This window comes from Streptomyces sp. UW30, assembly GCF_008042075.1.
In the GTDB taxonomy this organism is placed as follows: domain Bacteria; phylum Actinomycetota; class Actinomycetes; order Streptomycetales; family Streptomycetaceae; genus Streptomyces.
The window spans coordinates 1-57,671 of sequence record NZ_RDBN01000027.1; the positions used below are offsets into that span (position 1 = coordinate 1).

42 protein-coding genes (1 of these 42 running past the window's edge) are annotated in these 57,671 nt (G+C 71.5%); 25 read left to right on the plus strand and 17 right to left on the minus strand.

Features of this window, described 5'->3' with window-relative positions:
* Together EAO75_RS14080 and EAO75_RS48225 are read left to right on the plus strand one after the other, a co-directional pair.
* Window positions 1-835: hypothetical protein (locus tag EAO75_RS14080; protein ID WP_261989282.1), on the plus strand; the 835-nt coding region annotated here is incomplete at its 5' end.
* A gap of 109 nt (window positions 836-944) precedes the next feature.
* Window positions 945-1,727, plus strand: coding sequence for a cellulose binding domain-containing protein (locus tag EAO75_RS48225; RefSeq protein ID WP_315987057.1), 783 nt, complete (start codon window positions 945-947; stop codon window positions 1,725-1,727).
* 28 nt (window positions 1,728-1,755) lie between these two features.
* On the opposite strand, the gene EAO75_RS14090 is transcribed toward EAO75_RS48225, so the two are convergent.
* The 5 genes from EAO75_RS14090 to EAO75_RS14110 form a co-directional block, all read right to left on the minus strand.
* Complete coding sequence (locus EAO75_RS14090) at window positions 1,756-2,130, minus strand: hypothetical protein (RefSeq protein WP_147995396.1); 375 nt, start codon at window positions 2,128-2,130, stop codon at window positions 1,756-1,758.
* 392 nt (window positions 2,131-2,522) lie between these two features.
* The gene (locus EAO75_RS14095; protein WP_187284433.1) at window positions 2,523-3,446 is read right to left on the minus strand and encodes a MurR/RpiR family transcriptional regulator; all 924 of its coding nucleotides are present in this window, start codon (window positions 3,444-3,446) and stop codon (window positions 2,523-2,525) included.
* An 80-nt stretch (window positions 3,447-3,526) separates the two neighbouring features.
* Complete coding sequence (locus tag EAO75_RS14100; RefSeq protein WP_261989294.1) at window positions 3,527-5,077, minus strand: phospholipid carrier-dependent glycosyltransferase; 1,551 nt, start codon at window positions 5,075-5,077, stop codon at window positions 3,527-3,529.
* A gap of 219 nt (window positions 5,078-5,296) precedes the next feature.
* Window positions 5,297-7,219, minus strand: coding sequence for a phosphatase PAP2 family protein (locus tag EAO75_RS14105; protein ID WP_147995398.1), 1,923 nt, complete (start codon window positions 7,217-7,219; stop codon window positions 5,297-5,299).
* Between the two features lie 179 nt (window positions 7,220-7,398).
* Window positions 7,399-8,307 (minus strand): N-acetylglucosamine kinase, encoded by a 909-nt coding sequence (locus tag EAO75_RS14110; protein WP_147995399.1) that lies wholly within the window; start codon window positions 8,305-8,307, stop codon window positions 7,399-7,401.
* A 352-nt stretch (window positions 8,308-8,659) separates the two neighbouring features.
* On the opposite strand from EAO75_RS14110, the gene EAO75_RS14115 reads away from it, so the two are divergent.
* The 5 genes from EAO75_RS14115 to EAO75_RS14135 all read left to right on the plus strand — a co-directional run bounded on the left by EAO75_RS14115 (window position 8,660) and on the right by EAO75_RS14135 (window position 15,255).
* Window positions 8,660-9,781, plus strand: a complete 1,122-nt coding sequence (locus EAO75_RS14115) for an ROK family protein (protein ID WP_147995400.1) — start codon at window positions 8,660-8,662, stop codon at window positions 9,779-9,781.
* 269 nt (window positions 9,782-10,050) lie between these two features.
* Window positions 10,051-11,382: an ABC transporter substrate-binding protein gene (locus tag EAO75_RS14120; RefSeq protein WP_147995401.1), complete on the plus strand. Its 1,332-nt coding sequence runs from the start codon at window positions 10,051-10,053 to the stop codon at window positions 11,380-11,382.
* Window positions 11,383-11,523: 141 nt separating this feature from the next.
* A complete protein-coding gene (locus EAO75_RS14125; RefSeq protein WP_147995402.1) occupies window positions 11,524-12,504 on the plus strand; it encodes a carbohydrate ABC transporter permease in 981 nt (326 codons plus the stop codon).
* 24 nt (window positions 12,505-12,528) lie between these two features.
* Window positions 12,529-13,416, plus strand: a complete 888-nt coding sequence (locus EAO75_RS14130; RefSeq protein WP_147995403.1) for a carbohydrate ABC transporter permease — start codon at window positions 12,529-12,531, stop codon at window positions 13,414-13,416.
* A gap of 6 nt (window positions 13,417-13,422) precedes the next feature.
* Window positions 13,423-15,255 carry a hypothetical protein gene (locus EAO75_RS14135; protein WP_147995404.1) on the plus strand — a complete coding sequence of 611 codons (1,833 nt, stop codon included), beginning with the start codon at window positions 13,423-13,425 and terminating at the stop codon, window positions 15,253-15,255.
* A gap of 10 nt (window positions 15,256-15,265) precedes the next feature.
* Here EAO75_RS14135 and EAO75_RS14140 read toward each other — a convergent pair whose 3' ends face one another.
* Window positions 15,266-15,946: a nucleoside/nucleotide kinase family protein gene (locus tag EAO75_RS14140; RefSeq protein WP_147995405.1), complete on the minus strand. Its 681-nt coding sequence runs from the start codon at window positions 15,944-15,946 to the stop codon at window positions 15,266-15,268.
* Between the two features lie 136 nt (window positions 15,947-16,082).
* Here EAO75_RS14140 and EAO75_RS14145 point away from each other — a divergent pair, with 136 nt between their 5' ends.
* Window positions 16,083-17,579, plus strand: coding sequence for a hypothetical protein (locus EAO75_RS14145; RefSeq protein ID WP_147995406.1), 1,497 nt, complete (start codon window positions 16,083-16,085; stop codon window positions 17,577-17,579).
* A gap of 325 nt (window positions 17,580-17,904) precedes the next feature.
* Complete coding sequence (locus EAO75_RS14150; RefSeq protein ID WP_187284434.1) at window positions 17,905-19,041, plus strand: HoxN/HupN/NixA family nickel/cobalt transporter; 1,137 nt, start codon at window positions 17,905-17,907, stop codon at window positions 19,039-19,041.
* Window positions 19,042-19,069: 28 nt separating this feature from the next.
* On the opposite strand, the gene EAO75_RS14155 is transcribed toward EAO75_RS14150, so the two are convergent.
* From EAO75_RS14155 to sthA, 3 genes are all read right to left on the minus strand, one after another.
* Complete coding sequence (locus EAO75_RS14155; protein WP_147995407.1) at window positions 19,070-20,029, minus strand: hypothetical protein; 960 nt, start codon at window positions 20,027-20,029, stop codon at window positions 19,070-19,072.
* A gap of 11 nt (window positions 20,030-20,040) precedes the next feature.
* On the minus strand, window positions 20,041-21,513 hold the full coding sequence (locus EAO75_RS14160) for an APC family permease (RefSeq protein ID WP_147995408.1): 1,473 nt from the start codon (window positions 21,511-21,513) through the stop codon (window positions 20,041-20,043).
* Window positions 21,514-21,817: 304 nt separating this feature from the next.
* Window positions 21,818-23,221: a Si-specific NAD(P)(+) transhydrogenase gene (gene sthA, locus EAO75_RS14165; protein WP_147995409.1), complete on the minus strand. Its 1,404-nt coding sequence runs from the start codon at window positions 23,219-23,221 to the stop codon at window positions 21,818-21,820.
* Window positions 23,222-23,389: 168 nt separating this feature from the next.
* On the opposite strand from sthA, the gene EAO75_RS14170 reads away from it, so the two are divergent.
* The gene (locus EAO75_RS14170; RefSeq protein ID WP_147995410.1) at window positions 23,390-24,571 is read left to right on the plus strand and encodes a sulfite oxidase; all 1,182 of its coding nucleotides are present in this window, start codon (window positions 23,390-23,392) and stop codon (window positions 24,569-24,571) included.
* Window positions 24,572-24,664: 93 nt separating this feature from the next.
* On the opposite strand, the gene EAO75_RS14175 is transcribed toward EAO75_RS14170, so the two are convergent.
* The gene (locus EAO75_RS14175) at window positions 24,665-24,871 is read right to left on the minus strand and encodes a hypothetical protein (RefSeq protein ID WP_147995523.1); all 207 of its coding nucleotides are present in this window, start codon (window positions 24,869-24,871) and stop codon (window positions 24,665-24,667) included.
* Between the two features lie 129 nt (window positions 24,872-25,000).
* The gene (locus tag EAO75_RS14180) at window positions 25,001-26,209 is read right to left on the minus strand and encodes a beta-1,3-glucanase family protein (protein ID WP_147995411.1); all 1,209 of its coding nucleotides are present in this window, start codon (window positions 26,207-26,209) and stop codon (window positions 25,001-25,003) included.
* A 489-nt stretch (window positions 26,210-26,698) separates the two neighbouring features.
* Here EAO75_RS14180 and EAO75_RS14185 point away from each other — a divergent pair, with 489 nt between their 5' ends.
* Entirely contained in the window at window positions 26,699-27,595 is an 897-nt protein-coding gene (locus tag EAO75_RS14185; RefSeq protein WP_147995412.1) for a GNAT family N-acetyltransferase, read from the plus strand.
* Between the two features lie 129 nt (window positions 27,596-27,724).
* A complete protein-coding gene (locus EAO75_RS14190; RefSeq protein ID WP_147995413.1) occupies window positions 27,725-28,051 on the plus strand; it encodes a hypothetical protein in 327 nt (108 codons plus the stop codon).
* Between the two features lie 23 nt (window positions 28,052-28,074).
* Here the strand turns inward: EAO75_RS14190 and EAO75_RS14195 are convergent, their stop codons facing one another.
* Window positions 28,075-28,980 carry an AraC family transcriptional regulator gene (locus EAO75_RS14195; protein WP_147995414.1) on the minus strand — a complete coding sequence of 302 codons (906 nt, stop codon included), beginning with the start codon at window positions 28,978-28,980 and terminating at the stop codon, window positions 28,075-28,077.
* A 146-nt stretch (window positions 28,981-29,126) separates the two neighbouring features.
* On the opposite strand from EAO75_RS14195, the gene EAO75_RS14200 reads away from it, so the two are divergent.
* A complete protein-coding gene (locus tag EAO75_RS14200; protein ID WP_147995415.1) occupies window positions 29,127-29,888 on the plus strand; it encodes an SDR family NAD(P)-dependent oxidoreductase in 762 nt (253 codons plus the stop codon).
* A 6-nt stretch (window positions 29,889-29,894) separates the two neighbouring features.
* On the opposite strand, the gene EAO75_RS14205 is transcribed toward EAO75_RS14200, so the two are convergent.
* Window positions 29,895-30,779, minus strand: a complete 885-nt coding sequence (locus EAO75_RS14205) for a Gfo/Idh/MocA family protein (protein WP_147995416.1) — start codon at window positions 30,777-30,779, stop codon at window positions 29,895-29,897.
* Between the two features lie 234 nt (window positions 30,780-31,013).
* Here EAO75_RS14205 and EAO75_RS14210 point away from each other — a divergent pair, with 234 nt between their 5' ends.
* Both EAO75_RS14210 and EAO75_RS14215 read left to right on the plus strand, forming a co-directional pair.
* On the plus strand, window positions 31,014-31,871 hold the full coding sequence (locus EAO75_RS14210; RefSeq protein ID WP_147995417.1) for an aldo/keto reductase: 858 nt from the start codon (window positions 31,014-31,016) through the stop codon (window positions 31,869-31,871).
* 94 nt (window positions 31,872-31,965) lie between these two features.
* Window positions 31,966-33,732: an ABC transporter ATP-binding protein gene (locus EAO75_RS14215; RefSeq protein ID WP_147995418.1), complete on the plus strand. Its 1,767-nt coding sequence runs from the start codon at window positions 31,966-31,968 to the stop codon at window positions 33,730-33,732.
* Window positions 33,733-33,757: 25 nt separating this feature from the next.
* On the opposite strand, the gene EAO75_RS14220 is transcribed toward EAO75_RS14215, so the two are convergent.
* Entirely contained in the window at window positions 33,758-36,220 is a 2,463-nt protein-coding gene (locus EAO75_RS14220) for a CBM35 domain-containing protein (protein ID WP_147995419.1), read from the minus strand.
* A gap of 54 nt (window positions 36,221-36,274) precedes the next feature.
* Window positions 36,275-37,312 carry a LacI family DNA-binding transcriptional regulator gene (locus EAO75_RS14225; protein ID WP_187284435.1) on the minus strand — a complete coding sequence of 346 codons (1,038 nt, stop codon included), beginning with the start codon at window positions 37,310-37,312 and terminating at the stop codon, window positions 36,275-36,277.
* A 46-nt stretch (window positions 37,313-37,358) separates the two neighbouring features.
* Here EAO75_RS14225 and EAO75_RS14230 point away from each other — a divergent pair, with 46 nt between their 5' ends.
* The 4 genes from EAO75_RS14230 (at window position 37,359) to EAO75_RS14245 (ending at window position 42,498) form a co-directional block, all read left to right on the plus strand.
* Window positions 37,359-39,470: a glycoside hydrolase family 36 protein gene (locus tag EAO75_RS14230; RefSeq protein WP_147995421.1), complete on the plus strand. Its 2,112-nt coding sequence runs from the start codon at window positions 37,359-37,361 to the stop codon at window positions 39,468-39,470.
* A 64-nt stretch (window positions 39,471-39,534) separates the two neighbouring features.
* The gene (locus EAO75_RS14235; protein ID WP_147995422.1) at window positions 39,535-40,800 is read left to right on the plus strand and encodes a glycosyltransferase family 4 protein; all 1,266 of its coding nucleotides are present in this window, start codon (window positions 39,535-39,537) and stop codon (window positions 40,798-40,800) included.
* Entirely contained in the window at window positions 40,797-41,633 is an 837-nt protein-coding gene (locus EAO75_RS14240; RefSeq protein ID WP_147995423.1) for a transferase, read from the plus strand. Before EAO75_RS14235 ends, EAO75_RS14240 begins: the two co-directional genes overlap by 4 nt.
* A 25-nt stretch (window positions 41,634-41,658) precedes the next feature.
* Window positions 41,659-42,498, plus strand: coding sequence for an SDR family oxidoreductase (locus EAO75_RS14245; protein ID WP_147995424.1), 840 nt, complete (start codon window positions 41,659-41,661; stop codon window positions 42,496-42,498).
* Window positions 42,499-42,518: 20 nt separating this feature from the next.
* Here EAO75_RS14245 and EAO75_RS14250 read toward each other — a convergent pair whose 3' ends face one another.
* Complete coding sequence (locus tag EAO75_RS14250) at window positions 42,519-43,145, minus strand: TetR/AcrR family transcriptional regulator (RefSeq protein WP_147995425.1); 627 nt, start codon at window positions 43,143-43,145, stop codon at window positions 42,519-42,521.
* 143 nt (window positions 43,146-43,288) lie between these two features.
* Window positions 43,289-43,939, minus strand: a complete 651-nt coding sequence (locus tag EAO75_RS14255; RefSeq protein ID WP_147995426.1) for a TetR/AcrR family transcriptional regulator — start codon at window positions 43,937-43,939, stop codon at window positions 43,289-43,291.
* A gap of 135 nt (window positions 43,940-44,074) precedes the next feature.
* Between EAO75_RS14255 and EAO75_RS14260 the strand changes: the two genes are divergently transcribed.
* The 6 genes from EAO75_RS14260 to EAO75_RS14285 form a co-directional block, all read left to right on the plus strand.
* Window positions 44,075-45,202, plus strand: coding sequence for a VOC family protein (locus EAO75_RS14260; RefSeq protein WP_147995427.1), 1,128 nt, complete (start codon window positions 44,075-44,077; stop codon window positions 45,200-45,202).
* Complete coding sequence (locus tag EAO75_RS14265; protein WP_147995428.1) at window positions 45,199-46,158, plus strand: fumarylacetoacetate hydrolase family protein; 960 nt, start codon at window positions 45,199-45,201, stop codon at window positions 46,156-46,158. Before EAO75_RS14260 ends, EAO75_RS14265 begins: the two co-directional genes overlap by 4 nt.
* The gene (locus EAO75_RS14270; protein ID WP_261989283.1) at window positions 46,155-48,056 is read left to right on the plus strand and encodes an acyl-CoA synthetase; all 1,902 of its coding nucleotides are present in this window, start codon (window positions 46,155-46,157) and stop codon (window positions 48,054-48,056) included. Before EAO75_RS14265 ends, EAO75_RS14270 begins: the two co-directional genes overlap by 4 nt.
* A gap of 348 nt (window positions 48,057-48,404) precedes the next feature.
* Window positions 48,405-49,730 carry an MFS transporter gene (locus tag EAO75_RS14275; protein WP_261989284.1) on the plus strand — a complete coding sequence of 442 codons (1,326 nt, stop codon included), beginning with the start codon at window positions 48,405-48,407 and terminating at the stop codon, window positions 49,728-49,730.
* A complete protein-coding gene (locus tag EAO75_RS14280; RefSeq protein ID WP_147995429.1) occupies window positions 49,730-52,972 on the plus strand; it encodes a type I polyketide synthase in 3,243 nt (1,080 codons plus the stop codon). Before EAO75_RS14275 ends, EAO75_RS14280 begins: the two co-directional genes overlap by 1 nt.
* On the plus strand, window positions 52,969-57,671 hold the 5' portion of the coding sequence (locus EAO75_RS14285) for a MupA/Atu3671 family FMN-dependent luciferase-like monooxygenase (RefSeq protein ID WP_261989285.1). Its footprint extends 2,605 nt past the window's final position; only the first 4,703 of its 7,308 coding nucleotides appear in the window; its start codon is at window positions 52,969-52,971; the stop codon falls past the right edge of the window. The genes EAO75_RS14280 and EAO75_RS14285 overlap by 4 nt, the downstream gene beginning before the upstream one ends.

Genomic DNA, 57,671 nt, shown 5'->3' on the forward strand with positions numbered 1-57,671 from the left:
CAGTAGCGGCGCCCGCCCCCGCATCCTGTACGTCACCGACCTGGCCTACCCGGCCCGCGGGCGCCGCTACTGCGACGAGGACATCTTCCTCACCTCCCGCCTGCGCGACGACTTCGACCTCGCCCTGTGCCACCCCCGGGACGCGGCCTCCCTCATGGGCGCCTTCGACGCGGTCGTCGTCCGCAACAGCGGTCCCGTCCTGACCTACCAGGACGCGTACGACGCCTTCCGCCGGCGCGCGAGCGTCGACGGGACGCGGGTCTACAACCCGCTCTCCGGCAAGGCGGACATGGCCGGCAAGCAGTACCTGCTCGACCTGACCGCCGCCGGGTACCCGGTCATCCCCACCGTCGACCGCGCCGAGGACCTGCACCGTCTGCCCGAGGCCGACCGCTATGTCGTCAAGCCCAAGCTCGGCGCCGACTCGATGGGGCTGCGGATCGTGCCGGCGCAGGAGGTGAGCGAGTCGGCCGACGGGGACGTCCTGGTCCAGCCCTGCGTCGACTTCGCCTACGAGGTCTCCTTCTACTTCGTCGACCACGACTTCCAGTACGCCCTGTACGCGCCCCACACCGACCGGCGCTGGCAGCTGGAGCCGTACGAACCCACCGACGGCGACCTGGAGTTCGCCCGGCGCTTCATCGAGTGGAACGGCCTCGGCCACGGCATCCAGCGCGTGGACGCCTGCCGCGCGCCGGGCGGGGAGCTCCTGCTGGTCGAGTTGGAGGACCTCAACCCCTACCTGTCCCTCGACGCCCTGGACGACGCACGCCGGGACGCCTTCGTCGCGGCGATGAAGACGTCCCTGCACCGCTTCCTCACCGCGCCCGCCTGACCGCGGCCACGCGCTCACCGCTGCGGGCTGAACCGGCGGGACGCCGGCCCCGTATCAATCCCCGGGGATTGGCGAAGCCCCGTGCAGACGGGGACGGAAGGAGAGCGGTGTGTCCACACGGCCCGACCCCGCGGAGCCGGACGAGAGCTCGGTCCTGGAACCGATCCGCGTCCTGCGCCCACGCCGCACCGACGCCCTCGCGGAACTGTTCCGGGAGTGGGAGGAGGACCAGGCCGGCTACGAGACCGTGGCCGTGCCCGCGGCCCTGCCCGGCGCCGAGGACGCGACACAGGAACTGCCCGCCGTCGCCGGGGACATCGGGAGCGCACGGCGCCGCGGCGCTCGCTCCCGTTCGGCCGCGTCGGGCCCCGGATTTCGCCGCACCGCCATCGCGGTCGCCGTGACGGCGGCGGCGGTCGTCGGCTTCGGCGGCGCTCTCCTGCTTCCGGCCATGCAGAGCGACACGGAGGCCCGCGAGCCGACTCCGGAAGCCACCGCGTCGGCCGAGCCGGCGCCGGGTGACCCCACCGCGTCGGGCGCACCCGGCGTCGGTGAGCCGGGTGCAACTCCCGCCTGCAAGGCGTCCTTCCGGACCGTCAGCAGCTGGCAGGGCGGCTTCCAGGGCGAGGTGACGGTGACCAACGCGCCCGCGTCCTCGGCCTCCGGCTGGACCGCGACGCTCGTACCGCCCGACGGCGCGCGCGTCACCCAGGTCTGGGACGGCACCCTCGCCACGAGCCCCGACGGCAGGACGACGGTCTCCAACGCGTCGTGGAACGGCTCCCTGGCACCCGGCGCGAGCGTCACCTTCGGGTTCCTCGCCGCGACCTCGAGCTCGGCCGGACAGCCGTCGGCGACCGTCACCTGTGCGGCGAGCGCCGGCGCCTCCTGACGCGAGGCGAGCGGGTGCGGGCGACGGATCAGCGCCCGTGGTCGACCAGCGCCTGGGACACCGCGCGCACGCTGCGGGCGATGTGCTGCAACTGCATGACCTCCGCCGCGTACAGCTTGATGGTGTGCTCGATGACCGACTCGGGCATCCCCAGCGCGGGCAGGTCGGCCCGTGCGGTCTGCAGTGCCGTGCGCGCGACGCGGATCTCGTTCTGGACCTGGATCTGCGCGTGCCGGGCGAGCAGGACGGGGTGACGGATCAGCGCCGGGTAGCTGGCGTAGCGGGCCGGGACCAGCTCGCGCAGCCACTTGGCGGCGGAGCGTTCCCAGTCGTAGGAACCGGGGTTCTTGACCTGGCACGGCCAGTCGGGGGTGATGCGCGTGGTCGTCAGTGGCATGGTCATCGCTTCCGGGTGTGCGGTGTCGTCCGGGGTATCCGACGGGTCGGCGCGGCCCCGGTCTAGGGGATGACCGGGGCCGCCGCCACGGGCGCTCGCGCAAGCGAGGCCCGACCGAACAGCCCGAGCGCCGACGCGGGTAGGAGACGGCGGCCACGGCTGTTCGCATGGGAGCCCGGAAGGCAGACGGCTGTCGCACGACGGATGGGGTGACGTGCGCATGAGCGGACCGGCTGCTTTCTGCGGGCGGATGGTGCGGTGTGCAGTATTTATATATGCCGTCTGGTTTGCAAGACGTATGAAAACATTCATGCGCGATTTGATGCGGATGGTTCCCCTGTGATCCGGTATCCACCGGAGTGGGTGGGGGTGCCCGTGCGGCGGGCGATGCGAAGGGGTCAGTCGCGCAGGAAGAACTGGTGCTGGTCGGAGATGTGCTCGTAGTCCTCGAGCCGCGCCTGCGTCCGCTCCGGGTCGGCGTCGGTCATGGCCTGCAGCAGCGCGGCGGCCATCACACCCGGCGCGGCGTAGGAGTCGAAGACCAGCCGCGATCCGGTTCCGGTGGCGAAGACGACGTCTGCCGTGTCGGCGATCGGCCCGAGTGCCAGGTCGGTGATCAGGGCGACCTTCAGCCCCGCGCTGCGCGCGACCCGCACCGCGGTGAGCGTCTCCTGCGCGTGCCGCGGCATGGAGAACGCCAGCACCCAGGTGCCGCCCGCCTCGCGCGACTGGAGCAGCGCGTCGTAGGCGACGCTTCCGCCCCGGGTCACCAGGCGGACGTCGGGGTGGATACGGCGTGCGGCGTAGGCGAAATACTCGGCGAGGGAAGCCGAGATGCGCAGGCCGAGGAGGGTCAGCGGGGTCGACTCCGACAGCTTGCGGCCGATGTCGATCACCTGGTCGGGGTCGGCGAAGTCGCGCCGCAGGTTCTCCAGGTTCTCGATCTCGGCGTCCACGGCCGACTGGAGTTCGTTGGCGCCGTTCTCCTCGGCCGCCACCGGGCCGCCGGCGAGGGCCCCCAGGGCGATCGACTGGAGCTTCTCCCGTAGCGCCGGGTAACCACTGAAGCCCACCGCGCCCGCGAACCGGGTCACGGACGGCTGGCTGACACCGACCCGCTCGGCGAGATCGGTGATCGAAAGGAACGCGGCCTCGGTGATGTGCTCGATCAGGTACTGGGCGATGCGCCGCTGGCCGGGGGAGAGCCGAGGCTGGTCGAAGAGCGCCCTGAGCTGGGAACTCGGGGACACCCCGGCCTCCGGCACCGACTTTCCAGAGGTGATGGCGGATGCCTGTGCGCGTGCCTGCTGGGGCGATGGCACCGGTGCGCCTCTTTTGTCTCCCACAGTGCCTCAACATAGCTCACACACCGTGTCGATCCGGGCTGCTCATGCGCCCGTACTCAGCGGCGATAGATCGTGATCGAATGACCGACCGTGTCGATCGGCCGACTGCTGTCGATCAGTTCGGCCAGCCGCCCGGTCGCCTTGGCCACCGACGAGTCCGACACCACCAGCAGTCCGCGCACCTCACGGGCGGGCACCTTGCGGGGATCGGCGGCGCGGATGCCGTAGTACGACGGCACCCCGCTGCCCTTGTACACCAGCCAGATCCGCTCGCCCCGGTACCGCTCCCGCAGCCGGTCGGCCAGCCGGCCGAGGTCCTGGCCCCAGTCGACGTTCGAGTCGTGCAGCCGCAGATGTGTCTTCGCCGGACCGCCGAACGCCTCGTTGGAGTACGGCAGATAGTAGGGGAACGTCCGCAGCGAGCTGACCGCGACGAACAGCACCAACGTGCCGACCGCGACCGGCATCCACCGCCGTCGCACCGCGAGCACACAACCCGCCGCCACCGCCAGGAACATCGGCACGAAGACGGCGTACCGCGTGCCGAAGTCCCGCGACCCGAGCATGGCCGCGCCGAGCAGCACGGCGCTCGGCGCCAGCAGATACGGCGCCACCGGCCGCAGCCGGCGTACGGCCACCAGGGTGACGGCGCCCGCCGCCCACAGGGCGAGCATGCCCAGCGGCGTCTTCACCAGCAGCGCGGCCGGCAGGTAGTACCAGAGCGAGCCCGTGTAGAGCCTGCCGAACAGGAAGCCCTGCCACGGGTAGTCCTCGAATTCGAACTGCACGCGCATGCCGTCCCGGAACGCCTCCGGGAACGGCAACAGGTCCACGACCAGCCCCCGCAGGCCCCGCACCGCGGGCACGGGCTGCTCCGGCGCCCAGCGCAGCCGCGGATCGACCACCAGATACGACGCCCATACGACCGCGATCGCGACCAGAGCCAGGACACCGGCGCCCACGGCAGCCCGCCCGAGCGTCCGTCGGCGGGACTGCGATGGCGTCCTCGCGCACCACACCGACAGCGCCGCGAGCGCCATCAGCACCGGGACCGCGGCGAGCATGCTCATCTTCGTCGCCAGGGCCGCCCCGAGCGCCACCCCGGCCGGCGCCACATGGAGCCGGGGCCGGCGCCGGGCCCGCCACAGCAGCCAGACCGACGTCAGCACGAACCCGGCCGCCGGCACGTCCAGCGTGGCGAGCGAGCCGTGCGTGATGAGGTCCGGGGAGAAGGCGTACAGGCCGAGCGCCGTCAAACCGCCCGCCGCACCGGCGAGTTCACGGGCGAAGGCGAACACGACCAGCCCGAACGCGAGCGTCAGGGCGATCACCGGCAGCCTGGCGAACAGCATCAGACGCCACGGGTCGTTCCCGGACTCGTACAGCAGATGCCGCCCCAGCCGGCCCTGATCGCCGGTGAAGGAGGGATCGACCCGCGGATCGGCGAGCGCCACCCCGACGCCGATGACCAGCTTGCCGAGCGGAGGATGCTCCGGGTTGTGGACCACGCGGTGCTCGTGCAGATACTCGGCCGCCGTGCCCACGTAGACGGGCTCGTCGATCGTCGGAGTCTGCCGCACGGCGGTCGTCACCATCGCGACGGCCATCTGGCCGAGCAGCAGGACCACGAGGAGCGGGACGAGCAGGCGCCTGACGGGCCGCGCGTCGCAGAGCGTGTCCGGGACGGTGGCCGGGGCCGGGGCCGGGGCCGTTTGCTCTTCGAGCGCCATCATCCGCTCCGCGGCACCGTCGACCCCGCGGTGGCGGYAGCTGATCCGGAGGCGGCCCATGGGCCTACTCTGCACCAGCTCCCGCCGGGGACGCCGTCACCGCCTCAGGAGTCGTACCGACAGACCTTCCGTCGTGTAGACGGGTACGGCTCGCAGCGTGTCCGAGTTCAGCTCCACCCGGTCGAACTGGCCGCGCAGGCGCTGCGCCTCGATGACGGCGAGCGTGGTCCCCGCGACCGGCGGGCGCTCGGCGTCCAGGCGCAGCGACAGCACACTGCCCCGGCCCAGCACGACGCGGCCGGCCACCTCCAGCGCCGGACCGTGGTTCTTGCGCAGCAGCAGCTCCAGGCGCGTGTCACCCTCCTGGACGTACGAACCGCGCACCCGCAGTACCTTGTCGCCGCGCAGCGTGCCGCCCGTCACCCGCACGTCGCCCTGCCCGAGCGCATGGGCGGACCCGGCGACCAGCACGCCGGCCTCGACGACCGTGCCGCCGTGGTACCGGTTGTGCCCCGTCAGGGTGAGCGTGCCGGTGCCGCGCTTGGTCAGACCGCCCTCGCCGCGGATGTCATTGCGCCAGCTGTCCGCTGCGCCGAACCCGCCGGCCGCCGCGTCGAGCGTGACGGTCACGTCGGAGTCGAAGGCACCGTAGCCGTCCGCCGCGGTGAACAGGTCGAGCCGTCCCCACTGCTCGAAGCCGTCCAGCAGGACGTACCCGGCCGGCAGCGCGGTCGTGCGCAGTACCTCACTGCGCTGGGCCGCGGTCAGATACGGCTGGCGCGTCTCCAGCAGGACCTCGGCGCCCTTCGGCACAGTCAGCGGCACGTCGCGGCCCTGCCGGGTCAGGACGTACGTCAGCTTGGGCCCGACCGTACGGGCGTTGGCCTCCCGGTCGGCGTACGGGTCGGTGTCGGTGCCGGCGGAGTGGGCGTAGGAGTACAGCGTGTCGGCCGTGGTGCCGGTGCGCTCCTCGAAGTACGCCAGGGCCTGGGCGCGGGCGGCCGCCTTCAGCTCGGCGTTGGCCGGGTCGGTGAGGGCGGCGGCGGCCAGGGCCGTGGCCATCACGCGGCCGCCGAGGACGTCGACCGTGGAGTGCATGCCCGCCACGATGCGGGTGTGGCTGAGCTCGAAGGCCCGGGTCACCAGCTCCTGGAAGCGCTCGGGCACGGCGTAGGCGTACGCCAGGGCGGCCAGGTGCAGGGCGTTGGTGTGCCCGCTGGGGAAGCCGCCGTCCTCGGCCGGGGTCTCGCCGCGCTGGCGCAGCAGCTGCGGGGCGACGACCACCTCGGACTCGTAGACGGGGAAGCCGAAGGCGTCCTTCTCGCCGGTGTCGACGACCTCGCTGTCCTCGTTCATCCGCCATGGCCGCGGGTACTGGAAGGCGAACTTGGCCGGGTTGCCGGAGGCGAACGGGCCGCGCACGGCGTCGACCAGCCTGGCCACCTTGCCGAGGTCCGAGTCGTAGGACCCCGCGCCGATCGCGGAACCGGCGGGGGCGTCGGCGGGCAGCGCGTCGCTGATCTTCCCGGCGGGGGTGCCGTCGGGAGCGCTGGTGATCGACGTGACCGCCTTGGCACCCGACCTGTACAGCCCGGCCAGCGGACCGAGCCCGGCGATCACCGAGTAGCTCTGGTGCTGACGGTCGATGAGGAACGATTCCTTCGCCTGGGCGTCCGTGCGGGCGGCGGTGATCCGGGCGCAGTAGCGCATGTTGGCCCGCAGCACCTCGGGCCTGAGCGGCGCGCCCGTGTTCCAGGCGTCGCCGGTCTTCCACACCTGCGCGAAGCCGCCGAGGATCCGGACCACCGCGTTGGTCTCCGGCGTCAGGTTCGCGACGACGTTGGTCTTGTAGTCGTCGACGAACGCGGCCGCCTGCACGGCGGTCCTGGCGTCCGCTGTGGGAAGCCGGCCGGCGAAGGCGGGCACGACCACCAGCGCCGCACCGCCTCCGACGGAGGTCAGGAGAAAGCGCCTTCTGTTCAGGGAAGGGGTGGCGTGGCCCCCGGAGGGTGACGGCATGAGTGCCTCTCTCGGATTCTTCGGCCGTACGGCCGGGAAGAGATCGAAACGATCGACTCGACCGGCAGGCACGCAACAGACATGCGTGCGGCCCACGAGGCGCCGGGGATCGAGTCCTACGAGCGAAGATCTACGGGCGAGTTGTGTCGGACTCGGGATGGCCCGGCGTCCGGCGGATGTCACACGAGTGAACGCGCGAGTGCCACGGCGCCCTCGACCGGCGGCACTTCCAGCGGCCGAGGCCGGGCCCCGGGCACGCTGTCGCAGAGCGCGGCGGCGAAGGACTCGTACAGCACGGGCTGGGCGAGAATCGTGCTGCCGGCGACCACCACGTCGTCCACCGGCACTCCACGCGCGGCGAGTTGCTCGACCAGCGCGGCCAGCGACCGGCCGCCCTCGTCGATCACCGCCCGCGCGAGCGGCGAACCGGCCTCGGCGGCGGCGAACACCACCGGTGCGTGCCGGCCCCAGTCTGCCGAGGGGTTGCTGGCGCTCTCCAACGCCGCGCCGAGCGCGGGCACTTCGGCGACCCCGAACGCGTCGACGAGTCCGCGCGCCAGTGCGTCGGGCTCGTCGCCGAGATCGTGCGCCGCCCATACGGCCCGTGCGGCCTCGCGGACGAGACCGGCCGAACCGCCCTCGTCGCCGAGGACCGCGCCCCAGCCGCCGACCTGGACCGGGCTGCCGTCGGCGAGACGGCCGACCGCGACGGAACCGGTGCCGGCGACCAGGCCGACGCCCTTGTCCAACCCGGCGGCGGGGACGAGCAGTTCGGCGTCGCCGACCACCGACGCGGGCGCGTCGAAGTGGAGTTGGAGCGCGGTGCGCAACTGGGCGCACTGGCGGGGCGTCTCACAGGCGTGCCCGCCCACCGCGAGGGCGGACGGACGCACCCCCCTCGGCAGGCAGTCGGCGACCAGCGAGGCCAGCCATCCTGCGGCGGCCACCGGGTCGTGCGGCCGCCAGCCGCTGCTCGTGCGGACGTGATCGGCGACAAGGACGTCCCCCGCGTGGGCGCGAAGGTGCGTCTTGGTGCCGCCCACGTCGATGCCGACCACGAGGGGGGACGAGTGGGGGGTGTCCTGCACGGATCCTCTTTCGTCGGTGCACCGAGGCTGCGACGGCGGGCGAACCGTGCGGGGAGCTTCGCGGGATGTGCCGCGATGGGCCGTTGGTCATCCGCGAGTCCGTTGTGGCTGGTCGCGCAGTTCCCCGCGCCCCTTCGGGGCGCGGCCGAACAGCGGTCGACTTCGCAGGACCCGCACCAGCGGGCGTCGGGAAGCCCCGGGACGGGCTTCGGGATGAGTGCGGCAGGCGAGCACCGCCTTAGTTCGTTAGGAAGTTAACTAACGAAGTAGGGTGAGTCAAGAGGCGCGGAATTGCCGGTGCCGATCGATCATTGCGGCGCGTAATGTCGCCGCAGCACGACCTGGGGAGACCATGGACCTGAGCGAGAGCGCGCGTGCGGTGTTCGCGGTGCTGGCCGCGGCGGGCACCGCCACCCGCCCCCAGCTGGCGGCCGGTGCCGGCCTGTCCAAGCCGACCGTCTCCACCGCCGTGGCCGAGCTGGAGGCCGCCGACCTCGCCGCCCACTCCGGCACCGCCTCGGGCGCCACCGGCCGGTCCGCCGCCGTCTACCGGCTCGGGCCCGCCTCCGGCGCCGTGCTCGCCGTCGACCTCGGTCCCGCCCAGACGCAGGTGCGCGGCTGCGCCCTGGACGGCGCCCTGCTCGCCACGGGCACCGGCACCCGCGCCGAGGCCGCCGACACCGTGCGCAAGGTGCTCGACGCGCTGCCGGTGAACGCCCCGCTGCGCGCCGTCGTCGTGGCCGTCGGTGACGTCACCACCCGGGACCGGGACGGCTCCGGGATGCGGCCCGCGACCGCCAAGGCGGGCCCGGTCTTCGACGCCATGGCCGTCGCCCTGCCGCCGGGCGTCCCCGTCCACCTGGAGAACAACGTCAACTGCGCCGCCCTCGCCGAGCTGCACGAGGGCGCGGCACGCGGCCGTCAGACCTTCGGCTATCTGCGGATCGGCGTGGGCATCGGCCTCGGCATCGTCGTCGGCGGCCAGGTGCTGCGCGGGGCGAACGGCGCGGCCGGTGAGGTGGCCCGGCTGCCGTATCCGTGGGACGAGAACCGCGAACCGCGCCACGAGGCCCTGGAGGAGCACATCGGCGTACGTTCCCTGCTGCGCCGGACGGCCGAGGTGTGGCAGGACGCCGACGGGCCGTGCCCCGACACCGCCGAGCGGCTCTTCGCCCTCGCCGGACAGGGCCATGCCGCGACCGGTGCCCTGGTCGGCCGGCACGCCGCCGACATCGGCCGGCTGGCCGCCGCGGTGGCCGCCGTGCTGGATCCCGGACTGATCGTGCTGGGCGGCGCCGTCGGCTCGAACCCGCAGCTCGTGCCGGGAGTCCGGGCCGAACTCGCCCGGCTGAGCTGGCCCACCGAGGTGGTCAGCGCCGCGCTCGCCGACAGCGGCACCGTCGTGGGAGCGGCCCGGCTGGCCGTGGCCCGTGGAATCCAAACCGTGACCGGGGCTCTCCAAGCGAAGCATTGACGGACTCCATCCGCTTCTGCCAATGTCCGGACAAGCGCTTTCTGAGCCGGCGGGACCCGGCTCGGGACGAGGTACTCCGCCGTACGACGCGTACGGCGAGCCGTGCGAGGGCGTGCTCGCACGGTCACGGCCCGGACGACGGCCGTGGACCCCCGTCCGACACGGCGGTGCGACCGGGCGAGGTCGCGGGCCGGGAAACGCCATCCACACAAGGATCCGAGTCGCCGCAGAGGCCGGGCGATCCGTCACGCACATCCAGGGAGGACCCGGTGGGTCACCAGATCTCGCGCAGAACCCTCTTCCGCACCGCGAGCGGACTGGCCGTCGCCGGCGCGCTCGGCAGCTCGCTCAGCGCCTGCGCCGGCGGCACCGGCGCCGGCAGCACCAGCAGCGACCTGACCATGACCTGGTGGGGCAGCGACGACCGGCACAACGCCTACAAGAAGTCGCTGACGTACTTCCAGGAGAAGAACCCGAAGATAAAGATCCGCGAGACCTACCAGGGCTACGACGGGTACTTCGACAAGTTCAACACCAACATCGCCGGAGGCAGCGCCCCCGACCTGCTCCAGATGGACACCGCCCTGGTCGCGCAGTACGCCCGCAAGGGCGTCCTCGCCCCGCTCGACTCCTACGTCGGCAAGTCCCTGGACCTCACCGGCTTCTCCAAGACGCTCCTCGCCGCCGGCACCGTCGACGGCAAGCTCTACGGCGTGCCGTCCGGCATCGGCGTCAACCAGCTCACCGTCAACCGCAGCGGCCTGGAGAAGCTCGGCCTGAAGCTGCCGGACCGCGAGTGGACCTGGGCCGAACTGAAGAAGATCGCCCAGGACGTCTACAAGAAGAGCGGCGGCAAGACCTACGGCGTCGACGACGGCGGCGGCTCCACCCTCCAGTGCTTCGAGGTCTTCGCCCGCGAGAAGGGGCAGACCTTCTTCTCCGACGACGGCAAGAAGCTCGGCTTCACCTCCGACACCCTGCAGGAGTGGTGGGAGTACTGGGCCGAGATGCGGCGGACGAACGCCTCCCCGCCGCCGGCCGTCACCTCCGCCGCGCACAACGACCTCACCAAGAACGCGGTCGTCATCGGCAAGGCCCTGTTCACCTTCGACTCCGGCGTCTACGGCGCGGGCGGCTCCATCACCGACGCGCAGCTCGACTTCCTGCCGACCCCGCAGGGCGACTTCTCCGGGGCCCGCGAGGGCAACTTCGTCAACGGCGGTGTGCTGCTGTGCGCCACCAAGGCCAGCAAGAAGGTCGCCGACTCGGTGAAGATCATGAACTTCTTCGCCCAGGACGACACCGCGATCAAGGACATGCAGCTGTTCCGTGGCATCCCGCCGACCGAGAAGGCCCGCGACCTGATCGCCTCGGGGCTGACCGAGACGGACAAGCTGAACATGGCGAACGCGGACTACATCTCCCAGCGGGTCTCCAAGGCGGCCAATGCGCTGCCGGCGCCGGTGCCGCCGCCGCAGGGGGCCGACCAGATCTGGGATCTGCTGTTCGAGTCGAACCTTGCGGTGGCCTTCGGCAAGAAGTCGATCAAGGCGCAGCTGGGTGAGTTCTTCGACCAGGCCGCCGGGATTCTCGGGGGGTAGTGCGCGACGGGAAGTGCCGCGATGTGTGGTCTCGCGTCTGCGGGCTTCGTCGTGGCTGGTCGCGCAGAGTTCCCCGCGCCCCTGACGGGTCGCTGCAGAGCACGGCGTGAAGTAGTGGGAGAGGGCCAGGGAGAGATGAGTATGACCACCGCGCAGACCGACGCGGTCGTGAAGGAGGCGTCGGCCTCCGCGACCCCGTCCGATCAGCGGGAGCGCGACCGTATGCGGCGCCGCCTCGCCAGACGCCGGGGCGGGGGCTGGTGGCCGTATCTCTTCCTGGCCCCCTGGTTCGTCGGCCTGTTCGGGCTGACGATCTACCCGATGCTCGACTCGCTGTATCTGTCCTTCACCAACTTCGACCTGCTGACGCCCGCGCAGTGGGTCGGCATGGACAACTACGACCGGATGTTCACCGACGACCCGGTCTTCTGGGACTCGGTGCACGCCACCCTCGTGTACGTCGTGGTCTCCGTGCCCCTGAAGCTGGCCCTGGCCCTCGCCGTGGCGATGCTGCTCAACCGGGACCTGAAGGGCATCGGCCTGTACCGGGCCGCCTTCTATCTGCCGTCGCTGCTCGGCGGTGCGGTGGCCATCGCCATCGTGTGGCGGCAGGTCTTCGGCGGGGACGGCCTGTTCAACGACTTCCTCGGCTGGTTCGGCCTCAACACCGGACAGGACTGGATCTCCAGCCCCGACACCGCGCTCTACACGCTCGTCCTGCTGGCGGTCTGGCAGTTCGGCACCCCGATGGTCATCTTCCTCGCCGGTCTCAAGCAGCTGCCGAAGGACGTGTTCGAGGCGGCCGCGATCGACGGCGCCGGACCCGTCACCCGCTTCTTCAAGATCACGCTGCCGCTGCTCACACCGATCGTCTTCTTCAACGTGGTGCTGCAGATCATCGACGCGTTCAAGACCTTCACCCCGGCGTTCGTGATCAGCAACGGCTCGGGCGGGCCGCTCAACTCGACCATGCTGTACTCCCTGTACCTGTACAAGAAGGGCTTCACGGACCTTCAGATGGGGTACGCCTCGGCGCTGGCCTGGGTGCTGTTCCTGGTCATCGCGCTGTTCACGGCGGTCAACTTCATCGCCAGCCGCTACTGGGTCCACTACGACGACTGACGACTGAGCGAGGAGTTCTTCACCATGTCCGCCATCACCTCGGCCCAGCCGTCGAAGTCACCGCTGCACAAGTTCCGCTCGCTGACCGGCCCGCGCCGCATCTTCGCCCWCACCCTGCTCATCGGCGTCGCCGTCGTCATGCTCTATCCGCTGATGTGGATGCTGAGCAGCTCCCTCAAGCCCGACACCGAGATCTTCACCCAACCCGGGCTCATCCCGAACGAGCTGCGCCCCGAGAACTACTCCGAGGGCTGGAGCGGCTCCGGCAACTCCTTCTCCCTGTACATCACCAACTCGCTGATCGTCACGATCGGCGCGGTGATCGGCAACGTCATCTCCTGCTCGCTGGCCGCCTACGCCTTCGCGCGCTTCGAGTTCCGCGGCAAGAAGATCTGGTTCGGCCTGATGCTCGGCACGCTGATGCTGCCCACGCAGGCGGTGCTGATCCCGCAGTACACGATCTTCTACAACCTGACCTGGATCAACACGTTCCTGCCGCTGATCGTGCCGAAGTTCCTCGCGGTGGACGCCTTCTTCATCTTCCTGATGGTCCAGTTCATCCGCTCCATCCCGCGCGAGCTGGACCAGGCGGCCATGGTGGACGGCGCCAACCCGTGGAAGATCTACTGGAAGATCATCCTTCCGCTGATGAAGCCGGCGCTCATCACCACCACGATCTTCACCTTCATCTGGACCTACGACGACTTCCTCCACCAGCTCGTCTACCTTCAGCAGAACGACAAGTTCACCGTCCCGCTCGGCCTCACCCTGTTCCTCGACCAGACCAGCGGCTCCTCCTACGGCGCGATGTTCGCCATGTCGACGCTCGCGCTCCTGCCCACGCTCATCTGCTTCCTGATCTTCCAGAAGAGGCTGGTGGAAGGCATGGCCACCTCTGGCATGAAGGGCTGACCACCCGTGCATCTCCCTCGCCAGCTCGGCGCCCTGCACGACCTCCCCGACACCCCGGAGGCGTACGACGCCGTCCTCGCCGGTGTCGTCGAACAGGCACTGGCCCGGCTCACGCCGGAGGGCAACCTGGAACACCCGGACGGCGGCGACGACATCGGCGACACCTCGCTCGGCGTCACCTCGCTCCTCGCCCTCGCCTGGCAGCGGGGCAAGGACCCGCGCCTGCCGGAGGCGGTGCGCCGCAGCCTCGCCTTCCATCTGCGCGAGCGGGTGTACACGGAGGACAACCCCGGATACCCGAACCTGAAGGCGCGCGCCTGCGGTCTGCCGTACGCCCGTTACACCCTGGCCGCGGGCGCGCACCCCATCGGGGACTGGCCCAGCACGGTGTGGGCGCTGCTGCAGGCCGTCAACATGCTGGACCTGGCCGACGGACTCGTCGAGGACGAGCGGCGCGCCGAACTCGTCCAGGTGGCGCACGGCTACTGGCGCTGGCTGACCGAGGCGACCTTCTTCAACCCGCAGGAGGCCGGCAACCAGGCCATCGGCTGCGTGGTCGGCGGCCTGATGCTGGCCCGCCACCTGCCCGCCCCGGACGGCCACGCCGTCCGCGAGCGCGCCCTGCGCCTGTACGAGGAGGAGATCCGCGCCCACCGGGTGAACGACCGGGGCGCTCTGCTGCCGCCCGAGCACGGCGGCGCGTACGACAACAACTACGGACCGATCTCCCTGTCCTTCCTCGCCCAGGCCCACCGGATCAGCGGCGCGGAGATCTTCGCCGAGGACGGCGACGCGCTCGCCCGCTACATCGACGCCCGCCTGCCCGGCGGCGGCTTCGACAATGGCGGCCCGCGCTACAGCGAGCAGCACAGCGGCTTCGAGTCGGTCCTGGGCCTGCGCTACTTCGGCGCCCGGATCGGCTCCGACCTCGGCCGCTACCGGGGCGACACCCGCTGGGGCCGGCACGCGGTCAAGCCGGACGGCGGCATCGACGGGCACTTCGCCTGGATGCTGGTCTGGCAGATCCAGGACACCACGCGCTGGCACCGCACCCCGTCCACCACCCCGGCCCGCCACCAACTGCGCTCGGGCACCGTCTCGGTGGCCTTCGACGACCGTATGACCCCGTCGCTGGTCGAGGCGGCCGGCACCTACTACCTCCCCGCCGCGGTGAACCGGCAGCACGGCTTCGGCCCGGTGACGGACGGCTTCCTGCACTGCCGCCCGATGGGCGAGGTCCGCGTCCGGGACGTCCACGCCGACGGCCTCACGGCCAAGCTGGTCACCAAGCCCGTCGTCGGCCGCGACCACGTCCTGCGGCATGTGCGGTCCCTGTACGTCACCGACGGCAGGGGCCTGTGGATGACGGTCGCGGTGGAACGGCTCCCCGGCACGCCGTACCTGCTGGCCGGCCTGCCGTACGCCACCGACGACGGCGACCGGGTGCGCCGCACCGCGGACGGCGAGGTCACGGCGGCAGGGGAACTGCGGCTGACCCACCCGGAGTCGGACGGTGTGGACCACTTCGACGCCCGTGCGGAGCGGACCCAGGAGGAGGCCGCCTTCGCCCTGGCCGCCGATCCGCGCGGCTACGGCAACCCCGACCTGGGCTGGAGCCATCTGGTCGGCTCGACGGCCCTGGAGGCCGGACCGGCGCCCGGCGCCCCGGACGACCTGCACGTCTTCGCCGTGCGCTACGGGCCGGAGGGTCCGTTCGCGCCCGCCTTCGCAGCCGACGGTTCAGAGCTGACGGTCCGTACCGAGGCCTTCACCGCAGTGATCGGCGAGCCTGCGGGCGACGCACACGGAGACCCTGAGCTGACGCTGAGGGCCGTGTAGGCCGAGCCACTCACGCCCCCGCACGGGCCGTCGGCGGCTCGTGCGGGGTGGGCAGAGCCGCGACCGGCACCACCAGGTCGGCCCGGTCCCGGGTCGTCGCGACCAGCTCCGCGTTGCGCTGGTCCGAACGCAGCACCCACGCCACGGCCTCGTCGTGCGGCTTGCCGAACTCCTCGTGCCGGGCGATGAGCCGCCGCAGCCGCTCCGGCTCATCCAGCTCGCAGAACCACACCTCGTCCAGCTGCGTCCGAACCTGGACCCACGCTCCTGTGCCCAACAGCAGGTAGTTGCCCTCGGTCACGACCAGCCGGGCCGTCGGCTCCACCGGGACGGCCCCGGCGATCGGCTGCTCCAGCACCCGTTCGAAGCCGGGCGCGTACACGGTCTCGCCGTCGGTGTCCTCGTGCAGGCGACGCAGCAGCGCCGCGTACCCCGCCGCGTCGAACGTGTCGGGCGCGCCCTTGCGGTCCCGGCGCCCGAGCCGCTCCAACTCGACATCGGCGAGATGGAAGCCGTCCATGGGCACATGCGCGACCCATGGCTCCGCGGCGCCGTTCAGCTCCCGCACCAGGCGTTCGGCGAGCGTCGTCTTGCCCGCGCCGGGGCTGCCCGCGATGCCGAGGACGGCGCGTCGGCCGCCCCGGGGGAGTGACCGGGCGCGGGCGAGGAGGTCGTCGAAGGTCAGGGCCACACAGCTGAGTGTGGCACCTCCGTGTCATTCGCCTGGCGCAACCGCGCGCTTCACGCCCCTGCCCGGCTGGGTAGTTTGTCCGTGTTTTGCCCGTTCTCGGTGTTCTCGGTGTTCTCGTATGAGTGAGGGGTGGACGATGGCCCAGGGCACGAAGCCCATGCTCGTCGGTGCGGGGCGGCGCGACGAGGCGCACGTGTCCGGCAGGCCCTGGCGGGCCCGCGGCGACGGCCTGCTCGCTGCGGTGGCCGTCGCCTTCACCCTCGCCCAACTCCTCCTCGTGCGGCCCTCGATGGGCCTCGGCTGGGACGAGGTGGTGTACGTCAGCCAGGTCGCCGGCGACGCGCCGGCCGCGTTCTTCAGCGCACCCCGCGCCCGTGGCGTCCCGCTGCTGGTGTGGCCCATCGCCTCTTGGTCGTCCTCCACGACCCTGCTGCGTGTCTACCTCGCCGTCCTGTCCGGACTCGCTCTGTATCTGTCCCTGCGTGCCTGGCGTCACCTGTTCCCGGCCCGCGTCCTGGCCGGCGCCGGCGCCTTTTTCGTCACCCTGTGGATGACCCTCTTCTACGGCCCCCAGGCGATGCCCAACCTCTGGGTCGCGTTCGGCGCCCTGCTCTGCGTCGGCTGCTTCCTGCGGGCCCGCGCCGACCGTCTCGACGAGTGGGCCCTGCGGGGCGTCCTGGCCGGCGCCGTGCTGATGGCGTGGATGCGGCCCACCGACGCCGTCTGGGTCACGCTGCCGCTGCTCGTCCTCGCGGCGGTGGCACGGCACCGGCGGCTCGGGGCCGCCCTCGCGGCCGGGCTAGTGGCAGGCGGTGTCCAGTGGGTGATCGAGGCGTACGTCAGCTACGGCGGCCTGCGCGAGCGGCTCAACGAGGCCTCCCGCATCCAGGGCGACCTCGGCTGGAACCTTGCGGTCGACGACCAGCTGCGCAGCCTGGTCGGCATTATCCTGTGCCGGCCCTGCGACGTGGCGACGCCCCACCCGGCCGTGTTCGCCTGGTGGTTCGTGCTCCCGCTGCTCGCCGCCTACGCACTGGCGGTCGCGGTCCGCGCCGGACGCACCACCCGCACCCTGGTCCCGCTGGCCTGCGCCACGACGGCCGCCTTCCCGTACCTGTTCCTGATCGGGTACGCGGCGCCCCGCTTCCTCCTGCCCGCCTACGCACTTCTCGCCATCCCGGTCGCGGACGCGCTGTGGAACCTGGTCACCGCGCCGAACGGTCGGTGGCGCCCGGCGGTCGCGACCGTGGTCGGGCTCGCACTGGCCGGACATCTGGCCGTGCAGTACGTCGTCCTGGACCGCACCGTCGAGCGCACGAGCGCCTCCCGCCTCGCCTGGGCCCGCTCCGCCGCCGAACTGCACACCCTCGGCGTGCGCCCGCCCTGCCTGCTCACCGGGCACGAGGCCGTCCCCGTCGCCTACTACGCCGGCTGCGGCTCCGCCGCGATGCGCGGCCACAACGTCAACACCACCAGGGCCGAACTCCTGCGGACCGCCCGCCGTCTCCCGGTCGGCGCCCTCACCGCGCCCGGCCGCAAACCGCCCCGCCACGCCCGTGACTGGGAGCTTCACCGCCTCGACGGCCTGGACGTCCGCATCGCCCCGGCCCCGGTCGCCGGCGACTCGGCATGACGTCGCAGGAGACCCTCCCCACGGCCGGGCGCACACGGGTCCACTGACACACGGTCCTCGCGCGAGCCGTCCTGGTGGCCGCGGCCCCGCTGGCCCGGCGCCACTGGCCGGCGCTGCGAGCTGGTCGAACAGCGCCGCAGCCGACCCGACGGGCCGGACGCCGCGCCCTGAACCGGCGCCGCGCTTTTGGTGCGCATGGCCAGAAGCTGTGGCTTCCATGGCGAAGAACTGCCACGGCCTTTACTGCACATGGTTTGCAAGTGCTGGAAGATGGCCGCAGGCTGTACAACGCAGCCGCCGCCACAAGAAAGACACTCCCTCCCCGATGACGGCTGCCCCTGACTCCACTCCGACCCTCCCCGCCACCGCCACCGCGTGGCACCGCGTCCGCACCTCCATGACGCGGCAGGAGTGGAGCAGGGTCGGCGGCATGGCCGCGTTCGTGCTGGCTCTGCACGTCGCCGGCTGGGGCACCCTCGTCGCGGTCGTCGGCCCCGAGCACTACAGCGTGGGCACGCAGTCCTTCGGGATCGGTATCGGCGTCACCGCGTACACGCTCGGGATGCGCCACGCCTTCGACGCCGACCACATAGCGGCGATCGACAACACCACCCGCAAGCTGATGGGGGAGGGGCAGCGGCCGCTGTCGGTCGGCTTCTGGTTCTCGCTCGGCCACTCCAGCGTCGTGTTCGCGCTGGCACTGCTGCTCTCCTTCGGCGTGAAGACGCTGGCCGGACCGGTCCGCGACGACGGCTCCCGCCTGCACGACATCACCGGCTTGATCGGTACGACGGTCTCCGGCGCCTTCCTCTACCTGATCGCGGCGATCAACCTGGTCGCCCTCGCAGGCATCTGGAAGGTGTTCCGCCGCATGCGCTCGGGCCACTACGACGAGGCGGCCCTCGAACAGCAGCTGAACAACCGCGGCTTCATGAACCGCATCCTCGGCCGCGCCACGAGATCGATCACCAAGCCCTGGCACATGTACCCGCTCGGTCTGCTCTTCGGCCTCGGCTTCGACACCGCGACCGAGGTCGCCCTGCTCGTCCTGGCCGGCTCCGGCGCCGCCTCCGGGCTGCCCTGGTACGCGATCCTGTGCCTGCCCGTCCTCTTCGCCGCCGGCATGTCCCTGCTGGACACCATCGACGGCACGTTCATGAACTTCGCCTACGGCTGGGCCTTCTCGCAGCCGGTCCGCAAGGTCTACTACAACCTCACCGTCACCGGCCTGTCCGTGGCGGTCGCCCTCCTGATCGGCACCGTCGAACTCCTCACCCTCCTCGCCGACCGCCTGTCCCTGCACGGCCGCTTCTGGGACTGGATCACCGGCCTCGACCTCAACACCGCAGGCTTCGCCGTGGTGGGCCTGTTCGCCGTGACCTGGGCCGTGGCCCTCGCGGTGTGGAGGATCGGCCGGATCGAGGAGAGGTGGACGACGGGCCCGCGGTCCGAGGAGTCCTGACACCGAGCGGCCCCACCGGGGCCGGGGGTCAGGCCTGCACCCCCACCTCCCTGTGCCACTTCACCAGCTGCTTCTCGGGGTCGCCGGTGTACGCCCACGGTGCGCGGGTCGCCCGGTGGCCCAGCATGCGGAACAGGGCCGCGGCGATGTCATGGACGCCCGCTTGACAGGCCGCGTGCGCCAGGTAGTTGACGTCGCGCAGCTCGCCGGGGGCCACCTCCTGGTCGGCGCGGCCCATGATCCAGCGCTCCCAGGTCCGGCGTACGTCGCTGACGGCGCCGTCGTTGTTCCAGTGCTGGCCGATCCCCATGGAGGCGTGCTGTCCCTTGGCCGCGTCCAGCGCGTAGCGGAACTCCTCGACCCGGGCGTACTGCACGAGCACCGGCAGCGGGCAGCCGGACGGAGCCACGCCGGCCGCGTCGCGGGCGAAGTCGTACATCAGACCGTGGGTTCCGTGCCAGCGCGAGGAGTAGTAGTGCAGCACCTGCAGATGCCCCTCCACGCTGTACGGGTCGCGCCCGTGCAACTCGTCCCACCAGCGCCCCAGTTCCTGGCGCCGTACACCGTTCGGATACAGCCGTGCCACGGAGATCAGCGAGATCCAGGGCGTCGGATCGTCCGGGTAGGAGTCGGCGGCCCTGAGGCACGACAGCACCGCGGTGTCGACGCGCCGTGTGTCGATCGGCACGCCCCGGCCCGCGGCGATGGCCAGGTTGAACGCCCGGGCCGTCTCCGTGGCCGCCCGCAGCACCAGCGCGTTGCCGCTGTGCGGCTCGGCTGCCAGCCACGACTCCACCGTGGAACTGCTCGCGCAGGCCTGGGCGAGCAGCCGCACCCGGTGGCCCCGCACCAGCCAGTTCGGGCCGGTGGCGCGCAGCAGTTCCCGCAACCCCTGCCAGCGGCCGATGACGATGTCCTGGCGGGCAGACGTCAGGGCCGCGTCCCCGCAGTCGGGGTCGAAGTCCGGATTGAAGTTGCCTCGCGCCATCGGGGTCTCCCTCAGAAGTCGGTCGGAAGACCCTCATGGACGAGGGAGTCGTTACCGTCGCCGCCGGCAGGGACATACTCCGCCTCGACGGTCCTCGTGGCGTCCAGTTTCGCCGGCCGGTAGTAGTCGCTGCCCTGCCGCCAGTACCAGAGCATCGGGACCAGACCGGCCGCGATACCGCCGAGGCCGATCACGATCGCCGAACCGCTCAGCTCGCCCAGCGACTCGAAGAAGATCCAGAACATGAACAGGGCACCGAACAGCGGCCACAGACCGCCGAGTACGAAGTCGCCCACCGACGTCAGCAGCATCTTGCGGTAGGCGACCACCGCCGCGAGACCCGCCAGCCCGTAGTACACGGCGATCTGCAACCCGATCGCCGAGATCGCGTCGGAGAGGATGTCGCCCACCGTGCCCAGGGAGTTGGCGGCGACGAACATCGCCAGCGCCACCACGCCGACCACCGCGACCGCCACCCACGGCGTGTTCCAGCGGCGGTGCACACGCCCCAGTGCCGACGGCATCGTGTGGTCCCGGCCCATGGCGAACAGCGAGCGCGTGACCTGGATGAGCGTGGTCTCCAAGGTGGCGATGGTGGACAGCATCACCGCCACGATCAGCAACTTGCCGCCCCAGCCCGGCCACACCTCCTCGCCGAGCACCGCCAGCACGTTGGCGTCGTTCTCCTGGATCTGCCGTGAGGAGAGGATGACGTTCACCGCGATCGTGAAGACCTCGAACAGCAGGAAGACGACACCCACTCCGATGAGTCCCGCGAGTCCTGTCGTACGGCGGCTGTTGCGGGTCTCCTCGCTGAGATTGCTGGTCACGTCCCAGCCCCAGTAGTAGAACGCGGCGATCAGCGCCCCCGACGCGAATCCCGCCGCCCCGTCGAAGTGCCCGAAGCCGAGCCAGGACCAGTCGAACGCGCGGGCATTTCCGGAGTGGAAGAGGGCGAGTACCGCGAAGAGCGCCAGTATCGCCAACTCGACGCCGGACATCACGATCTGCGCCCGCACGGTGAGCCGTGCCCCGCCCAGCACCACCAGCAGCATGACCAGGAACCAGCAGGCCCCGACCAGCGTCGACAGCGCGGTGTTCTCCGCGAGTTCCTCGTCGAACAGGGCCAGGGTCATCGATCCGGCGGGCAGCGAACCCGCCACCATGAAGATGGTCGTCGAGACCACCAGCGCCCATCCGCTGAGGAAGCCGAGAAAGGGGTGCAGTGTCCGTCCGACCCAGGAGTAACTGGCGCCCGCGTTCACATCGATCCGGCCGAGACGGCTGAACGCCAGCGCGATGCCCAGCATCGGTATCGCGCAGTACAGCAGCGCGGCCGGGCTGGCCAGACCCACCGCGCCGACGAGAACCGCTGTGGTCGCGGCGATCGAGTACGCAGGGGCGCTGCCCGCGACCGCCATCACGACCGTGTCGAACGTACCGAGGGCATTGGCTTGCAGCCCTCTGCCCCTGTTGTTGCTCATGCGCGCTGCTTTCCGTCTTGCACACCACCGAGCCGAACCGGCCCCGACGGCGTAGAGGGGGGTGTGATGGAACAACGCCACGAACCGGAGAGGGATGACCTCGGGTCAGGGGCGGCAAAAATGGGGTGGCGGACACTGTACGCCGTTGCGTCGCGATGCAGTCACGCCGTGTGTGCGAGTGATGATAGCCACACTCTTTGAGGCTTCAAGAGCCAAGAGATCTCCCGTCGATACGTCCGTCGAACAGCACGACGACGGGACCCCCGGACGAACGGCTCGCCCGGGGGTCCCTGATCTCGGTGGCTCAGTCCCCGATGTGGTCGATCTGGCGGAGCCTGTTCGTGGCGTCCAGGGCGGCGACCTTGTAGGACTCCGCGAGGGTGGGGTAGTTGAACACCGCGTCGACGAGATAGTCGACCGTTCCGCCGCAGCCCATCACCGACTGCCCGATGTGGATGAGCTCCGTCGCCCCCGTACCGAAGCAGTGCACACCGAGCAGTGTGCGGTCCTCGGGGGAGACCAGCAGCTTCAGCATGCCGTGCGAGTCGCCGATGATCTGCCCGCGGGCCAGCTCGCGGTAGCGGGAGATGCCGACCTCGAACGGCACCCGGTCCTCGGTGAGCTGGTCCTCGGTCCGGCCCACGAAACTGATCTCCGGGATGGTGTAGATCCCGATCGGCTGGAGGTTGTGCATCCGGCCGACGGGCTCCCCACAGGCGTGGTAGGCCGCCGAACGCCCCTGCTCCATCGACGTCGCGGCCAGCGCCGGGAAACCGATGACATCGCCGACGGCGTATATGTGCGGCACCTCGGTGCGGTAGTGCTCGTCGACGGTGATCCGGCCGCGCGGGTCCGCGCTCAGCCCCGCCTTGTCCAGGTCCAGCTCGTCGGTGAGCCCCTGCCGGCCCGCCGAGTACATCACCGCGTCGGCGGGGATCTTCTTGCCGCTCTCCAGGATGGTCAGCGTCCCGCGGGCATGCCGCTCGACCGCGGCGACCGTCTCCCCGAAGCGGAATGTCACGGCGAGGTCCCGCAGGTGGTACTTGAGCGACTCGATCACCTCGACGTCGCACATGTCGAGCATCCCGGCACGCTTCTCCACCACGGTGATCTTGCTGCCGAGCGCGGCGAACATCGACGCGTACTCCATGCCGATCACCCCGGCGCCCACGATCACCATGGAGCGCGGCACCCGCTCCAGTGCGAGGACGTTGTCCGAGTCCATGATCGTCCGGCCGTCGAACTCGACGCTGCCGGGCCGCGCGGGCCGGGTGCCGGTCGCGATGACGATGTGCTCGGCGGTCAGCAGCCGCTCCTGGCCGGTGACCTCGCGCAGGGCGATGGTGTGCGGGTCGACGAAGCGCCCGGTCCCGGCGTACAGGGCGACGTGGTTGCGGGACAGCTGGCTGCGGATGACGTCCACCTCACGGCCGACCACGTGCTGGGTGCGCGCGGTGAGGTCGGAGACGGTGATGTCGTCCTTGAGCCGGTAGCTCTGGCCGTACAGATCGCGCTGGGTGAGACCGGTCAGGTACAGCACCGCCTCGCGCAGGGTCTTGGAGGGGATGGTCCCGGTGTGGATGGAGACACCGCCGACCATGTCGGGGCGGTCGACCACGGCGACGCGGCGACCCAGCTTGGCCGCGGCGATGGCGGCCTTCTGGCCACCCGGGCCGGATCCGATGACGAGCATGTCGAAGTCGGGCACCCTCCGGAGTCTGTCAGCCGCGAGACCCCTTTCGAAAGGGTGAGCCGTGAACCATTGCCCGGGTGAAGTGACGGGCACGGAACGCAGGTTGCGTCTGCGCCCCGCACACACCCCGGATCAGCCCGCTCCACCGGCGCCATGACGCGCGTGCGGGTCGATAATGCGGGTATGGGTCACCGACTCGCCGACGCGAGCACGCCGGCCCGGCTGGCCGCCCCGCAGGAGGGCATCGGCCGGGACGAACTGGCGCTCGCGACCCGCAACCACGGCCTGCCCCTCGAAGCACTGCGCTACGACATCACCCCGCCCGGCCTGCACTACGTCCTGACCCACTACGACATCCCGTACGTCCCCGACGGCACCCCCTGGCCCTTGACCCTGGACGGCCGCGTCCGCCGCCCCCTGCGCCTCGACCTGACCGACCTGCGGAGCTTCCCGCAGGTCACCACCCGCGTCACGCTGGAGTGCGCCGGGAACGGCCGCGCCCTGCTGACCCCGCGGCCGGTGAGCCAGCCCTGGCTCGTCGAGGCGGTCGGCACCGCCGACTGGACCGGCGTACCGCTGCGTCTGCTGCTCGCCGAGGCCGGGGTCCGCCCGGACGCGGTCGACGTGGTCTTCACCGGCGCCGACCACGGCGTCGAACGGGGCGTAGAGCAGGACTACCGGCGTGCCCTGACCGTCGAGGTGGCCACGGGCAGCGATCCCGAGGTGCTGGTGGCGTACGCGATGAACGGCGCACCGCTGCCGCCGCAGCACGGCCGCCCGCTGCGGCTGATCGTGCCCGGCTGGTACGGCATGGCGCACGTGAAGTGGCTGTGTGGGATCACCGTCGTCGACGAGCCGTTCACGGGGTTCCAGCAGGCCGTGGCCTACCGGCTGCGCCGGGACCCCGGTGACGTGGGGGAGCCGGTCACGCGGATCGCCCCGCGCGCGCTGATCGTCCCACCCGGCTTCCCGGACTTCATGTCCCGGGCCCGCGTGGTCCGGCCCGGTCCGGTGGCGCTGGAGGGGCGGGCCTGGTCCGGGCGTGCACCGGTGACGCGCGTCGAGGTCAGCGCGGACGCGGGACGCACCTGGCAGGACGCCGAGGCGGCGCCGCACGACGGGCAGCGGTGGGCGTGGCGTCGCTGGCGGTACACGTGGACGGCGACCCCGGGGGAGCATGTGCTGAGCGCACGGGCCACCGATGCCGAGGGCCAGAGCCAGCCCCTGGACCAGCCCTGGAACCGCGGGGGCTTCGCCAACAACCTCGTCCAGCGGGTGCCGGTGCTGTGCCTGGACGACAGCGAGGGCGGGATCGGCGAGAACGGGACCCGGGCCGGCGGACCCGAGCCGGACCTGGGCCGCTGACCCCGAGGGCAGCCCGGCGCGGCGGGCGCACCAGGCCGCCCCGGGTGCCGACCCGCACCCCGGGGCGACCCGCGCGCATGGTGGCGGGTACGGCTACGGCAGCAGCTTGTCGAGGGCGGACGGCCCCTCGGCCGCCAGCTTGCGCTTGGCCCATTCCAGGTTGCGGGGGGTGATGTCCTTGCCTGAGGCAAGGACAATGTCCTCGGGGGACACTTCGGTGCCGGTGCGGGCGTGGAGCAGGTCGTCCGGGGTGACGCGCTCCCCGGACGGCCCGGACGCTTCGGGCTGGGACGTCGGCATCATCTCTGCTCCTCGGATCCGGGTGACTTCTTCGGGCCCGGTGCGGTCATCGGGTCTGTTAACACCATTCAACGCCCGAGCTAACCCTGCATCCGGAGCCGCCGGCAGCCCGCCGCGTCCGGGCCCGCGTCAGCCCTCGAAGGACGTGAGGGTCAGCGTGATCCCCGTCGGTGCCGTGTCCTGGATGTACGAGGCGAAGTCGGCCACGTCGTCGAAGGCGAAGCCGTACGCCTTGCCGTCCCCGGCCGCGGCGTGCATCGCCCCGGCGTAGTGGTTGGTGAGGTCGGTGCGGTAGAAGGTGGCGGGGTCGGTCGTCGGCTGCGCGGGGTGGCTGAGGAGCGTCGAGCGGTTGAAGCCGGCGCCGAGGACGGCGGCGACCGGGCCGGTCGTGCCGTCGTTCGGGGCGGCGAGGTTGCCGTCGCAGAACAGCACGTCCCGGGTCGACGGCTTGCCGAAGGACACCTGGGCGGGCCCGTCGAAGGTGAACCGGTCACCGCGCACCCGCCCGGTGAACGTCCCCGCGTTGGTGGTGACGGTCAGGTCCCGCCCGGTGTACGTGCTCCACACCTCGTCGATGTACGGGGCGAAGTAGTCCTTGGCGAACAGCCCGGCGTCCAGGCCGTGGCCCGGGGCGATGACACGGGTGTCGTCCACGACCAGCCGCGCGAACGCCTCGGCCTCGCGCACCGCGGCGAACGCCGCCGCACGCCCACCGGCGCGCAGCCTGCCCGCGGTCTGGTCCTTGGCGCCGGTCAGCCGGATGCTCATCGGCACGCTGAACATGTCGACCATGGTGGTGTTGCAGAACATCCCCGACGCGTTGTACGTGAACTCGGCGCAGTCGTGCAGCACCGGGTAGTTGGGGTCCGAGGTCACCCAGCCGGCCGGGTACTGGAGCGCGGCGTTGCCGTTGCCGTCCGCGACGGCCTTGAACTTGAGCTTCTCGCCGAGCGACACATAGATACGGCCGGACATGTAGGGGAGGGAGAGCCGGGTCTCGCCGCCGCCGGCCAGGGGGATGGCGTAGTCGGTGAAGCCGTCGGGGCCGTTGTCCGACAGCGCGATCGGCGCGAGGGTGCCGTCGGGCGTGACCCGGACCTGCCTGCCGTCCTGGTTGCCGACGATGTAGAGGTGGACGCTCGCGTTGGCGAAGGAACCGCTGTCATTGGCGATCGTCAGCGGCAGCGGGCCCGCAGCGGCAGGCGCGTCACCGCCCGCGGGCGTACCCGCGAGTGCGTACGGGGCCACGGTGGCGGCGACAGGGACGGCCACCGCCGCGCCGCCGAGGGCGAACAGGAGCCTGCGACGACCGAGTGGGCGCTGATGACGGGAAGTCATGTGGGGGATCTCCCGGAGTGCTTGTGGGGGTACTTGAGCGGTGGCAGCGAGCCGTCGAGACCGCTTGAGAGCGCTCTCGAAGCGAGCCGAACGAACCATGGCCGCCACCGATGAGCCCCGATGCTACGCACGACCCCCGCCTCGGCCAATGGGTCTGCACCCATGCCAAATGCCGCTGAACTGCGGGAACTTGAAAGACCACGGAATGACCACAACCGCTTAATCCTCGCCTAAGACCGCCTTAAGTCTGGAGACGCCATTGAGAGCGCTCCCGGATCGTGACGGAGGTTTGCTCCAAGAAGCGGGAGAAAACCCATGGACGACCCTGCCGAAGATCACGTACTGTGTGGCTCCACGCCCTGAGACGGACGGAAGGAGGCGAGTGCCGTGCAGTTCACATCTTCCCAGCGCTCCCTTTTCCGCTGCCCCGGCGTGCGTGTCGCGATCTGACCGGGAGCGCTCCAAGCAGCCTTATCCCGGAGGAATTCCGTGACCGATCTGGTCATCCGTACGCTCTCCACGAGCGACGCCCATCTTTTCGACGCACACCCCGACCCCCTGGGTGCCCGCGAGGGTCACCTGCGCACCACGTTCCGCCCCGAGTGGAAGCGGGTGGCTCTGCGCGACGGCACGGTCGTCGCCCGTGGCGCATGGTGGGGCGGCCCCGACGACTCGGAGCCCATCAACATCAACTGGTTCGACGTGGCCGAGGGCGAGGAGGAGGCGGGCGCCGAACTCCTGCGCTCCGCCCCCTGGCAGGTCGAGCTCGAAATCAACCTGCTCGGCGGCTGGCGGGACGATCCCGCCCTGAAGGCCGCCGCCGAAGCCCGTTTCAACGCCGCGCGTGCGGCCGGCTACGAGCTCCTCGTGGAGCGCTTCCTGTACCGCTGGACGCCGGAGCTCGGCCTGCCCGAGCGGCCAGGACGGCTGCGGTTCAGCGCCGAGCCCGATGACGCGGTCTTCTTCGACGCGCTGCGGCGCATCCACTCCGTCACCCTGGACGCGCACTCCCTGCGGGCCATCGAGGAGGGCGGGATCGACAAGGCCGCCCAGGAGGAGCTCGACTTCTTCCACTGGTGCCCGTCCCCACGGGAGTGGTGGCAGGTCGCGCACACGCCGGAGGGCGAACTGGCCGGCATCCACATCCCGGCTCACAACCCGTCCGGCCCGACCGTCGGCTTCATCGGGGTCGTCCCCGAACAGCGGGGCAACGGCTACGCCTACGACCTCCTCGCGGAGTGCACCCACTTCCTCGTCGAGCAGGGCGCGGAGTTCGTCACCGGCGCGACGGACCAGGGCAACTTCCCCATGGCCGCGAACTTCGCCAAGGCGGGCTACCCGGTGGTCAAGGAGCGGATCAACTTCCAGGCGAAGACACCGGCGTAGCCGAGGAGTAGCACCCCGGACCGGTGAATGACGGACGGCCCGGACCCCGACCGCGGGTCCGGGCCGTCTGTCAGTGCCGGGTGGCATGCTGGCCGACGGCGTGATCGACGGCGGGCGACGGAGGCGGGCATGGGCTTCGACGGCGGGGTGTGGCGGGTGAGCGGTGGCGACGAGCCGGTGGGGGAGATCCAGATCGACGAGGCCGACTTCCCCTGGCTGGCGGGCCGTTTCACGCCCGGCCCGGGGTACGACGCGGTGCGCGACCTGTTCGCCCGTGAACTCGCCCTGTTGGAGCGGGACGACGACGAGGCCCTCACGGCGTGGGAGGCGGCCTACGAGGAGATCCGAAGCCGCCTCTCGCTGTCCTCGCCGGACGGCCCCGTCGCCGAGTTTCTGCTGCACATCGAGGGGGACAGGGCGTGGTTCCGATGGAGCGAGGAGCCCTTCGACGAGTAGCCCGCAGCCGCGCCCGGGCCCGCTCAGGTCAGGACACCCGCGGGGCTGCGCGCGGCGTCCCGCAGGCGGGCGGCGTCCTTGCTGGGAGGCGCGCCGAACCGGCGGCGGTACTCCCGGCTGAACTGTGACGGGTTGTCATAGCCCACGCGTTGGCCCACTCCCGTGACGTCGCCCGGGTGGGTGGCGAGCAGCAGACGCGCCTCCTGGAGCCGGATCTGCTTCTGGAACTGGATGGGGCTCATCGCGGTCACCGCCTGGAAGTTGCGGTAGAAGGCGGAGACACTCATGCCGGACATCCGGGCGACGTCCTCGACCCGGAAGGGATCCGCGTAGTTCTCGCGAATCCAGCGCACGGCCCGGGACACATGGCTGAGACCGCTGTCGGCCAGGCCGAGCTGCCGTACCGTCGCCCCCTGGTCCCCGGTGATCACGCGCCACAGGATCTCCCGCTTGACCAGCGGCGCGAGCACGGCCCGGTCGCGGGGCTCGTCGAGCAGGCGCAGCAACCGCACCACCGCGTCGAGCAACGCGTCCGGGGCGTCGCTCACGGCGATCCCCGACGGCGGGCCGCCGCCGAGGCGGGGAGTGACCCCCGGGCCGGCCTGGAGCAGCAGCTCGGCCACGGCGGCCGGGTCCAGCGTGAGCCCGAAGCCCAGGGCGGGGTGCTCGGGATCGGCCCCGGTGAACTGGCCGGTGACCGGCAGATCGACCGACGCCACCAGATACTGCCCGGCGCCGTACTCGAAGACGCGGTCGCCCAGAGCGAGGCGTTTGGCGCCCTGGGCGATGACAGCGAGAACAGTGCCGGACATCGAGGGCGCGGGCGGATCCGACCGGTCGACCTTCGAGATGAGGACACCGTCGATGGGGGTGGTCCAGTCGGGACGCGCGTGCCGGGCCAGCAGCACGCGGAGCTCTTCCAGAGGCATACGGCCATTGCAGCACGGTTGCGCCCGACGGCTCTCGAACGCGAGAGGATCGTGCAAGTGCGGGCGAGCATCGTTCTAACGTTTGTGCAGGTCAGAAGGGTTGAATGGAATCAGTTCACCGGTTCCGTTCACTCAGAGGAGAGACCATGAAGATCGCCATCGTCACCGGCGCCAGCTCCGGCATCGGGCAGAGTGCCGCCATCGAGATCGCCAAGCGCGGGGTCGGGGTGATCCTGACCTACGGCAAGAACGCGCGCGGCGGTATGGAGACGGTCGCCGCCATCGAGGAGGCGGGCGGCACCGCCGTGGCGCTGCCGCTGGACGTCGGTGCGAGCGACACCTTCGACGCCTTCCGCGACACGGTGGCCGGCGTGCTCAAGGAGACGTGGGGGCGCGACACGTTCGACCACCTGGTCAACAACGCGGGGATCGCACAGACGGCGCTGATCGAGGACATGACGGAGGACATGTTCGACCGGCTGACGCGGGTCCTGCTCAAGGGGCCGTACTTCCTGACGCAGAAGCTGCTGCCGCTGATGGCGGACGGCGGCGCCGTCGTCAACACCAGCAGCAACTCGGCGGGCACCACCACCGGCCTGGAGCCCGGCTACTCGGCCTACGCCACCATGAAGGGCGGCCTGGACGTACTGACCCGCTACATGGCCAAGGAGTTCAGTGGCCGCGGCATCCGGGTCAACGCCGTCTCGCCGGGGGCGACCCGCACCCGCCTCGGCGACGACGCCTTCACCCGGTTCCCCGAGGTGGTCCCGGCCATCGCCGCGAAGTCTGCCTTCGGCCGGGTCGGCGAACCCGACGACATCGGCGCGATGATCGCCACGCTCGTCTCCGAAGAGAGCCGCTGGGTCACCGCCCAGAACATCGAGGTCTCCGGCGGCTACAACCTCTAGGGCCGGTCAGCCGCCGTTGAACAGCGCCTCTGCCTCGGCCAGAATCTCGCTGACCCGCAGCCCGAACCCCGCGTCGCACGCGTGCGCCTGCCCGGTGCGGGCCGCGGTCAGCAGAGCGTCCCCGGCACGGCCGAAGGCGGACACCGCGCTCTCGGAGCTCTCCGGCAGCAGCGTCACCCCGGCCGTACCCCGCAGTTCCACAGCGGCCCCCGCGGCGGCCGGCGGTGCCGTGAGGCTCAGGGTCAGTGTGCTGGACGCGCCGCTGACGTGGTCGAGGACGAGGTGGACGGTGTCGCCGGGTCCGGGCGCGGCCGCGGTCACCCGCCTCGCGTCGCCCAGGACGGGCAGTAGCACCGACAGTGCGTGCGGGCCCACGTCCCACAGTGCGCCCTTCTCGCGCCGCCACGGCGAGTCCGCGAACGGGCTGTCGTCACCGCTGAACACCGCCCCGAGCCACTGCGCCCGCCCGGTGAACCAGCCTTCCGCAGCCGCCTGTTCGGTGACCCACGCCTCGGTCTCCGGCTGGAAACGGGTGGTGAAGAAGACGACCGAGGCCACACCGGCCGTCTCGACGGCCTCGACGACCGCCCGCGCCTGCTCCACCGTCGGCGCGAGCGGCTTGTCGAGCAGCAGATGGCAGCCCGCCCGCGCGGCTCGTACCGCGAGGTCCGCCTGGATCGCCGGGGGCAGGGCGACGGCCACCGCGTCCACGTCGGCGAGCAGCGCGTCGACCTCGTCGTAGGCCCGCACGCCGTGGCTGTCGGCCAGCTCCTTCGTGGGGGCCGTACGCCGGCCCCACACCCCGACGAAGTCCAGTTCCCCGTGCCCGCTGAGGGCGGGAGCATGGGCCATCCGGGCCCACGGGCCGGTGCCGAGCAGTCCTATGCGCATGCCGCCGCCTCTCAACTGTGCCGAAATCGACTCGTCAATCGAGGGTGAGCGTGTCACACCGACCGGGAGACCTCGCAAGCGGAGGGGCGGACCCGGGCGGCCGATCCCGCCGCCACGGATTCAGTGGCGTCGTCGCTGAATGCGTTCTCTTTCTTCTATTGGACCTCTCGCGTGCGGACGGCCACGCTGGACGACAACGTTGCCCGAGCGACAGCCGAAAGAGGTCACGAGCCCATGCACACCCGCCGCATCGGGGATGTCCAGGTCAGCGCGATCGGCCTGGGCGGGATGCCCATGTCCATCGAGGGCCGCCCGGACGAGGCGCGTTCCCTCGCCACGATCCACGCCGCGCTCGACGCCGGCGTGACCCTGATCGACACCGCCGACTCCTATCACCGCGACGCCCACGAGGTCGGTCACAACGAGACCCTGATCGCCAAGGCCCTCGCCTCCCACGACCTCGGCAAGGACGTCCTCGTCGCCACGAAGGGCGGCCATCTGCGCCCCGGCGACGGAAGCTGGACGCTCGACGGCAGCCCCCGCCACCTCAAGGAGGCGTGCGAGGCGTCCCTGCGCAGGCTCGGCGTGGAGGCCATCGGGCTCTACCAGTTCCACCGCCCCGACCCGAGGGTGCCCTACGCCGAGTCCGTCGGCGCGATCCGCGACCTGCTCGACGAGGGCAAGATCCGCATGGCCGGTATCTCCAACGCGAACCCCGAACGCATCAGGCAGGCGAACGACATCCTCGGCGGCCGGCTGGTCTCCGTACAGAACCAGTTCTCCCCGGCGTTCCGCTCCAGCGAGCCCGAGTTGCGTCTGTGCGACGAGCTCGGCATCGCGTTCCTGCCCTGGAGCCCGCTCGGCGGTATCTCCCGGGCCGGTGAACTGGGCTCCGCCTACGCCCCGTTCGCGCGCGTCGCCGAGGCGCACGGGGTGAGCCCGCAGCAGGTGTGCCTGGCCTGGATGCTGGCCAAGTCGCCGGTCGTCGTCCCGATCCCGGGGTCGAGCCGGCCGGAGACGATCCTGGACTCGCTCGGCGCGCGCGACCTCGTGCTCACCGACGAGGAGATCGCGGAGTTGGACGCCGTCTGAGGAATCGCGTGTACATCCTGCCGGTGCGGGATGGGTAAGCGCTTGCTGTCCGCAGGCTCGCTCTTCATCCGGCACCTTGGGAAGGACAACGCCGATGGCGTCGTCACACGAGAGACCGCTCGACCACCGCTACCGGGACGAACACCCGGTCCGCACGCTCGCCTATCTGTTCCGCGCCGACCGTCACCGCCTCGCGGCGGCGGTCGGCGTCTTCACGGTCAAGCACAGTCCGGTCTGGCTGCTTCCGCTGATCACCGCGTCCATCATCGACACCGTCGTCCAGCACCAGCCGATCAGCAGGCTCTGGCTGAGCACCGGCGTGATCATGTTCATCCTGCTGGTCAACTACCCCCTGCACGTGCTCTACGTACGCCTGCTCTACGGCAGCGTGCGCCGCATGGGCACCAGCCTGCGCTCCGCGCTGTGCACCCGCATGCAGCAACTCTCCATCGGCTACCACTCGCGGGTCAGCGCCGGTGTGCTCCAGGCCAAGGTCGTGCGTGACGTCGAGACCGTCGAGCAGATGGTGCAGCAGACCGCGGAGACGGGACTCGGCGCGATCACCGTCCTCATCGGCGGCCTGGCCATCATCGCCGTACGCACCCCGGAGTTCGTGCCGGTCTTCCTCGTCGTCGTGCCCGCCGCCGCACTGGTCGTCGCCCGCCTCCGCGCGCGGCTGCGCACCCACAACGAGAGCTTCCGCCACGAGGTCGAGACCCTGTCGTCCCGCGTCACGGAGATGACCCGCCTCATACCGGTCACCCGCGCCCACGGGCTGGAGGGCAAGGCACTGCGGCGCATGGACGGCACCCTGCACCGGCTGCTGACCTCCGGCATGCGCCTCGACCTCGTCAACGGCCGCTTCGGCTCGCTCGCCTGGGTCGTGCTGAACGTGGTCGGCGTACTGGTCCTCGCCGGCGCGGCGCTGATCTCGTACCACGGTGTGTGGGGCGTCACCGCCGGCGACGTCGTCATGCTGAGCGCGTTCCTGACGACCCTCACCAACTCCACGACCACGCTGGCCGGTCTGGCCCCGGTCATCACCAAGGGCCTGGAGTCCGTCCGTTCCGTGGGCGAGGTGCTCCAGGCCCCCGAGCTGGAGGACAACGAGGGCAAGGCCGAACTCGCCGCGCWGCGCGGCGCCGTGACCTTCGAGGGGGTCGGGTACGCCTACGACAGCGGTCGCCCCGCGGTGCGTGACTTCACCCTGTCCGTGTCGCCGGGGGAGACGGTCGCCCTCGTCGGCGCGTCCGGCGCGGGCAAGTCCACCGTGCTGAACCTCGTCATCGGCTTCATCCGCCCGACCTGCGGCCAACTGCTGCTCGACGGCACGGACATGAACACCCTCGACCTGCGCACGTACCGCCGCTTCCTGTCGGTCGTGCCGCAGGAGTCGATCCTGTTCGACGGCACTATCCGGGAGAACGTCGCCTACGGCATGGACGACGCCGACGAGGAGACAGTGCGCGCCGCGCTGCGCGACGCCAACGCGCTGGAGTTCGTCGACCGGCTGCCGCAGGGTCTGGACACCCTCGTCGGCGAGCGCGGGGCGCGGCTGTCCGGCGGGCAGCGACAGCGCCTGGCCATCGCCCGGGCCCTCATCCGGGACCCCAGAGTGCTGGTCCTGGACGAGGCGACCTCGGCCCTGGACACCCGGTCGGAGGCGCTCGTCCAGCAGGCCCTGGCCCGGCTCCTGCACGGCCGCACCACCTTCGTGGTGGCCCACCGTCTGTCCACGGTGCGCGGCGCGGACCGGATCGTGGTGCTGGGGGACGGCCGCATCGAGGAGATTGGCACCCACGAGGAACTCCTGCGCCGGGGCGGAGCGTACGCGGCACTGCACAGCGGTCAGGTCGCCTGACGCGTGTGCGACTGCCGGCCGGCGGCTACGGCCGGGCGACGACTCGGCCCAGCTCGATCCGGTCGATGTTCGGCGCCCAGGCGGTCGCGTTGCCGAACGTCACCTTGTTGGGGCCCTGCCTCAGCTCGACCGGGACGCTCACCGTCCAGTAGTCGTCCGGGCTCCAGGTGTTCTTGAAGGTGACCCGCACCGGCGCGGCGTCGCCCACCGTGATGTCGGCCGTTCGGGAGGTGATGTCCGTGTTGTAGGCGTGGCCGTTGTCGCGCCGGTCGTTGTGCGCGTAGTGGACGACCAGCAGATAGCGGCCGGAGCTGGGCGCCTCGACCGTGAACTCGGCCGTGCTGGAAGGGCTGTTGCCGAGCCGGCCGATGCAGGAGCCGGTGGAGGCGTACGGCGAGTCGACGAGTTCGGCCCCGCCCGCGAGGACGGCCGAGGCAGCCTCGTGGCCGAGGGTGCCGGCGGTCGAGCCGTCGCCCGAGACGTCGAGGGAACGGAGCGCGCAGTGCTGCGCGGTGACCGTGAGGCGGTTGTTGCCCGCCGCCAGGTAGAGGCGCAGCGGAGCTCCGGGCGCCGCCGTCACCGTTTCCCCGTGCAGGGCGAGCTCCACCGTCGCCGAAGCCCGCGGCACGACCGTGTAATAGCCGTCGCGCGGGGCGTAGACGTCGAAGACGGCCCTGTCGCCCGGCCCCAGGACCAGCGCGCCCGTGCCGACCCCGGTCGACGAGGAGTAGTCGTACGACGGGCTGCCGTCGATGTCCGCCAGTGTGGCCTCGTACGAGGCGGAGGGTTCGCCGGTGCGGGCGGTCAGGTCGACGCGGTCGAGGGTGACCTCGGCGGAGCCCTTGGCGAGCGTCAGTACGTGGTTGCCGGCCGACAGGTGGATCGGAAGCTCTTTCCTGGCGCGGTAGGTCCAGTTCTCGGTGGACGGGTAGGTGACGGTGACCGGGTCGCCACCGTCCACCGAGAGCCGCTGGGTGGCGGGGCCGCCGGACTGGTTGCCGTAGAGGACCGCGAGGTCGTACGTCCCGTCGCGCGGCACCGTCACCGTGAAGTCGACCTTGCTGGTCGGCCGGTCGAGGGCGCCGACGTCCTGTGCGCCGGAGGCGGCGTAGCCGCCCGCGTTCTCGACCGTGCCCTGGGTACGGACCTCGCCGTCGGTGACGGCCGCCGCCTGCGCCTCGTACGACGCCGTCCAGGGCACCGACGGCGTGGACGGGGTGCCGCGGCCGCCGGGGGTGAGGACGATCCGGTAGGCGGACATCCTGTGCATGCCGCGCAGCGGCACGGTCATCGAACCGTCCTCGGCCACCGGCACCTTCGTCCGCGCCAGGACAAGGGGCGTCGCGTGCTGACCTTCGTAGCCGGACCAGGCCGCCTCGGCGACGGTCACGTCGACCGTACGGCCGAAGGCGGACCCGGGGACGTCGCGGACCACGACGTCGCAGTCGCCCTCGCACCCGCCGAGCAGCACCTGGGCCTGGCGGCGGGTGGTGTCGAGGGAGGCGAGGCCCTGGAGGGTGTCGACGGCGTCGGCCCGCGGCGGGCTCACCTTGACGGTGTCGCCGGTCAGCCCCGCGTACCAACGGAAGAACCACCAGCCGCCGTTGGGGATGCCGGTGCGGACCACATGGCCGTTGAGGTTGCCCGCCGCGTCCCAGTAGGCCGTGTTGGCGTAGACCTTGTTCCTCTCGAACATCGAGACCCACTGCACGAGTTGCCCGGGCACGGACAGGTCCCGACGGTTGCCGTACTCGTCGATGTTGATCCTCAGCGGGGCAATTCCCGCCTCGCGCTCCAGCGAGCGGTAGTCGTCGTAGTGCGCCTGGAAGTCCCGCAGCGAGTCGGAGCTCAGCTCGTGCCAGGTGATGACCTGGGGCAGGACGTTCTCGCGCCGGGCGAAGGCGAGGAAGTCCCGCATCAGGCGGGGGTGGTAGCCGGCCTCGTTGGGGCCGGCGATCCTCGCGTCCGGGTCGATCGCGCGGATGCGCCGGTACACCGTCTTCCAGTCCTGGAGGAACCGGTCGCGGTTGGCCTCGTACCGTGCCTGGTCGGCGGCTTCGAGCTGGTACCAGATCTGGTCGGGCTCGTTGAACGGGATGTAGACGAAGCGATCGCTGTCGGGGTGCGCCGACACCTCCTCGACGACCTTGTCGACCTTGGTGAGGTAGTCGTCGATGCCGAGGTCCTCGTACGGCCACTCGGCGTGGACGTCCTGCATCATCACCAGGATCTCGCCGCCGCCGTTTCGGAAGAACGACCTGGAGACGGTCAGCGCGTCGCCGTTGGGATGCTGGGCGCCGCCCTCGGGCTTCTGCGTGACGCTGGTGATCTTCAGCGGCTCCAGCACGGCGTCGCCGGGCACCCCGTCGTCACTGAGCCCGTACAGCGCCCCGTTGGCGCCGAGCAGCACCGGACCCTCGGAGGCGGCGAGGTCGACGGTGAGGCGCTGCGGGGTGGGCGTCAGGACGGCGAGAGCTCTCGTCTTCATCACGTGCCTTTCGAGAACGGGTGGTTCAGGAAGCGGGACTCGGAACTGCGGTGCTCAGGCCGTGGCGGGCGGCGGCCCCGAACTCTCCCGGACCACCAGCTCCGGCACCGAGACCGGATGCGGCGCGATCTGCGCGGCCTCCTCCAGAACCCCGTGCAGCAGGGCGAACGCGGCCCTTCCCAGCCCGGTGAAGTCCAGACGTACGGTGGTCAGCGACGGAGTCAGATAGGCGGAGTGCGGGGCGTCGTCGAACCCGGCCACGCTGACCTCGCCGGGGACGCGGCGACCGCACTCGTGCAGCGCGCGCAGCACGCCGAGCGCGAGGTCGTCGTTGCCGCACAGGATCGCGGTGACGGCGGGGTCCCGGGCCAGCTCCAGGCCTGCCGCGTGACCGCCCGCGGGGCCCCAACTGCCCTGTACGGGGCGGGGTTCGGGTGCGCCCGCCTCCTTCAGCGCCCGTCGCCATCCGCTGGTGCGGGCGCTCGTGCGGCGGGTGCCGGACGGGATGGCGACGTAGTGCACCGTCTCGTGACCCAGGGCGAGCAGATGGCGGGTCGCCTCGTAGGCGGCCTCGCGGTCGTCGGTCCACACCCACGGACGGTCGCCGCGCGGCGGGCTCGCCGGGGTCTCGACCACGCCGACGACCGGGAGTTCGGCGGGGACGGCACCGAGGGCCCGCACTCCCGCAGGGTCGTAGGCGATCACGACGATCCCGCCGCCCGCGTCCGCCGCCCGCTGCACCTGGGCGGCGACGGCCGCCTCCTGCGCCGATTCCAGAACGCCGATCCCGACCGCGTACGACGCCGCGCGGGCCGCCTCCTCGACGCCCTGGAGGATGGAGGCGTAGCCGTGGTGGGTGGTGTTCGCGGTGAGCACGGTCACGGACCGGTTGCGCCCGCTGGCCAGGGCGAGCGCGGTGGCGTTGCGGCGGAAGCCCAGCTCGTCGATGGCGGCGAGCACGCGGTCCCGGGTGGCGGGCTTGACGCTGGGGTGGCTGTTGATCACCCGGGAGACGGTCTGGTACGAGACGCCGGCGGCGGTCGCGACGTCCCGGATGCTCGCAGGGCGTCTTGTGTGACCGGTCACATTCATGCCAGGATTGTGACCGGTCACATGGGGGTCGTCAAGAGGGGGCACCTTGTCAGGTACGGGTATCAGTGCGTGTGACAGGTTCAGTTGGGGCCATTCGGCATTGCGGGCCGAGTTCGCCGTCGCCGCTGACGGAACTCCGCGACTCGTGGGTCTCGACCGTCCGGGCGGACCGCGTCCCGTCGAGCCCGAATCCGCCCTCCCCCTCGTCGAGTTGACCGCACTCGGGCACGGCAGCGGCTGGTCCGGCCCGCGCTTCACCGGTACGGCCCTCGGTACGCGGCTGAAGTACCGGGACCACCGCACCGGCAGGCGCGGCGACTGGAGGTGGCTGCATGTCGAACTCCACGACCCGGCCACGGGGTTGACCGCGTTCGTCGAGCTGACGTCCCCCGACGGACTCCCGGTGCTCCGCTCCCGCGTCCGCCTGCGGGGCGACGGCGCCGAGCCCCTCGTCGTCCAGTCCGTCAGCAGCCTGCTGCTCGGCCAACTGCCCGCACCGGCCGCCCTCGATGTGCTGCGGGCCCGCAACGACTGGCTCGCGGAGTGCCGTTGGTACACCGAGCCACTGCGCGACACCGTCGTCGACATCGACTGCGACGTCCATCAGCACGACAGCCGCGCCGCCCTCGTCCTTGCCGGACGCGGCAGCTGGCCCACCGACGGTCATCTGCCCATGGGGGCGCTGACCGAGCGGGGGAGCGGGCGGACCTGGCTGTGGCAGGTCGAGTCCCCGGCCGGCTGGCGCTGGGACCTGGGCGAGAGCGCGCGCGGCACGTACCTCGCGCTGAACGGGCCCACCGACGCGGAGCACCAGTGGCGGGTCCGGCTCGACGCGGGCGAGGAGTTCACCACGGTGCCGGGTGTACTGGCGCTCGGCTCTGGGCTCGACGAGGCCATGGGCGCGCTCACCTCGTACCGCCGGGCCGTGCGCCGCCCGCACCCCGACCACACCGCGCTCCCCGTCGTCTTCAACGACTACATGAACACGCTCATGGGCGACCCCACCACCGAGAAGCTGCTGCCCCTGATCGACGCGGCGGCGCAGGCGGGCGCGGAGTACTTCTGCATCGACGCCGGCTGGTACGACGACACTGCGGACGGCGGCTGGTGGGACGGCGTCGGCGAGTGGCTGCCCTCGAAGCGCCGCTTCCCCGACGGCGGGATCCGAGCGGTCCTGGACCGGATCCGCGAGCGCGGCATGGTGCCCGGGCTGTGGCTGGAGCCCGAGGTCGTCGGCGTGCGCAGCCCGATCGGCGCCGCCCTGCCGCCGGACGCCTTCTTCCAGCGCGACGGGATACGCCTCACCGAACAGGGCCGCCACCAGCTCGACCTGCGCCATCCCGCCGCCCGTGCGCACCTCGACGGCGTGATCGACCGGATCGTCGGCGAGTGGGGCGTGGGCTATCTCAAGCTGGACCACAACATCGTGATCGACCCCGGAACCGCCGCCCCCCGGGACCTCGCGCCCGGCGCCGGACTGCTCGGTCACGCCCGCGCCTACCTGGGCTGGCTCTCCGAACTGCTGGACCGGTATCCGCAGCTGGTGATCGAGAACTGTGCCTCGGGCGGCATGCGCATGGACGGAGCCACGCTGGCCGTCACTCAACTCCAGTCCACCAGCGACCAGCAGAACCCGCTGCGCTACCCGCCGATCGCCGCCGCCGCACCGAGCGCCGTACCGCCCGAACAGGGGGCCGTCTGGGCCTACCCGCAGCCCGGCTTCGACGACGACCTGATCGCCTTCACCCTGGGCGGAGCCCTGCTGGGCCGGATCCACCTCTCGGGACACCTGGACCGTATGACGCCACGTCAACTCGGCCTCGTGCGCGACGCGCTGACGACGTACCGGACGATCCGCCGGGACCTGGCCCGTGCCGTGCCGTTCTGGCCGCTGGGACTGCCCGGGTGGACGGACGAGTGGCTGGCGCTCGGCATGCGGTCGCCGGACGACCGGACGACGTACGTATCGGTCTGGCGCCGCGGCGGCACGCCCGAACTGCGGCTGCCCATCGACCACTTGGCGCACCTGGACGTCCGCGCGGAGATCCTCCACCCGGCCTCCGCGTCGGCCGGTTCGGCGCTCTGGGACGGCGACGCACTGCGGGTGACGCTGCCCCGCACGCCCGGTGTGCTGCTGGTCCGTCTGTCGAGTGCATGACCCGCAAGGCAACGGAGGGGTAACAGGAGGCAACTCAAAGAGGTCCAGTGGGGTCTAGTCCGCCATGAAGATCTCTTTCCTGCTGCACAACGCCTACGGGATCGGAGGCACGATCACCACCACGTTCAACCTGGCCCAGGCATTCGCCGAGCGGCACGAGGTGGAGATCGTCTCCGCCCTTCGGCACCGGGAACACCCGAACTTCGCCCTGGACCCGAGAGTCTCCCTGAGGCCACTGGTGGACCTGCGGCACGAGAAGGAACATCCCCTGCATCTCAGACCGGCGCGGGTGTTCCCCGCCGCCGAGTACCGCTACGGGCAGTACAGCGAACTGACCGACCGGCGGATCGGCGAGTGCCTGGCGGCCACCGACGCCGACGTCGTCATCGGCACCCGGCCGGGCCTCAACGTGCACCTCGCGCGTCAGGCCCCGCAGCGCGTCGTCCGCATCGGACAGGAACATCTCACCCTCGACAACCACTCGCCCCAGCTGCGCACCGCACTGCGCCGGGCCTATCGCCGGCTCGACGCGCTCACCACCGTCACGGAGGCGGACGCCGCCGTCTACCGGCGCAAGATGCGACTGCCCGGGGTCCGGGTGGCGGCCCTCCCGAACAGCGTTCCCGATCCGATGCTGCCCGCGGCGGACGGCACCGCGAAGGTGGTGGTCGCGGCCGGCCGGCTGGTCCCGGTGAAGCGCTACGACCTCCTCATCGAGGCCTTCGCCCCGGTCGCCGCCGCCCACCCGGACTGGCAACTGCGCATCTACGGCAAGGGCGAGGAACAGGCGCGGCTACGGCAGCTCATCCACGACCTCGGCCTGAGCGACCACGCCTTCCTGATGGGTGCGGCCGCCCCGATGGAGGCGGAGTGGGTCAAGGGCTCGATCGGCGCGACCGCGGCCAACTTCGAGCCGTTCGGCATGACCATCGTGGAGGCGATGCGCTGCGGACTGCCGGTCGTCAGCACCGACTGCCCGTACGGGCCCGGTGAGATCATCGACGACGGTACCGACGGCCGGCTCGTCCCCGTCGGCGACCGCGAGGCGATGAGCGCCGCCCTGCTGGAACTCGTCCGCGACGACGAACGGCGCCGGCGGATGGGACGCACGGCCCTGGAGAACGCGCGACGCTTCGCCCCCGTCCCTGTCGTGGAACAGGCCGAGCGCCTGATCGACGAGGTGCTGGCCGCGCGCAGGACCGGGCGACCGGCCGCCGCGGAACGCGGACGCATACAACGCGCCCTGGTCAGCCAGGGCTTCGCCGCCCGCGACGCCGCGCACACCGTGGCCTCCGGCGCGCTGCGCACGGTACGGAGGGGACCCCGATGACCACCGATCCCGCCGCCGCGAGCGCGGCCGACCTGCGCACCGACTGCACGGCCGACGCGGACGGCCGCATCACCTTCGCCCTCCGGGCGCCGTCGGCAACGGGGCGTCTGCTCCTTCGACTTCGCCCCAAGAAGGGGCAGCCCGAGAAGATCCTCCACTTGCTCGATCCGGAACCGGGTGAGGACGGCCGGTTGCGAGCCGTCCTTGAGCAGCAGCCCCTTCTCGCCGAGGGCCGGTGGGACGTCTACCTCCTCCCCGAGCCGGACGCACCACGCCGGCGCCTGCGCCCCGGCCTGCGCGACCTTCGGGCCCTCCTCGGCGGCCACCTGCGTGACTGGCAGTCGTCGGTCGCCGTGCGGGTCCCGTATGTCACGAAGGACGGTTACCTCGCGGTGCGGGCATGGCTGCGCACGGCCCATGCGGAGGTCGAGGGCATCGATGTCACGGACCGGTCGATGACGGTCAGAGCGCGGCTCCACGGCGCCACGCTCGCCCAGGGAGCCGCGGTCCGGCTGCGCCTGCGGGGCGGTGGCGGCACCGAACGGACCGTCGTGCCGCGGGCCGAGGACGACGGGCGGGGCTTCTCCTTCACCGTGGACTACGGCGAACTGGTCGGCGACGACGACACCGGGGACCGTGTGTGGGACCTGTTCGTCCGGGCCGTATCCGCATCGACCGGGGAGGAGACGTCCATCCGGATCGGCCGTCTCTTCGACGACGTCGCGGACCGCAAGGAGATCTTCGTCCTTCCGGCGGCCGTGATCGGCGGCGCGGTCGTGCGCCCCTATTACACGGTCGACAACGACCTCTCCGTACTTGCGGACAGAACCTGACCGCAAGCCTTCCTACGGTGGTTCCATGACGCAGACGCAGAAGATTCTTGTCACAGGGGCCACCGGAACCGTCGGCCGCCAGGTCGTCGCCGAACTGCTCGCCCGCGGTCACGCGGTCCGCGCACTCACCCGGGACGCGGCCAAGGCCGACCTCCCGGCCGGGGTCGAGGTGGTCCAGGGCGACCTGACCGACCCGGACAGCCTGATCCCGGCCCTGGAGGGCGTCACCGGCGTCCACCTGATCACCTTCGGCGGGGCCTACTTCGCCCCGCTGGAGACAGGCCCGCGCATCCTGGAGGTGGCCCGGGCGGCCGGTGTGCGCCGGGTCACCGTGCTGCACGGTGGTGAGGCGACACCGCTGGAGGAGGCGGTGCGGGCGGACGGCGGTGTCGACTGGACGGTGCTCATGCCGGTCGAGTTCATGGGCAACGCCCTGGAGTGGGCGGACGGCATCGTGGCCTCGGGCGAGGTGCGCGAGCCGTTCGTCTCCCGGCTGAGTGCCATGGTCCACGAGGGCGACATCGGTGCCGTCGCCGCGGTCGCGCTCACCGAGGAGGGGCACGGGGGCCAGGAGTACGTGATCACCGGACCCGAACTGCTCACCGTGGGCGACAAGGTGGCGCACCTCGCCGCCGCCCGCGGCCGGGAGATCGCCCTGGTCGAGCTGACCGAGGAGCAGGCCGTCGCGCAGTGGCGGGCGGCCGGTCACTCGCAGGACGTGATCGGCTTCCTGCTGGAGGCGTACGGCAATACGCCGGAGGTCGGCCGTACGGTCCTCGACACCGTCGTGAAGGTCACCGGGCAGCCGGCCCGCACCTTCGGCCAGTGGGCCACGGAGCACGCGGACGTGTTCAGGGCGGGCTAGCCCTGTCGCCGTGGATACCTCTACCGCTCCTGCGCCAACCGTGTCGCCGCGTCGTGGACGACCCGTGCGTGCAGCTCGAACAGCGCCACCAGGTCGACGGCATCGCCCTTGACCTCGCGCTGCACGAACAGGCCGTCGGCGCCGGCGATGGCGTAGGTCGTGAGGGTGTCCACGGCGGCCTCGTCCAGGTCCGGGAACAGGACGGCGGCCACCTCGGCGATCTTCCGGTGGGTGATGTCGCGGACCTGGAGGAACACCGTGCGGCCCCGGGGTTCGGTGGGCCGCCGCTCCAGGGCGAGCATGAGGCCCAGGCGCAGGAAGTCGGGGGCGTCGACGAGCGACTTCGCCACGTTCGCGGCCATGACGGTGACCCGCTCCAGGGGCGTACCGGTCTCCTCGCCGGGCAGCTCGACGGCCGTGAGCCACGCCTCGAAGCTGCGCTCGATGACCGCGGCGATCAGGTCGTCCTTGTCCTTGAAGTGCCAGTAGATGGAGCTGGCGGGCAGCCCGCACTTGGCGCTGACGGCCGCGATCGAGGTGCCGTCGTAGCCGCGCTCACCGGCGATCTCCACGGCGGCGTCGAGGATGCGCTGACGTGACTCCACCCCGTTCGCGCGCTTCTTGCGCGTGGTCTGCGCACTGGTCATGGGGTGCCTCCCCGGCCGGCAGGGTCGTCGACCCCTGGTCGTCGTACCGGGCCGTCGATCTCTGGTGAACGATCACAGTCTGAAGCGTCCACTCTAATTGGAGCACCCCCTACAGCAGGGGCGGTGTCCCGCCGTGACGGCGCTCAGCCGACGAGGGTGTCGACCAGGTCGAGGTCCGGCAGGTCGAGCGAGCAGATCCGCGCGGCCTCGTCGGCCGGGAGACCGAACTGCCGCAGCAGACTGCGGGCGACCAGGTCAGCGGACTGTGCGTCGTCACGGTCGGGCTGGGCGTGCAACAGTGAGCCCAGCGCCAGCACGGCCGCCGCCGTCATCACGAGGGCGAGGTCCAGGTCCTCCACCTCGAACCGCCCCGCGTCCACCGCCGTGCGGATGTCCTGGAACGCCCGGGGCGCCAGGCCGCTCTCGGAGCGGGTCAGTTCCAGTCCCTGGCCGAGCAGGACGCGGCTCAGCTCGGGGTGGCGGCGGTGCAGCCGGCCGGTCATGCGGAAGCTCTGCGCGAAGGCGACCGCCGGGTCGTCGATGTCCGCGGTGAGGCGGTCCATCAGCGAGCCCCACCACTCCAGCGCTTCCTCCACCGCGACGCGGAAGAGCTCTTCCTTGCTGTCGAAGTGGTTGTAGAACGAGCCGACGCCGATGTCGGCGAGCTCGGTGATCTCCAGGATGGGTACGTCCGTCCGCCCCTCGGCCAGCAGTCGCTGGGCCGCGTCCACCAGGGCGGTGCGCGTGCGCGCCCTTCGCCGGTCGACTCGCCCGGGTGCGGTCCGCTCGCCCATCACGCAATCCTCCATCCCGCCCGTACGGGCTCCACCCCGCACTTTAGCTGCCTCGACCTGTTTCCTGAAGATTTCTTCAGTTCTCTTGACTGACGTCGGATTCGGAAGTGAATATTTCTTCAGGAGGTGGTGACCGTGGGTGGCACGCACAACGACCTGCACTCCGAGCAGGGCTCACTCCCCGGAGAGCATCCGGGCCGGGCGACGAACCCGGTGATCAAGGTCCACGACATCGCGTGGCTGGAGTTCGTCAAGCCCGATCTGGACCGGGCCGAGGCCTTCGCCCAGGCCTTCGGCTTCGTCACGTCGTACCGCGACGGCAGCGAACTGCACCTGCGGGGAACGCGGGCCGGCGCGCCGTGCGCGATCCTCCGCAAGGGGCGGAAGTCGCGGTTCCTGGGCCCCGCCTTCCGTGCCGGGGACACCCGCGACCTGCTCCGGCTGGCCGAGGCCGCCGGCACGCGGGTGCATCCGCTGCCGGGGCACCTGGGCGGGTCGGTGGTGGAGCTGCTCGACCCGAGCGGACTTCGGGTGCGCGTCGTCGCCGACACCGACGAGCTGCCCGCGCTGGCCGCACAGGGCTCGCAGACGTTCAACTTCGGCGGCGGTCTGGACCGGGCCAACGCCACCCAACGGCCGCCACGGGAACCGGCCGGGGTGCGGCGCCTCGGGCATGTCGTCCTCCAGACGACCACCTACCTGCGCACGTTGAACTGGTATCTGGAGCAACTCGGCCTGATCGTCAGCGACTTCCTCTACTACGAGGGCCAGCGCGAGCGAGGCCCCACCATGAGCTTCATCCGCTGCGACCGAGGCCGGTCCCTGACCGACCACCACACCCTGGCCCTGACCCTCGGCCCCTCCAACCGGTATGTGCACTCGGCGTACGAGGTCACCGACCTCGACGCGCTGGCCGCCGGTGGCCAGCACCTGCTGGAGGAGGGCTACCGGCGGTCCTGGGGGATCGGCCGGCACATCCAGGGCAGCCAGATCTTCGACTACTGGCGCGACCCCGACGGCTTCCTGGTCGAGCACTTCGCCGACAGCGACATGTTCGACTCCACCCTGGAACCCGGCTGGGCGCCGATGACGGCCTCCGGCCTGGCGCAGTGGGGCCCGCCGGCCACCAAGGACTTCCTGGGCATCGCCCCCGGACGCGAGTCGCTGGCCGAGCTGCGCTCGATCATCACCGCCCTCCGGTCCGACGACAACGAGTTCGACCTCGAACGCCTGCGCGGCATGATGAAAGTGGCAACCTCATGACCCTCTCCGTCCTCCGCACCTCCGACGCATGGTGGGTCGCGCTCGACGAGCACCGTGCCGTGCCGGTCGAGACGTCGGCCACGACGACCGCCGAGCTCCTCGACGACGTCGTCACGGCCCACATGGCCCTGGCCGAGGCCCGCGCGGGCACCTCGTCGGCGCAGCCCCGCCGCATCGCCGAACTCCCGCTCGTCTCCCCGGTCACCGCGCCGTGCCGGGTGGTCGCGCAGATGACCAACTACGTCTCCCACGTGCGCGACTCGGGCATGAACCCGAAGACCGTCCCGCTGACGTTCTTCCGCAAGGCCTCGGGCTCCATCGGCGGCCCCTTCGACGAGATAGTGAAGCCGCCCCACGTCCGCTTCCTCGACTACGAGATCGAACTCGGCCTGGTCGTCGGGCGCCCGCTCGACGTCGGCACCGCGGTGACCGCCGCCAACTGGAGGGACCACATCGCCGGCCTGGTCGTCACCAACGACGTCTCGGCACGGGACGTACAGCTGCCGAAGACACAGTTCTACGAGGCCAAGTCCTACCCGACCTTCACCCCCGTCGGCCCCGCCCTGGTCCTGCTGGACGCCGACGAGCTGGACCGCCTTTCCGAACTCAGGCTCGTCCTCAAGGTCAACGGTGAGATCCGCCAGAACAGCGACCTCACCGACATGATCTACAGCCCGCTCCAGGCCCTCCAGGAACTCTCCCGCTTCCAGGCCCTCGCACCCGGCGACCTGATCCTCACCGGCACGCCCGGCGGTACGGCCCTCAAGGCGCCGCCCAAGCCGGTGGAGATCATCGGCGCGCTCCTGCCGCCGTCCCTGAAGTGGAAGGCGTTCTTCAACTCCCAGGCGAAGAACGAGAAGTACCTCCATGACGGCGATGTGCTGGAGCTGTCCATCCGCACCCCCGACGGCTCCATCGACCTCGGCACCCAGCAGAGCAAGGTGAGGTACGCGTGACCACCGAGACCCCCATGGCGTGGCCGCGCTACGACCACCCCGACGACCTGGCAGCCATCGAGGCCACCCCGCTCGCCGCACGCGGACTGCCCGGCACCTCGTACGACCTGTTGCGCCGGGCGGCCGCTCAGTGGCCCGAGCGGACCGCGCTCACCGTCCTGCCCGACGCCGTCTCGTGGCGCACGCCCAGGAACCGCGCCCACGCCGATCTCCTCGCCGACGTGCACCGCGCGGCCAACGCCCTGCACCGCCTCGGCGTCCGCCGCCACGACAGCGTCGCCCTGCTCTCCCCGAACTGCGACGGACTCATCACCGCACTCCTCGCCGCCCAGCTCGCCGGCATCGTCACCCCCGTCAACCCGGCGCTCGCCCGTGACCATGTCGCCGAGCTGGTCCGCCGCGCGGGCGCCCGTGTGATCGTCACCGCCTCCCCGGAACTGGACCCCGAGGCGTTCGCCACCGCCGCCGAACTGGCCCGACAGGGCCTGGTGGACCACGTGCTCGTGCTGAGCCCCACCAGCGGCGGGACCACGGCCTTGCCGTCGGTCCCGAACGCCACCGTGGCCCACCTCGCCGACGCGGCGGCCGACTGCCCGCACGACCGCTTCCTCGGCGAGCCGCCCACCAGCGGCGACCTCGCCGCGTTCTTCCACACGGGCGGCACGACCGGAGCCCCGAAACTCGCCGCCCACACGCACGCCAACGAGATCTCCGACGCGTGGATGATCGCGGCCAACTCCGTACTGGACGACGACTCGGTCGTGTTCGCCGCGCTGCCGCTGTTCCACGTCAACGCGCTCGTCGTGACACTGCTCGCACCGCTGCTGCGAGGCCAACGCGTCGTGTGGGCAGGGCCGTTGGGCTACCGTGACGTATCGCTGTACGCGGAGTTCTGGCGCATCGTCGAGCACTACCGGATCGCCGCGATGAGCGCCGTGCCCACGGTGTACGCCGTCCTGGCCGCGTGTCCGGTCGACGGGACGGACATCGGCTCGATGCGGTGCGCGATGGTCGGCGCCTCCGCGCTGCCCGACGGGGTGCGCACCACCTTCGAGACGGCGACCGGGATTCCGCTCCTGGAGGGGTACGGCCTGACCGAGGCGACCTGCGCCAGCGTCCGCGGCTTCCTGGATGTCCGCCGACCCGGCTCGGTGGGGCAGCGGCTGCCGTACCAGAACATCAGGATCGTCGACGCGGACACCGGCGCCGAGCGGCCGGCAGGGCAGGCCGGCGCCATCCTCATCAGCGGCCCGACCGTCTTCCCCGGCTACGTCCAGGGCCGTGCCGCGGACGGCCATCTGATCAGCGCTCAGGGCAAGGTGACCGACGGCTGGCTGGACACCGGCGACCTCGGCTACCTCGACGGCGACGGCTTCCTCCATCTCACCGGACGCGCGAAGGACCTCATCATCCGCGGCGGCCACAACATCGACCCCCGGACCATCGAGGACGCCCTGCTCTCGCACCCCGCGGTCACCGGGGCCCAGGCCGTCGGGCAGCCGGACGAGCGGGCGGGCGAGGTGCCGGTGGCGTACGTGACGCTCGCCGACGGCACGGTCGGCGAGGACGACCTGCGGTCCTGGGCCGCCGCGCACATCAGCGAGGCGGCCGCCGCACCGAAGGCCGTCCGCGTCCTCGACGCGCTCCCCGTCACCGCGGTCGGCAAGCCGTACAAGCTCGCGCTGCGCGCCGACGCCGCCCGCCGGGTACTGAGTGACGTCCTCGGCGACATCGACGACGTGCAGGGGATCACCGCCGACGCCGACTCCGGGTCGGTGACGGTGACCGTGACGCTGGGGGCCTCGACGCCGGCCGCCGCGAGGGGCGAAGTGGAGCGCCGGGTCGGCAACTTCGCCGTGGCCTGCCGCGTCGTCGCACAGCACCGCGGAGATGGCTGAGGGACTCCGACCGGAAGCGTCGGTGCCGGTGACCGGAACAGGTCCGTGGAGCGGGTCGAAAATCGCCAAATCCGGACCGGAAGTCGTCTAGACCTCCCTGGAGTCTTGAACCCGCCTGTCCGGGTCTGCTTGTGTGACTGATCAATGGCCACCGTCCGGTGGCGTACTGGGGGAATGGTTTCTGTGCTGGGCCGGCAAGAGGGGCATGAACACGCCGTGCGACAGCGGTGGGCGACGCCGTATCGGCGCCTGCCGTCCGCCTGGACTCCGACTCGCGACTGAGCGGGCGGGGCACGGTATTCCGGCCACACATCATTCACACCCTTCATGCAGACCAGGGGAAGGTGCATGAGGTACTTCCGTCTGCTCGTCCTGGGCAACGGCATCTCGGCGTACGGCAGTTACCTGAACATGGTGGCGCTGAACGTCTTCGTCTACGACGCCACCGGCAGCGCGCTGGCCGCCGGACTCTTCATGGCCGTCCGCCTGGCGACGAACGTCGTGTCGGGTTGGGTGAGCGGCCGGCTCGTGACGGCCCACGACCGCAAGCGGCTGATGGTCGGCGCCGACCTGTGCCAGGCCGTGGCGCTGCTGACGCTGCTGCTCGCCCCCGACGGCACGCGCGTCGGACTGCTCTACGCCCTCGCCGTGGTCACCGGCGGCTGCTCGACGCTGTCCCAGGTCGCCCTGCGCAGCAGCATCCCCGAGATCGTCGGGGCCGAGCACCGGGTGCGGGCCAACGGGCTGCTGGTGACGGGGCGTTCGCTCGCCATGATCGCCGGGTTCGCCTCGTCGGGCCTGGTCGTGGCGGAATTCGGGTACTCCGCCGCCTTCGCCCTGGACGCCGCGACCTTCCTGGTCTCCGCGACGGTGCTGTTCCTGCTGCCCGTGCGGACCAAGGCCGCCGCGGCCGGCTCCGCGCAGTCCTCGGACGCCGCTCGCTGGACCGCCCGCATGCTCCTCGGTACGGCGCCGGTGCTGATGGCGATGATCGCCATCCGGGCGGTGGACGGGCTCGGCTCCTCGTCCCACAACGTCGCTCTGCCCATCTACTCCAGCGCATTGGACCCGGACCATCCGGCCACGTTCATCAGCCAGTTCTGGGCCACCTGGGCGATCGGCAACATCGTCGCCCAGCAGGTCATCGGCCGGGTCACGAAGAAGAGCGGGCGGACACCGGGGGAGCGGGCCTTCGCGCTCGGCGCCTGCGTGATGTCGGCCGGGTTCATCGTGGTGTTCTGCGGCCTGCCGACCGTGCCCGCCGTCATCGCCGCGCTCGTCGCCGGGGCCGCCGACGGATTCACCGAGATCGTCTACGTGTCGAGGCTCCAGACCGCCCCCGACGAGCAGCGCGGCCGCCTCTTCGGGCTCTCCGCCTCGGCCGAGAACACCGGCTTCGGCCTCGGCATGCTCGTGAGCGGCGCGCTGCTGGAGACGTTCTCGCCGCTCCAGGTGGTGGCCGCGTTCCAGGGCCTCGCGATCGCGCTGTGCGTGGCGCTGCTGCTGGTGCTCGTCAGGCGGGGCGGCAAGCGCGATCCCGGCGACGAGGGGAAGACGGCCGCCCATGACACGGGCGACCGTGACGCTGCCACCCGTGACAACGGCGACCGTGACGCTGCTACCCGTGACACGGGCGGCCGTGACGCGTCGACGGTGACGGAGGGACGCGGCTGATGGCGACGGACGATCCCGACCCCCGGATGGCCGTCATCGGCATGGCCTTCCGGCTGCCCGGCGCCGACACGCCCGACGAACTCTGGCGCGTCGTCCACGACGGCACGGACCGCATCACCCGGTTCACGCAGGAGGAACTGGCCGCCGCCGGTGTCCCCGAAGAGGAGTACCGGGCGCCGGACTTCGTCGGCGCCTCCGGCGTGCTGGACGACATCGCCGGCTTCGACGCCCAGCACTTCGGGATGAGCGCCCGCGAGGCCCGGATCACCGACCCCCAGCACCGCATGTTCCTGGAGTGCGCCCAGCACGCCCTGGAGGACGCCGGGTACCCGGACGAACGCGACGGCACCCGCGTCGGCGTGTACGCCAGCACCGGCTACCACCTGTACACGCTCCAGAACTACCTCCTCAACAACGTGCTGCCCAACGAGCCCGTCACCGACTGGATGGCGGGCATCCAGATCACGGTCGGCAACTACGCCGACTTCACGGCCACCCGCGTCGCCTACCGGCTGGGCCTGACCGGGCCGGCCGTCAACGTCCAGACCGGCTGCTCCAGTTCGCTGGTCGGCGTGCAGTGCGCGGCCCAGTCCCTGCTCATGGGCGACTGCGACATCGCCCTCGTCGGTGCCACCGCCGTCCATGTGCCGCAGGTCCTCGGCTACCGGTACGTCAAGGGCTCGATCCTCTCCAAGTCGGGCCGCCTGAGGGCATTCGACGCGGGCGCCGACGGCACCGTCGGAGGGACCGGCGTCCTGGCCGTCGTACTGAAGCGGCTGGCCCGGGCCGTCACCGACGGCGACACGATCCACGGCGTCATCCGCGGCTGGGGCATCAGCAACGACGGCGCCGGCAAGACGGCGTTCACCGCCCCCAGTGCTCAGGGACAGCGCCTCGCCATCCGGCAGGCACTGCGGCGGGCCGGCGTCGGCGCGGACACCATCGGTTACCTGGAGACCCACGGCACCGGCACCCTCAAGGGGGACCCGATCGAGTTCGACGGGGCCGGCCGTGCCTACCGCGAGGACACCGACCGCACCGGCTACTGCGCCCTCGGCTCGACCAAGGCCAACATCGGCCATCTCGACGTGGCCTCGGGCCTGGCCGGGCTCGTCAAGACCCTGCTGGTGCTGAAGCACGGCGTCATCCCGCCGATGGCGAACTTCGACGAGCCCAACCCCGCCATCGACCTCGACCACAGCCCCTTCTACATCCCCCGCACCGCCCGGCCGTGGCCCAGCAGCGACGTGCCCCGCCGCGCGGGCCTCACCTCACTGGGCGTCGGCGGCACCAACGTCCACCTGATCCTGGAACAGGCCCCGCAGCCCACGCCCCGGACCGACGCCGCCGACCCCCCGGACGTACTCCTGGTCTCCGCGAGCTGCGAGGACGCCCTCGCGGACAACGCCCGCGCCCTGAGCGAGCGGTTACGGCGGCCGCCCGCACCGCAGCTGGCGGACCTCGTCACCACCGCCGCACTCGGCCGCGTCCACGGCCGCCACCGGCTCGCGGTCCGCGGCGCCACGCCGGCCGCCCTCGCCGACGCCCTGGACGGCTGGCTCGCAGGGGCCGCGGGAGCGGCGGTGCACACGGGGAGGGCGCCGCACGAAGGGCAGGCGCGCGTGGCCTTCCAGTTCACCGGGCAGGGCAGCCGGTACCCGGGGATGGCCCGTGCCCTCCACGAGCGCGTCCCCGTCGTACGCGAAGTGCTCGACGCCTGCGAGGACCACTACCGCGACCTCACCGGGGAGCCACTGCTCACCGACGGGGCAGCGGGGGACGAGACACTCCAGGACACCGACATCGCGCAACCCGCGCTGTTCGCCCTGCAGTGCGCCCTCGTCCGGCTGTGGCGCGCCACCGGCATCGCACCGCACTCCGTCACCGGACACAGCGTCGGCGAGTACGCCGCCCTGTACGCGGCCGGAGCCCTCTCCCTCGACGACGGTCTGCGCCTCACCGTCGAGCGCGGCAGGCTGATGCAGCAGCGCTGCGACCCCGGCGCGATGGTGGCCGCGCCGCTCGACCGGGAGGCCGCCCTCGCGCTGGCCGCCGAGGTGCCCGGACTGGAAGTGGCCGTGACCAACGGGGACCGCGCCCAGGTGCTCGCGGGGACGGTGGCGGCCGTGGACCGGGCGTGCGCCCTGCTGGAGCGGCGCGGCACACCGGGGCAGCGGCTGCCGGTGACCCGCGCCTTCCACACCGCCCTGATGGAACCGATGCTGGAGGAGTTCCGGAAGGTCCTCGCCGACGTGGCCCTGCGACCGGTGGACATCCCGTTCGTCAGCGCGCTGGACGGGGTGACCCACCCGCCCGGCTGGATCCCGGACGCCGACCATCTCATCCGGCACACCCGTGAGCCCGTCCGCTTCGACCTGGCGTTGCGCGGCATCGGGGCACAACAGCCCGACGTACTGCTGGAGATCGGACCGCACACCACCCTCAGCGGACTGGCCCGCAGGGCACTGCCCGCCGTGGCGTCTGTGCCGTCCCTGCGCCGCGGCGCAGGGCTCGGCGCCCTCTGGGGTGCGGCCGCGGGGCTGCACTGCGCGGGCGCGGACGTCGACTGGCGGGTGCTCCTGGCCGGCAGCGGGGGCCGACGCGTCCCCCTGCCCGGATACCGGTTCCAGCACAAGGACCACTGGACGGGGCCGAGCTTGACGACCCTGAGCACGGGAACAACAGCGAGACAGGGAGCCGAAGTGGTTCAGCAAGACGCAGCGGTCGCGCGCGTACTCCAGAGCATCGTCCGGACGACCGCGCGGCACCTCGGCGAGGAGCCGTCGGCGATCGTCGGTGACGCGTCCTTCTTCGACCTCGGCGCCGACTCGCTCCAGATGATCAGCGTGCTGCGGGAACTGGAGCAGGAACACCGGGTCAAGGTGACGATGCGGCAGCTGTTCGAGGAGACGGGCACGCCGCGGCGGCTCGCGGAGTTCATGGTCGCGCGGATGCCGGCGCCGGCCCATCAGGAGCGCCCTGAGCCACCGGCCGCAGCCGAACCGGAGCCCGTGTCCGTGCCGACGCTCGCCGCGCCCGCGCCCGTACTCCCTCCCGAGCCCACCCGCGCCGCTCCCGCGCCTGCTCCCGAGTACGCCACCCGCGAGGAACTGGAGGACCTCGCCCACAAGATCCAGCAGATGTCGCAGATCCAGCTCCAGATGATGTCCCAGCTCTCCCAACTGCTGGCTCTCCAGACCGCCTCCGTGTCCGACCGGCTCAACGGCACGGTGGCCAAGTGACCGGGCTGAACGGCATATCCGCCGCACTCGACCGCGATCTGGCGGCGATGACGGAACTCTCACAGCGCATCGCCCAGCAGATGGGCGCAGGCCCCGCCGCACCGGAGCAGACGTCCCCCGAGCCGCCGCGCGTGCACGGCCCCCGGATCACGGTCGCACGGAGCGCCGGCATGGTGCGGGACGCCTCCCCGCAGACCCAGCAGGAGCATCTCGCCGACCTGGTACGCCGCTACACGGCGAAGACCCCGACCTCCAAGGCGATCGCCCAGCGCCATCGCCGCGTCCTGGCCGACAGCCGCGCGGTCGTCGGATTCCGCAGCGGCACGAAGGAGATGCTGTACCCCATCGCGGGCCGCCGGGCGAGCGGGGCACGGCTGGAGGATGTCGACGGCAACGAGTACGTCGACATCACGATGGGCTTCGGCGTCCTCCTCTTCGGCCATGAGCCGCACTTCGTGACGGAGGCTGTCCGCGAGCACCTGTCCCGCGGCATCCAACTCGGCCCGCGGGGCGTCGAGACCGGCGAGGCCGCGGAACTCCTCGCCGAACTGACCGGCCTGGAGCGCGTCGCCTTCGCCAACTCCGGTACGGAGGCCAACTCGGCGGCCATCCGTCTGGCCCGCGCCGCCACCGGCCGCGACAAGATCGTCACCTTCCTGGGCGCGTACCACGGCCACGCCGACAACGTCCTCGGCCGCCCCTCCGGCAGCGGCACCGACCAGGTCACCGTGCCGGTCTCCCGCGGCATCCCGCAGTCCGCCGTCGCCGACCTGCTGGTCCTCGACTACGGCAGCGACAGCGCCCTGGAAGCCATCGAACGGAACGCCGGCGAGATCGCCGCCGTCGTCGTGGAGCCGGTGCAGAGCAGACACCCCGCGCTCCAGCCCGTCGAGTTCGTGCGCAGGCTGCGGGAGGTGACCCGCCGCCACGGCATCGTCCTGCTCTTCGACGAGATGCTGACCGGCTTCCGCCCCGCCCTGCGCGGCGCACAGGAGCTGTACGGCGTCACACCGGACCTCGCCACGTACGGCAAGCTGCTCGGCGGCGGCTTCCCCATCGGGGCCATCGCCGGCCGCGCCGACATCATGGACGGCGTCGACGGCGGCCACTGGTCCTACGGCGACGACAGCTACCCGCCCGCCGACACCACCTTCTTCGGCGGTACCTACATCCAGCACCCGGTCTCCATGGTCGCCGCGCGCGCCGTGCTCACCCACCTCAAGGAGCACAGCCCGAGTCTCCAGGAGCGGCTCAACGCGCGCACCGCCGAACTGGCCGCGACGCTCAACGGCTTCTTCGAGGCCGAGGAGTACCCGCTGCGCATGACCCACTTCGGCTCCCAGTTCCGCTTCGAGCACCGAGCCGACCTGGAACTCCTCTACCACCACCTGATGCTGCGCGGCGTGCACGTCTGGGAGTGGCGCAACTTCTTCCTGTCCACCGCCCACTCCGACGGCGACATCGAGTTCGTGGCGGACGCCGTACGCGATTCGCTGCGCGAGCTGCGGTCGGCGGGCTTCTTCCCGGGCGGTCCGCTCGTGGCGCCGAAGGCCACGCCGCCACCGGAACCGGCATCGCCCGCGCCCGCCCCGGTGGCCTCCATGGCCTGGAACGCCGCGGCCGTCACCGGATCCCGATCCCGTACGACACCCGTGAGAGAAGAGGCCTCCCGCACCGCCGACTTCAGCGTCTACTTCTTCGGCGACTACCCGCAGGACGCCTCAGAACCCGGGCACGGCCGGTACGAACTCCTCATGGACGTGGCCCGGTTCGCCGACCGGCACGACTTCCACGCGCTGTGGATGCCCGAGCGCCACTTCCACTCCTTCGGCGGCCTCTTCCCCAACCCGGCGGTGCTCGCCGCCGCGCTGTCCCGCGAGACCGAGCGGATCCGGCTCAACGCGGGCTCCGTCGTCCTGCCGCTCCACGACCCCATCAGGGTCGCCGAGGAGTGGTCGATGGTCGACAACCTCTCCGGCGGGCGCGTCGGTATCGGTGTCGCCGGCGGCTGGAGCGCCAACGACTTCGTCTTCTTCCCCGACCGCTTCGGCCGGCACAAGGAGCAGATGTACGAACAGCTCGAAGAGGTACGGAAGTTCTGGCGCGGAGACGCCCTGCGCCGCACCGGCGGGGACGGCGAGGTCGAGGTACGGCTCTTCCCACGGCCGGTGCAGGACACCCCGCCCCTGTACACGGCGGTGGTCGGCAACCCCGCCTCGTACGAACTCGCCGCCCGCCACGACCTGGGCGTCGTCACCAACCTGATGACGCAGAGCGTGGAGCAGCTGCGCGAGAACATCGCCCTCTACCGGCGCACTCGCGCCCGGCACGGCCTGGACCCGGACGCGGGTCGCGTGGCCGTGCTGCTGCACACCTACCTCGGAGTCGACCACGACATCGCGAGGACCGAGGCGTACGAACCGCTGTCCCGCTACATGCGCGCGTCCCTGTCCGTCTTCAGCGGCGTCACCAACAGCCTCGGTCACAGCATCGACCTGGCCGAACTGAGCGAGGACGACCTGGACGCGGTGTTCCGCCGCGCCTACGGCCGCTACTGCGACCAGCGGGCCCTGATCGGCACGGTGGACAGCGTCCGGCCGGTCGTGGACGCGGTGACCTCGGCAGGCGCCGACGAGATCGTGGCCCTCGTCGACTTCGGAGTCGCTCAGGACGCGCTGCGCGGGGGCCTGCCCCACCTGGACGCCCTGCGGCGCCACTACCGCCGACCGGACGCGGCCGACCCGCCACCGTCCGCCGTCGCCGAACCCGCTGTCGCCGAACCCGCCGTCGCCGAACCCGCTGCCGTCGCCGCCGAAGTCGCCCCCGCCGAAGCGCCCTTGTCACCCGGCCAGGAACGGATCTGGTTCCTGGAGCGCCTGCTCCCGGGCCGTACGGCCTACAACGAAGTCAAGGCGATCCGCCTCGACGGCCCGCTCGACGTGCCCGCCCTGCATGCGGCACTGCGCGGCCTCGTCGCCCGTCACGAGGGCCTGCGCACCGTCTTCCGGGAGATCGGGGGCGAGCCGCGCCAGGTCGTACGGCCGTCCGCCGACCCGGACTTCGAGGTCGTCGACGGGACCGGCAGCACCACGGTCCAGGACGTCCTCGCGGCCGAGAGCGCCCGCCGCTTCGACCTGGCCGACGGCCCGCTGTTCGTCACCAGGCTGGTCAGGCTCGCCGCAGCCGAGCACGTCCTCGTGCTGTCCCTGCACCACATCGTGGTCGACGCGGCCTCCGCCACCGTCCTCGCCCGCGACCTCTCGGCCCTCTACCGGGCCGAACGCGACGCGGCCACCCCCGACCTCCCCACGCCGAACTGGACCTACGCCGACCACGCCAGGGAACTGGCCGCCTCCGCGCACGGCCCCGAGGCCGACGAGGACCTGGCCTACTGGCGCAACACCCTCGGCGGAGAGCTGCCCGTCCTCGCCCTGCCCGCCGACCGGCCGCGCCCGGCGACGATGACGTCCAACGGCCGTGCCGTCTTCCACACCCTCGACCCCGAACTCTCCCGACGGCTGCGCGAGTTGAGCCGCACCCGCCGCAACACCCTGTTCATGACCCTGCTCGCCGGGTACGCGGCGATGCTGCACCGGGTCACCGGGCAGACGGACCTCGTCGTGGGCACCCCGATCTCGGACCGGCCCGAGCGGGCCGACCATGTGCTGGGGTTCTTCGTGAACACCCTGGCGCTGCGCCTCGACCTGTCCGGCGACCCCTCGTTCGGCACCCTGCTCGACCGTGTGCGGACGGTCGCGCTCGACGCGTACGACCACGCCCGCGTCCCCTTCGAAAGGGTGGTGCGCGAGCTCGCCCCGCCCAGGGCGGTCGACCGGACGCCGGTGTTCCAGGCCTTCGCCGAATTCCAGCGTGCCGAACCGTTCCGCTTCGAACTGCCCGGCATCGACGCCACACCCCTGGACGCCGGACCGGACAAGTCCCTGACGGATCTGACGGTCTACTTCACCGACCAGCCGCAAGGCGTTCGCTGCCATCTGGAGTACAACACCGACCTGTTCGACCCGGACACCGTCGACCGGTTCTTCGTCACCCTCCGCGACCTGCTCGCTGCCGCGGTCGAGACCCCCGAAGCGCCGCTGTCCCGGCTCGCCCGTGCAGCCGTCGACGGCGAGCCCGTGCCGCTCGCCTGGCAGCGCGGCCCGTCCCGACCGGTCCCGGACACGACCGTCCACGAACTCGTCGCCCGGCGGGCGGCCGAGACGCCGAGCGCCACGGCCGTGATCAGCGGCGACACGCGACTGACGTATCGTCAACTCGACGGCAGGGCGGAGCAGCTGGCGGGCGCCCTGCGGGAACGGCACCCCGACGGCGGCGCCGAGGTGGCCCTGTGGCTGCCACGCTCCGCCGACCTCGTCGTCGCCATGCTCGCCGTGCTCAAGGCGGGCTGCGCCTACGTGCCTCTCGACCCGTCCCTCGGGCGGGCGCGTGCCCAGCAGGTCATCGCCGAGTGCGGGGCCCGCGTCGTGGTGTCGACGCGTGAGCAGGCCGCCTCCCTCGAACTGCCGGCGGGCGTGACCGTCGTAGCGCCCGACGCGACCGCGCAGCACCCGCCGCGCGCCACGTCCGCCCATGACCGCCACGCGTCGTGCTGCGTCCTCTACACCTCGGGCAGCACCGGCACGCCCAAGGGGGTCGTCGTGGCCCACCGTGGCGTCGCCGACCTGTGCCTGTGGCAGCA

Coding starts and splice junctions, on each gene's coding strand:
- EAO75_RS14090 (WP_147995396.1), bottom strand. CDS start 2,130: ATGACCATGCCACTGACGACCACGCGCATCACCCCCGACTGGCCGTGC.
- EAO75_RS14100 (WP_261989294.1), bottom strand. CDS start 5,077: ATGGCCGTCGCGATGGTGACGACCGCCGTGCGGCAGACTCCGACGATC.
- EAO75_RS14105 (WP_147995398.1), bottom strand. CDS start 7,219: ATGCCGTCACCCTCCGGGGGCCACGCCACCCCTTCCCTGAACAGAAGG.
- EAO75_RS14115 (WP_147995400.1), top strand. CDS start 8,660: ATGGACCTGAGCGAGAGCGCGCGTGCGGTGTTCGCGGTGCTGGCCGCG.
- EAO75_RS14125 (WP_147995402.1), top strand. CDS start 11,524: ATGACCACCGCGCAGACCGACGCGGTCGTGAAGGAGGCGTCGGCCTCC.
- EAO75_RS14145 (WP_147995406.1), top strand. CDS start 16,083: ATGGCCCAGGGCACGAAGCCCATGCTCGTCGGTGCGGGGCGGCGCGAC.
- EAO75_RS14150 (WP_187284434.1), top strand. CDS start 17,905: ATGACGGCTGCCCCTGACTCCACTCCGACCCTCCCCGCCACCGCCACC.
- EAO75_RS14155 (WP_147995407.1), bottom strand. CDS start 20,029: ATGGCGCGAGGCAACTTCAATCCGGACTTCGACCCCGACTGCGGGGAC.
- EAO75_RS14160 (WP_147995408.1), bottom strand. CDS start 21,513: ATGAGCAACAACAGGGGCAGAGGGCTGCAAGCCAATGCCCTCGGTACG.
- EAO75_RS14170 (WP_147995410.1), top strand. CDS start 23,390: ATGGGTCACCGACTCGCCGACGCGAGCACGCCGGCCCGGCTGGCCGCC.
- EAO75_RS14175 (WP_147995523.1), bottom strand. CDS start 24,871: ATGCCGACGTCCCAGCCCGAAGCGTCCGGGCCGTCCGGGGAGCGCGTC.
- EAO75_RS14180 (WP_147995411.1), bottom strand. CDS start 26,209: ATGACTTCCCGTCATCAGCGCCCACTCGGTCGTCGCAGGCTCCTGTTC.
- EAO75_RS14190 (WP_147995413.1), top strand. CDS start 27,725: ATGGGCTTCGACGGCGGGGTGTGGCGGGTGAGCGGTGGCGACGAGCCG.
- EAO75_RS14195 (WP_147995414.1), bottom strand. CDS start 28,980: ATGCCTCTGGAAGAGCTCCGCGTGCTGCTGGCCCGGCACGCGCGTCCC.
- EAO75_RS14200 (WP_147995415.1), top strand. CDS start 29,127: ATGAAGATCGCCATCGTCACCGGCGCCAGCTCCGGCATCGGGCAGAGT.
- EAO75_RS14205 (WP_147995416.1), bottom strand. CDS start 30,779: ATGCGCATAGGACTGCTCGGCACCGGCCCGTGGGCCCGGATGGCCCAT.
- EAO75_RS14210 (WP_147995417.1), top strand. CDS start 31,014: ATGCACACCCGCCGCATCGGGGATGTCCAGGTCAGCGCGATCGGCCTG.
- EAO75_RS14220 (WP_147995419.1), bottom strand. CDS start 36,220: ATGAAGACGAGAGCTCTCGCCGTCCTGACGCCCACCCCGCAGCGCCTC.
- EAO75_RS14225 (WP_187284435.1), bottom strand. CDS start 37,312: ATGAATGTGACCGGTCACACAAGACGCCCTGCGAGCATCCGGGACGTC.
- EAO75_RS14235 (WP_147995422.1), top strand. CDS start 39,535: ATGAAGATCTCTTTCCTGCTGCACAACGCCTACGGGATCGGAGGCACG.
- EAO75_RS14240 (WP_147995423.1), top strand. CDS start 40,797: ATGACCACCGATCCCGCCGCCGCGAGCGCGGCCGACCTGCGCACCGAC.
- EAO75_RS14245 (WP_147995424.1), top strand. CDS start 41,659: ATGACGCAGACGCAGAAGATTCTTGTCACAGGGGCCACCGGAACCGTC.
- EAO75_RS14250 (WP_147995425.1), bottom strand. CDS start 43,145: ATGACCAGTGCGCAGACCACGCGCAAGAAGCGCGCGAACGGGGTGGAG.
- EAO75_RS14255 (WP_147995426.1), bottom strand. CDS start 43,939: ATGGGCGAGCGGACCGCACCCGGGCGAGTCGACCGGCGAAGGGCGCGC.
- EAO75_RS14265 (WP_147995428.1), top strand. CDS start 45,199: ATGACCCTCTCCGTCCTCCGCACCTCCGACGCATGGTGGGTCGCGCTC.
- EAO75_RS14275 (WP_261989284.1), top strand. CDS start 48,405: ATGAGGTACTTCCGTCTGCTCGTCCTGGGCAACGGCATCTCGGCGTAC.
- EAO75_RS14280 (WP_147995429.1), top strand. CDS start 49,730: ATGGCGACGGACGATCCCGACCCCCGGATGGCCGTCATCGGCATGGCC.